The sequence below is a fragment of the Bifidobacterium sp. genome (genome assembly GCF_022647885.1).
In the GTDB taxonomy this organism is placed as follows: Bacteria; Actinomycetota; Actinomycetes; order Actinomycetales; family Bifidobacteriaceae; genus Bombiscardovia.
In genome coordinates this window covers 1,038,087-1,095,757 of sequence record NZ_JALCLM010000001.1, presented here as the reverse complement: position 1 = coordinate 1,095,757, position 57,671 = coordinate 1,038,087, and the positions used below count along the sequence as shown (strand labels likewise).

The window sequence follows — 57,671 nt, the reverse complement described above, 5'->3', positions numbered from 1 at the left end:
ATACATCTTCGATAATGAGCACAGCTCGACAGCGACATCTACTGCGCCAGGCGTACTGAGCAAGCTAATAGGTGGATTCTCGTCAAAGCCTATACCTGCATAAGCAAAGTCATGCATAATCACAAAACCGTAGCGTTTAGCCAACTCAACAGCTTGCGCGAAAAACTCCGGAGTAGCAGCAGCACCAGTCGGATTGTTTGGGTAGTTAAGAATCAGCAGTTTGGCTTCCTGCCATACAGACTCAGGAACAGCAGATAAATCCGGCAAAAATCCGTGCTCAGCATCGGTAGGTAGTGCTTGAAGTCGACCTTGAGCAACTGCAGTTGAACCTTCATATTGCGGATAATAGGGCCCTGGTACTACCACCAGCTCCCCAGGATTTATCAGCGTTTGTATAGTTAGTCCAATTCCAACTGATGCACCACTCACCGCAAGAATCTGCGTCACAGGATCAAGAGTCACACCATGTTCCTGCATATACCAATGAGCAGCTGCTCGTAAATACGCAGGTTTACCGTCAAAGGGTGCGTAACGAAAATCGGTGGGATCGTGAGAGGCTTTAACAACGGCATCAATCATGAACTCTGGTGGCTCACCATCAGGATTGCCTTTGCTAAGATCAATGACATCAGCCCCTTGTGCCACTGCCCGAGCAACGCGGCTATCTGCTGCTGCAAAGGGATTGTCCGGAATCGAAGTTGCACGATCCGCAAGCATCTGGGTTATGTCCATCGCTGCTTCGTTGACTTGTTGCACTCTCATCATCCCCTGAACGGCATGTACATTAACTCACATCATCTTACAATCGCATTGCTCCATATCTGTATTGCTGCATCACGGGATATTTCTATCAGGGCATATCAGTATCGCTACGGGACGAGCAATATCCATACCTGAGTGGCACAATGGAGCCCATGAGCGATGCAACCTCACATCAAATCGATCCTTCAATTTCCAAACAACGAGAATATGGCAATCCTCTTGTTCCAGACAACACCAGAGTGCTGCTGTTAGGTTCAGGTGAATTAGGCCGTGAAGTTGCGATAGAGCTTATGCGCTTAGGCGTCTGGGTTTGTGCTGCTGATAGCTATGCAGGAGCTCCAGCTGCACAATTCGCCCACGAAAACAGGGTTCTCGACATGACAAACCCTGTTGCTTTACAAGCGTTGATTGACGAAGTCAAACCGAACATCATTGTCCCTGAAGTAGAGGCAATAGCCACTTCTCAACTAGCCGCAGCTGCACGCTCAGGCATACAAGTCACACCCAGCTCTGACATAGCAGCGATTTGTATGGATCGCGAGCGCTTACGAGTGTTGGCACATGAAGTTTTGGGTCTGCCAACCACGCCATATCGTTTCGCTCAATCTTTGGAAGAATTACAGTCGGGCGCTGAACAGGTCGGTTATCCGTGCGTAGTTAAACCTATTATGAGTTCTTCCGGACATGGTCAATCAGTGGTGCGAGATTCCGAGTCGATTGTAGATGCGTGGAATGAGGCACAGACCGGCCGCCGTGCCGCAGAAAATGGCGAAATCTCAAAGGTTATCGTTGAGGCTTTAGTTCCCCTTGACTATGAGTTAACTGTTCTCACCATAAGTTCTAGTGCTGGTATAGTCACGTGTGCTCCGATTGGGCAACGTCAAGAAAGCGGTGATTACCGTGAATCTTGGCAACCTGCAGCGATGCCTTCTGAGATTTTGAAAGATGCCTGCTCTCTCGCCAAACAAGCTGTTCAAGGTTTGGTAGACGAAGCCAACACCAAGGGAGAATTTGGTTGGGGCGTTTTCGGTGTTGAACTCTTTGTGCTCACCGACGGCACCTTACTTTTCAACGAAGTTTCACCTCGCCCCCATGACACAGGTATGGTCACTCTCGTTTCGCAACGTCTCAGCGAATTCGCCCTCCACGCGCGGGCAATATTAGGCATCCCTGTCACCGATAGCGATGTCTCCATAAACCTTGCAAAAGGTCAAGTTGCTTGCAGCAGGGCCATTGTTGTCACAGGCGAAGGCCAGGCTGTGTTCTCAAATCTTCCGGCGGCACTGGCAGTTGAAGATAGCGAATTGCGCATTTTCAATAAACCAGAGATCCATGGGCACCGCCGTATGGCAGTGGCATTGTCCATCGGAAGCAGCGAGTCCGATGCCCGTGCAAAAAGCGCCGAGATCCTTGACACTCTAACCATAAGCACCACAGATAAATAACAACTGAGATGATATACAAGCATGTTTCATGCTTGTATTAGGCGCTTGGTACTCTTTTCACTGTCCGTTGACGATATATCCCCCTTTGCGCATATGCTGCACAAGAAAGGCGAGCCATGGAGAAGTTGGATCTGCTCTACCAAGGCAAGGCAAAAAAACTCTACGCGACCGATGACCCCGATATTCTTTGGGTCGAATACATGAACCAGGCAACTGCTGGTAACGGCGCTAAAAAAGAGCAGATTGAAGGCAAGGGACATCTCAATAATGAGATCACCTCATTGATGTTCCGTCTACTTGCTAAACGCGGCATCGCCAGTCATTTTGTTAAACAGCTGTCTGAAACTGAGCAGCTGGTACGCAAGATGACCATGTTCCCACTGGAAATCGTTATGCGTAATGTCGCCGCTGGTTCATTTGCCAAGCGCTATGGCATCGAGGAAGGCACTGAGCTGAGTAGGCCAGTGCTTGAATTCTTTTATAAGAGCGATGCACTTAATGATCCTTTCATTAACAATGACGATATTCTCGCTCTAAATTTGGCAACATCACAACAACTGGAAATCATTGCTGCTAAAGCACGCGAAATTAATCAGGTGTTGCATGCCTTGTTCTCTTCAATCGATGTCAAGCTTGTGGACTTCAAGATTGAGATGGGTATTACCAGCGATGGGATGATTCTTTTAGCTGACGAAATCACACCAGACACCTGCCGTTTGTGGGATGTTAAGGATCAAGCTGAAGATAATGCAGCAATTGAGCATCTCGACAAAGATTTGTTCCGTCGTGATCTCGGCAGCATTATTCCTGCTTATGAAGAGATCTTTGCTCGTCTGCGCACTCTGGAAAGCACTACAACATGTTGCAAAGGCAAAGGCAATTGCAACTGTAAGCATTAAACATTCAATAGTCCACGAGAATAATGCCCCATACAGAGAGGACACGCACTGTGGTTTTCCGCGTCTACGTTGAGAAGCAATCCGGATTCGATGTTCAGGCGCAGCAGCTGAGCCATGAGCTGCGCACAGTGCTAGGCCTCAAGGGGCTGAAATCGCTGCGTCTGATTAATCGTTACGATGTGGAGGGCATTAGCTCTTCGCTATTTGAACAGAGTGTTCCCACAGTATTTAGTGAACCTCAAACCGATATGGTCAGCGATAAGCTTCCCAAATCAGAGTCTGCACACATATTTGCTGTGGAATACCTGCCTGGGCAATTCGACCAGCGAGCAGAATCTGCTAGCGAATGCATTCAGCTGATGAGCCAGGGCGAGCGTCCAACAGTCGGTACAGCAACTGTTTACTTGATTGATGGTCAGCTTTCTGACGATGACCTTGAGGCAATTAAACGTTATGTTATCAACCCTGTTGAGGCGCGCGAAGCTTCGCTGGATGTTAAACAAACGTTAAACATGCAAATGGCCACACCGACTGCGGTCGAAGTTGTCAAAGGATTTGTTTCCCTCGATGAAAGTAGCCTCGCTCAATTCATTGAAGAACGCGGTCTAGCAATGGATTTGGCAGATATTATCTTCTGTCAGAAATATTTTCAGGAAGAACAGCGCGACCCCACTATTACTGAAATCAAAGTTATTGATACATACTGGTCAGATCACTGCCGTCACACCACATTTGGAACGCAATTGCAGAATATCCAAATTGATGATGCCGTAGTTCAAAAGGCTTTTGATCGCTATCTTTCTCTTCGTCACGAACTCGGACGTGACGAAAAAACCCTGTGCATGATGGATATGGCAACCATCGGCGCTAAGTATCTGAAGTCCACAGGGGTGTTACGTAACCTCGATGAATCCGAGGAAATTAATGCATGCACCGTCAAAACCACTGTTGACGTAGATGGTGAAGACCAAGACTGGCTGTTCCTATTTAAGAATGAAACTCACAATCACCCTACTGAAATCGAACCCTTCGGTGGAGCAGCAACGTGTATTGGCGGAGCAATCCGTGATCCCCTTTCGGGTCGAAGCTACGTATACCAAGCTATGCGTGTCACTGGTGCAGCGGACCCTACTACCCCACTTGATCAGACACTTCCAGGCAAACTACCCCAGCGCAAAATTGTGACGACCGCTGCTGCAGGATATTCTTCATATGGCAACCAGATTGGCTTAGCTACAGGGCAAGTACACGAAATCTACCATCCAGGCTATGTGGCCAAACGTATGGAAGTCGGCGCTGTTGTTGGTGCGACACCTGCAGATCATGTGCGTCGTGAGGAGCCAGAAGCAGGTGATCAAATCATTCTGCTCGGAGGGCGTACAGGCCGTGATGGTATCGGTGGCGCCACAGGGGCTTCGAAATCACAGAATGCTGAAAGTCTGGAAGATTGCGGAGCTGAAGTGCAAAAGGGCAATGCTCCAGTAGAGCGAAAACTGCAACGGCTCTTTCGTCGAGGTGATGCTTGCCGCTTGATTAAACGCTGCAATGATTTCGGCGCTGGCGGAGTCTCAGTGGCTACTGGAGAACTTGCCGATGGGCTTAATATCAACCTTGATGCTGTTCCAAAAAAGTACGAGGGTTTAGACGGTACGGAACTCGCAATCTCTGAGAGCCAAGAACGTATGGCAGTTGCGCTTGCACCTGACGATCTAGAAGAATTCCTAGAATATGCCCGACAAGAAAACCTTGAGGCTTCTGTGGTGGCGAGCGTAACCGAAGAGAAGCGTCTGCGCATGACGTGGAAGGGCGACACCATCGTTGATGTGAGTCGCGCATTTCTGTCGTCTAATGGTGCACCAAAATTTACAGATGTACATGTGCCCAACCCAGAAACTTACCAACGCACTTGGGCAGGTAACAGTCTTGAAGAACGTTTACATTCGCTCGTTAGTGATCAGAATGTCTGCTCAAATAAAGGATTATCTGAGCGTTTTGATAGCACCATCGGCGCAGCAACTGTGTTGATGCCTTTCGGAGGCAACCGCCAATTGACACCAAGTTTGGCGATGGTAGCCAAATTCCCTGTTGACGGCGAAACCACCACTGCAAGCGCGATGGCATGGGGATTCAACCCTTATATCACTGAACGTAATCAATTCACTGGTGCCTATTTGGCCGTGGTTGAGAGTATCAGCAAGTTGGTTGCTGCTGGCTTCCGCCGTGAAGATGCCTATTTATCTTTGCAGGAGTACTTCGAAAAGTTAGGCGAAGACCCTGCTCGTTGGGGTAAACCGGTTGGAGCAGTACTCGGCGCATTAATGGCACAACTTGACTTAGAAGTTGGAGCTATTGGTGGCAAAGACTCCATGAGCGGCAGCTTCGAAGAGCTTGACGTACCACCTACCCTCATCAGCTTTGCAGTAGCTGTCGGGTCGGCGAATAAGGCGACCTCTCCAGAATTCAAGTTCGCGGGAAGCCGTGTGTTGCTTATTGAACCGCAATATCAGTCAGATGGGCTAACCCCCGAAAAGCACAGCCTTATTGCAGCAATTACTGCAGTTGAGTCTCTGGTTGCTGAAGGTTCTGCCTTGGCTATCTCTACACCTGGTTATGGATGCTTGGCTGAATCTTTGTTCACTATGACGCTGGGCAACCACCTCGGTTTAACCTTGGACAAGGATGTTAACACCAGCGTACTTTTCGCGCCTCGTTACGGCAGCTTTGTAGTGGAATTATCTGATGACGCTGACATTTCAACACTCCCATCCAATCTCTCACTTCGACAGATTGGTGTGACTAGTGAAGCATATACATTGCAAACTCAGGATGAGAACATTGATCTGAGTACATTGCAAGAGACCTGGGAATCTGGCATCGAAGAAATATTCCCATATCGTGGCGATGGCAAAGTTGTGGAAACTATTAGTTCGCACGTGCCAAGTATTGAACATCATCCACAAACCGTTGCTAAACCTCGCGTGGTTATTCCTGTATTCCCTGGAACAAACTGTGAATATGATTCTGCCCGCGCATTCAAACGAGCCGGTGCTGAAGTTGACACTGTAGTTATTAACAATCTCACTCCAGACGCTGTGGCACTGAGTACCAAAGCACTCGCACAGGCTATTCGTAGTAGTCAGATGGTGATGTTGCCTGGAGGATTCTCAGGTGGAGATGAACCTGATGGTTCAGCAAAATTCATCACTGCTTTCTTCCGCTCCCCTGAGGTGAGCGATGCCGTTGGTGATTTGCTCAATAACCGCGACGGTCTGATGCTTGGCATCTGTAATGGCTTCCAAGCTTTGATTAAACTCGGTTTGGTTCCTTTTGGTCATATTGTGCCGATGTCTGCCAATTACCCGACGTTAACGTTCAACACTATTGGGCGCCACCAAAGTCGTTTAGTACGCACCAGAGTGGCTTCTACCCTCTCCCCTTGGATGAGCAAAAGCACTGTGGGCGATATTCACACGATTGCTATCAGCCACGGCGAGGGTCGTTTTGTTGCTGATGAAGCCACGGTACGCAGCTTAATTGAAGGTGGCCAGGTTGCCACGCAGTACGTCGATCAGCAGGGTGTGCCTTCAATGAATCTTGATGTTAATCCCAACGGATCAGTGCTATCCATCGAAGCTATAACCAGCCCGGATGGACGCGTACTGGGCAAGATGGGACACAGCGAACGTCGTGGACCAGGACTGTATCGTAATGTTCCCGACGCACAAACATTCCAACCAATCATCGAGGGTGGGGTTGAGTACTTCACCCGTTAACCTTCCCGTCAGATGTAGTACACACTTGGTAACGTATGTAGAGAAACGCGGAGTTCCCTACATCACCAAAAACTATGGAAGGAGCCGCCAGCATGCCTGCTGAGCTAGAAGGCCTGCATGAGGAATGTGGCGTCTTTGGCGTCTGGGGTCACCCTGATGCCGCCCGTCTGACATACTTCGGTTTACACGCCCTACAACATCGCGGCCAAGAAGGTGCAGGCATCGTTTCCAACAACGATGGTCACCTTATTGGGCACCGTGGTCTTGGACTACTAACACAGGTGTTTTCCGAAGAAGCCAATATCACTAGGCTTAAAGGCAACACCACCATCGGGCACGTGCGCTATGCCACTTCAGGTTCGGGTTCGATTGATAACATTCAACCCTTCATCTTCCGTTTCCATGACGGCGACATTGCTTTATGCCACAATGGCAACCTCACGAACTGTGAATCACTCAAATGTGAACTCGAAGAGCAGGGTGCGATTTTCCATTCCAATTCGGATACTGAAGTGTTGATGCATCTTATCCGTCGTGCTCCTGGTAGTAACTTCATTGAGCAATTGAAATACGCGCTTAATCAGGTTCATGGCGGATTCGCTTATTTGCTCATGACTGAGCATGAAATCATCGGTGCATTGGATCCTAATGGTTTCAGACCACTATCGTTAGGACGTATGACAAACGGGGCGTATATTCTCGCCTCAGAAACTTGTGCTCTCGATATTGTCGGCGCACAATTCGTTCGAAATATTCGCCCTGGTGAAATCGTGATTATTGATGACTCAGGCTATCGCATCGAACGATATACCGATGATACTCAGCTAGCTATTTGCTCGATGGAATTCATCTACTTCGCACGGCCTGATTCCAATATTTATGGGATTAATGTCCATTCGGCACGCAAGCGTATGGGTGCACGTTTGGCGAAAGAGTGCCCAGTAGATGCCGATATGGTTATTGGCGTTCCAAACTCTTCACTTTCTGCAGCCTCAGGCTATGCGGAAGCTTCGGGTCTGCCCAATGAAATGGGTCTTATCAAAAATCAATATGTGGCACGAACCTTCATCCAGCCAACTCAGGAACTCCGCGAGCAGGGTGTGCGTATGAAGCTTGCAGCCGTACGTGGTGTGGTTTCCGGAAAGCGAGTTATCGTTATAGATGATTCAATTGTTCGCGGAACTACATCGAAGCGTATTGTGCGTTTGCTCCGTGAGGCAGGCGCCACAGAAGTACATATGCGTATCGCCTCACCTCCCCTGAAATATCCCTGCTACTACGGTATCGATATTCAAAAAAGTTCCGAGCTTATTGCTGCAAAGAAGTCCGTCGAAGACATTCGTGACTATATCGGAGCAGATTCCTTATCTTTCCTCACAGTCGACGGTTTGGTCGAATCCATAGGTTTGAATGCTGATGCGCCTTATGGCGGACTGTGCGTTGCTTACTTCAACGGAGACTACCCAACACGACTTGACGATTACGAGGAGGATTTCCTTGCTGCGCTAACTCCCGAAGATCGAGTACGAGTGACACGCTTCGCCGAAGACACCAGCAACTACAAAGACAACGAATTCATTAATCCGCCTGCCCCATTACATACTCAACATATCTAGTGCATTACCCCAACGTCATATTTAAGGAAGGTCATTCATGCCAACAGCTTATGAGAACGCCGGTGTGAGCGTCGAAGCTGGTTACGAAGTTGTCAACCGAATCCAGCGCCATGTTGCACGCACAGCTCGCCAAGGAGCCGGTGGCATCGGAGGTTTTGGTGGACTTTTCGATCTTTCTTCACTGAACTACCAGCAGCCTGTTCTTGTTTCAGGAACTGACGGAGTAGGGACCAAACTTCTGGTGGCAAAAGCTGCGGGAAGACATGACACTATTGGTATGGACTGTGTGGCCATGTGTGTGAATGACATTCTTGCTCAAGGTGCTGAACCAATCTTCTTCTTGGATTACATTGCTTGCGGTAAAAATGATCCTGAACTTCTTGAACAGGTTGTTAAGGGTGTGACAGATGGTTGCGTCGAAGCAGGTGCCGCGCTCGTTGGTGGTGAAACTGCAGAGATGCCCGATATGTATGACGCCGATGAATACGACTTGGCCGGATTCACGGTAGGCGTGGTCGAAAAAAGCAAGATTATTGACGGCAGCGCCATACAAGAGGGCGATGTGATAATCGGTCTCCCCTCCTCCGGAGTGCATTCCAACGGTTTCTCATTAGTGCGCAAAGCATTGTTCAAAGACTCTGATTTCACCGTAGATACTAAACTCCCCGAGCTTGAAGGTTTAACTCTTGCTGATGAGTTGCTCAAACCCACAAGAATTTATGCCAAAGCTCTTAAACCTCTTTTTGCAGCTGATGTTCTCAACGGAGTAGCACATATTACTGGCGGCGGCTTTGTTGAAAAAGTACCTCGCATTATTCCAGAAGGCCTTGCTGCAGCCTTCGATATTGACAGCTGGGATGTTCCACCTATCTTCCGCATTCTGCAGGAGTATGGTCACGTCGAAGCGCTAGAAATGTATAACATTTTCAATATGGGCATCGGCATGGTGCTCATGGTCAGCCCCGCCAAAGCCGCTGAGGTTGGCAGAATTCTCGATGAAGCAAACGAAGCACATTATGTGGTCGGCAGAATCATCAAGGATAATGGCGCGCGCGTGGAATTACGTCACGGCATCTGATTCAACGACGCATTCAAGTTCTGAGAGCTTTGGAGAGGAAAATCACATGGGACAGAAGGTTTTGGTTATCGGCTCAGGTGCTCGTGAGCATGCAGTTGCTTATACCTTGCTCAAGGGCGAGAGTGTCGATGCAGTGTATTGCTCCCCTGGTAACCCTGGTATGGAACGTGACGGTATTCATACCAGCCAACTTGCACAAAGTAACCATGCTGCTCTGATTGATTTCGTTCGCGAGAACGACATCGACTGGGTATTCGTTGGACCCGAAGTCCCCCTGATGGAAGGTATAGTCGACGGTTTCGCGCAGGCAGGCATTAAAGCTTTTGGTCCTAATAAAGCTGCAGCGCAGATTGAAGGATCCAAAGACTTCGCCAAACGACTGATGGAACGCCATAATATCCCGACCGCAGCTTATGAAACTTTTGATGACCTCGATCGAGCAAAACAGTATGTTCATGATCATGGTGCTCCTATTGTGGTGAAAGCTGATGGTTTAGCAGCAGGTAAAGGCGTCACCGTCGCCATGAGTGTTGAGGACGCTTTTGAAGCTCTTGACGAGATTTTTGTTGATCACCGTTTTGGTCTAGCCGGAGCCAAGGTGGTTATCGAGGACTATCTTGAAGGCCAAGAGTTTTCACTGATGAGCTTCGTTCGCGACGATGAATTCTGGCCTATGCCTATTTCGCAGGACCATAAGCGCGCATATGACGGTGATGAAGGTCCCAACACCGGCGGTATGGGAGCATATAGTCCTGTCCCCCAGATCAGTCAGGATGTGATTGACACAGCAATTGAAACCATTATTAAGCCAACTGCTCAAGCAATGGTTGATGAAGGTGTGCCGTTTACGGGCATCTTGTATGCAGGACTTATCGCCACTGCTGATGGTCCGAAGGTAATTGAATACAATGCACGTTTTGGTGATCCCGAGACAGAAGTAGTTCTCCCTCGTTTAGAATCTGATTTTGGCGCTGGCATCAACGCTCTTCTTGAAGGGCAACAACCAGAGTTCACTTGGAAAACAGAAGGTGCGACATTGGGCGTCGTACTTGCTGCCCAAGGGTACCCAAATAATACGGTGACCGGCGCGCCAATTCCGGATATTTCCGTGGATGACAGCTCCCACGTCTACTATGCGGGAGTCGCAAACTCCGAGCAAACTACTACACAGCTGCTCACATCGTCGGGACGTGTGCTGCTGCTTGAGTCCTCAGGCGACACCATCGAAGACGCGCAACGTAAGGTTTACCGTATTCTCGATGAGCTAGACACCACTGGCATGTTCTATCGTAAAGATATTGGTGCTAAAGCGCTGTAAAACAAAGAAATTCAAACACTTACAAACTCTTACAAAATACTCAGGTGAGGGGTGTGAGCAATCCATAACAACGGGTTGCTCACACCCCTCACCTGTTATAACAATATGTTTTCTGCTACTTGCACCCCTAACGCGCATTACGTTGAGATTTCGCACTAATAAGCAACGCGATGACAGCAGCGATTATGGCCATCAGACACCCTGCAAGCAAGCCAGTCCTAAATCCTGTAAGTGTAGGAATACTGCTGCCGCGTACCGTAATACTCGTTCCCGCTAGAATTGCCGCGATAACAGCAGAAGAAACTGAAGTACCGATTGAGCGCATCACCGTATTAAAGCTGTTCGAAGATGCCTTCTCAGTTGGGGGCACTCCATTCATAATAAGAGTCGGCATCGCTCCAAACGCCAGTCCAGTTCCCATACTGCCGATACACGAGGAAATCATCAGTCCGATCAGTGAATGCATCAGCAGGCTTGCACAGCCATAACCTACAGCCATTACCAGCGCTCCACAGATTAAAGTGGTTTTGGCTCCTCGCCTTGCCGTGAGCTTTGCGCCAAGCGAAGAGACTGCCATCATTGCGAAACCGCTTGGTGCCATCCAAAGTCCCATTTGGAGCATAGTTTGTCCAAGTCCATAACCCGTGGATGTTGGCAACTCCATCAGTTGAGGCAGTAGTAACGATTGAGCATACATAGCGAATCCGATGAAAATCGAGGCGATGTTAGTAACCAGAACATTTCTTCTTCTGGTAATACGCAAATCCACTAAAGGATTAGTGTGCCGTAGCTCCCACCAACCCCAGAGCAAAGTCAGCACCACAGCACCGACAAAAAGTCCAATGATTCCGGCACTCGACCAACCCCATGAACTACCCTTGATGATGCCTAGCAAGAGGCACAGCAATGCTCCGCCCAACCCAATCGCACCCAAGAAATCAAAGGGGGCATATATCGGGGTGTGATGAGGCTTTGGAATCAGTACAAAAATAAGTACAAATATTATCCCGGCTATAGCGAAATCAATCCAAAAAAGACCACGCCAACTGACGTATTGGATGACAGCTGCCGACGCTGGCAATCCTAACGCACCACCGATGCCCATCGATGAGCTCATCAATGCAATTGCTGTACCTACCCGCTTAGGTGGCAACACATCATGGAGCAAGCTGATGCCAAGCGGCACCATACCTGTGGCAATGCCTTGCAATCCTCTGCCGAGTATCATCATCGTGATGTTCGGTGCTGTAGCGCAAATCACCGAACCTACAATCAGAGGCAGTAACGCGATAAGTAGCATTCGCCGTTTGCCATAGGTATCTGCCAATTTGCCAAGAATTGGCATCCCTACCGCCCCAGTCAACAAGGTAATCGTTACTGCCCATGCGGTCACCGAGGGGTCGGCAGCAAATAGCTTCGGTAGCTCACCGACAAGTGGTATCACTAAGGTTTGCGTCAATGACGACGTTATTCCAGCGGCAGCTAATACTGCCAAAATCACCCCAGGTTTGCTCGTGTGCTGGGTGATTGCTTGTTGTTTAGAATTCTGCATGCGCAGCTTACATCCTTTGTTGAATTCAAACTTCTTAAGAATAAGGCAGCTGATACCAGCCGAGATCCTCATGATGTGCAATATACACGTATTATGCATAATACATATTTATGTATAATACACAAGTCATGTACAACGCATATGGTGTTGTATACTGAACGGTAACTTTCAAGAACAAAGGAGACTTCGATGAACGATGAGACCTCCAATAAGGACATTGCCATCGACTCCACTGCCAATGACGACAAGGAACGCGACAGCAACAGCGCGAACGATCCTCGCTTGTTGGAAGACATCGTTTCTATAGAATACGAATCTTTGTTGCTCGGCAAAAAACTCACCCGAATTGCCGGATTCCGAGATCCTCAAATTGGTATTCTCGACCGAAGTGCATATATTCTCTTGGTCAGTCTTGAACACCAAGCAATGAGCATCAGCGAGCTCAGTGAGGTAACCGGACTCGACGCATCTACACTCAACCGTCAGACCGCAGCAATGAGACGTGACGGGATTATTGAACGAATAGCAGACCCCGATGGAGGCCTTGCCAGAAAGTTCACTATTTCCGATAAAGGAGCCGAAAGACTTGAAAAACAACGGCACAGAAACCTTGGCGCACTCTCCACAGTGCTTGCTGACTGGTCAACAAGTGAAATATCCAATTTCGCTGCTGCACTGACGAAATTCAACCAATCGGTATTCGACAGAGTCAGTGTCAAAGGCGGAAAACTTCAAGCACGCAAACACACGGAGCAAGAGTGAGGGCACTTGCCTTTTGTTCGTGTGATGTTATATCACCTCAGAGCACTGCATAACGGCGCTCGTAAGTCTTGTCTATATCACACTGCAACGTTCCACTCAGATGAATTATTGAGGCCCGATATACAATACTCGATGTGATGCGCAGCAGATTCCAGTTTAGCTTTCAAACATTCCTTCTAGGTATCTTCCTAGTTGGGGGAATTATCGTTGCCTCACCACTGATTGACACCTCTGGCTTCCCAATGACCATCATTCTTACAGGTGTGGTTGGTTTGTTGTTACAGGCACTGCCATTCCTGTTGATAGGCATACTCATCTCAGCGGCAGTCGAAACTTTTGTCACCCAAGAGTTCATAGAAGCCCACTTCCCGAAATCCACTGTGCTGGGTATGTTAGTAGCGCTGTTTGCAGGATTCTGTATCCCTGTGTGCGACTGTGCCACAGTGCCAGTATTTTCACGTTTGCACAGCAAGGGTGTACCACTGCCTGCTGCGATAGTCTTTCTTTGCGCAGCTCCTGTTATCAATCCGATTGTCATATGGTCAACGTGGTTTGCATTCCCAGACTCCCCCTTGATGACCATCAGCAGAGTCAGTTTTGGCGTCCTTGTTGCTCTCCTCGTGGGCATTAGCTTCGTTATTGTTCCTGCCAATCACCAGTTACTTCGCGACATCGAAAGCGACAGCACCATGAGGATCACTACTCATGCAACTGCTCCGCTCTCAGCAGTTGACAATTGTGGAGTTTGCGTCAACACACCTGATGTTGCCTGCACTCATCATGCCCTGCACTCAGATAACCATGTCAAAGAGTCGACGCACAGCAACTTCAGCAATCATGCCCGCAACTATCTACAGCACATACATGATGATCTCTACACCATCCTCCCCTACATGATGATGGGTATTGTGGTCGCATCCAGCGTACGAGCATTCGCTGGGTCATCAGCACCGTCGTGGTTGCAAGGATATGGAACACCAGTAGCCATTATTGCGATGATGGCCTTGGCGTTTCTTAGTTCGTTATGCTCATCTTCAGATGCAGTAATTGCACGTAGTATCAGTACGCTATTTCCCACTCCTGCAATTCTAGGTTTCTTGGTATTCGGTCCAATAATGGACTTGAAGAATGTGTTGATGCTTCGTTCCATGTTTACACGTCGTTTTGTGTGGAGACTGGGAATCACAGTAAGTATTATCTGTTTTTCTCTGATGCTCATAGTTGCCGCTATCCAAGGAGTGATCGGATGAGCACCACTCTTACACCACTCACAGTCACAGAGCCTAAGACCGCAAAACTACTTAATCGTATTGAAGGCTTCTGCCTGCTATTACTGGCCACATCCATAAGTCTGCTCATCATTACGGGCCGCTATCGATCTTTCGTAACACCGCGAAGCTTGCCATATATGATACTTGCGATCGTAGTAGTTGTTGCTCTTGCAATAGGAGCATTTAATGGCGTGTTCTCTGCGAATGCTAATACCCTGCTGGCAAGCTTCACCCTACTGGTAATTCCCTCACTGCTATTTTTGCTGCCGATATCATCGTCACAGTCATTACAAGCTTTCGCTGGCAGTCGAGCTATCGCAATATCCAATACGAGCAACACCTCGTCACTTCCTGGATTAGATACCAAGCGCAAAATGATCACCATCAGTAATGATGATTATGGTTTTTGGTACAACCAGATTGATAAGCATGCTGATAGTTATCTCGGCTACACCATCATCGTTAATGGACAAGTCAGCACCAGTACCTCACTAGGAAAAGGACAGTACTCTGCTGGACGCATGCTGATGACCTGCTGCGTTCTAGACATGACAGCCTTTGGCTTTACCATTGATGCCAGCCAGACTGCAGTACCCCAAACGGACAGTTGGGTACATATCACAGGAACCCTAGAACGCGGACGAATAGGTAGCGCATCACAACACTACGAAGGATTAGTCCTCAAAGCAACATCAGTGAGCACAACAGACTCAGCAACCGGCTATTTCTACTACGCTTAGGTGCCAAATCAGAGCTTCATGCTTTTGTGTAGGGAATTTTAGCCAGACACCGAGTATCTATTCCTGAAATCGTTGCAACTACGGTAGCCACTATTGTCTGCTCCGATAAAATCCCTACACAAACAGAATCTGGTGCCTTATTTACCGCTTGTGGAGGTCTGTCCGGCACTAGATTCACTACTTGACGAGGTAGTGGATTCACTGGGCTGTGCTTGTTGGCTTGCGCTCTGCTTTTCAGCCGCCTTTTGTGCCTCTTTAGCTGCCTTAGCCGCTGCCGCCTTCGCAGCCTTTTCTTCACTGGCCTTTGACGGTGCTGTCATAAAACCAGTTCCTTGCAAGTAGTGATTACCTGCAGTGATGTCATATTGAATCAACTTATAGTCGTTGACCAATTGTTTAGTCTTGGCATCGAAAGTCGTAGCGTCCATTGGATTCCCAGAATTATCGAGATATATAGTCTGTCCCTCTGGAATTCTGTCCCAACCCTGAATTTGATTAACAACAGGAGGCTCCATCGCAGCAATCTTGCTATGCAGTTGAGTCAGGAAAGCTAAGTATGGCGACACCTTAGCATTCATATGCTCAGCGGTTTGAGCCATAAAGAAGTTCGGCGAAGAAAAGTTACTCCCCTGGAGCTTCGTATCACTCGATGTTGAAGCATCGTTGGACCAGATGAAATAGTCCGTCTCATGTAATGCTAAGGAGTTATTGGCATCTGCTCCAGCAGTGGTGTAGATTCCTGGTAAATGATCGCCATAGAACACCACAGTTATAGGCTTATCAATTGCATTCAATGAATTCAAGAAAGACTTGGTAGCGGTATCAGTAATGCTGACACCTTTAGCATAGGTGTCAATTGACATGGTTTCGTCACTCCCCAGAGCACTCGCACCCGTCGATGCTGTTACCTTAAACTCGTTGTTGTTATACCAGTTGTTGTAAGGCATATGGTTCTGCATAGTAATGATTTGCAGGAACTGACTGGTATTCCCCGACGTGATTTTCCCAAGAGCACTGTTGTAGGCAGATTCATCGCTTACATATGGAGACTGATCAATCTTGTTCTGATATTGGATCTGATTCTCACCGTCGAGCGTATAGAAATTCGAGAAACCGAATTTCTTGTAGTTCACTGCACGCGAATACATCGAGGACTCATAGGGGTGGAAGGCCAAAGAATTTTTTGAGCTGCCCCAAATTTGATTAATAGTTGGAGTCCATGAGAGCGATGGCACTAACTGTTGGTAGGGGCTGGTCAACGAGGCATCGAAATTTGCCATGCTTAAACCGGTAATCTGCTGAAACTCGAGATTCGCGGTGCCACCGCCATAACCTGAGGAGAGCATCAAACCGCTTGTCGTTTGTTGCTTAATTGACCGGATATTCGGCATTGGGTCTTTATTGATGGAGATTCCAGGAACCCTCGTCGGATCGGAGAAGGACTCTGACAACACATAAATCACGGTGCTGTCATTGAGATAACTGCTCCGAGAAGTGTTGATTTGTTCTGCTTCTTGCTGATATCGTTTTGCCACTTTTTTCATGTTGGCTTCGCTGTATCCGCTGGGCTCGTCCATCACCTTTGGATTAAGTTGGCGCATGAAAGCCACAAGCGTCCCATTACGCTGAGCATCGTAAACAGAGTCCCACATTGATGGGATATCGCCCATTGTTTTCGACATTGAATACGACCAAGTGCCTACGGTACTTACAGACTGAGCAAATAACGTCAAGGCCATGGCTGGCACCAAAATAAACATGACTCTGCAAATAGCACCGATACGTTTATCAGATGTGGTAAATACTCTGCCTCTGCGCAGGTCCATGCGGTTAATAAATACGCATAAGGCGATCAGCACTACTATAGACACCACTGCCCAGACTATTGTCCACTGTGCTCCCGCCGGCAAAAAGCTGACAATATTACCGGTATTTGATTGTAGAAAGTTCAAATCAGCGGGCATGATTGCTTCGTACCGTGAAACTGCTTTGAGATGTTCAGCAACGGCTACGCCGGCACAAATAGTCAGAAATATTGGAGAAGCAACCCAAAATCGATTACAAATCATCAGAATGATCAGATAAATCATACTCAGAATGATCAAATTAAGAATGAAGACAAAGCGCCCTTCACTCCACATACTAGAGATGAATCCCCAAAAGCCAATGAGTGGGCTCGATAGAGCGACACGAGAGCTTGAAATAGTAACGCCCCATTGCAACAAGCCAACGCCAATAATATCTAAGATTACGAAAAGCGCCACATACGTCCACGTTGAGAATCGTGTCTTGGCCAACACCAAGGTGGGTTCAGGTCCATTACCTGATGAAGCAACATTCTGCTCGCTATCAGGAACAGTCTTCTGTTGATGAATCACCTCTGATGGTTGCTCCGTTGCATTGTTATCCCCAGTCTTGCGACGCCGTAGAAAGCTAAGCATAGTCTCCGATTGTCCCAACGATGCCCGACAAAGCATCGCTATATTGCTAATTCTTGACAAAAAATACCCCGCAGTCACGAAGCATGGCTTCGAAACAACGAGGTATCTATTACCTTACGGTTGTTGTGAATACCCAATATTACTTAATTAATCACAGTACTTAACTAATGTACTGAGCTGATCACAACCTGCTTAAGGCTACTATTCAATGCTATTTGCGAAGGAAGTAACCAGAGCATTCATCCAATCGAGTAGATCAGTATATTGCTTTGGCATCTGCTCGGTGAGATTCACAATTGGGACATTGTTCTTCTTTGCAGCGGAAGTGATTTGGTCAGTTACTGAATCGGCTTCCTGCGAGTTAAAGACCAACATTTTAATATTTCCTGTTGCCAATGCCTCTTGATATTCCTTGATGTCAGCTGGCGACGGTTCGCTTTCATTTGCTGAAGCTTGCGCATAACCGCTTGGAGTGACGTCATTCATACCCAGATCATCAGCCAAGTACCAAGCAACCGATTCCGTAGCTGCGTAATTGGTGCCTTTGAGCTTGCTGCTGGACTGTTTGATAGTAGCTTCAAGCTTCTGCTCTTTGGCTTTCCACTCAGTGTTAAGTCCGGCGAAGTAACTCTTCTGCTCGGGCATGGCCTTCTCATATGCCTTGGTAATCGCATCGGCTGCAGAGCTACGAACTGCTGCGGAGAACCATACGTGCGGATTGTCACCGGACTTCTTACCGTCCGTTTCTGCCGCATTGACCAAGGTTGCCTTTGTGGATGATGCTGCTTTCGAAGCCCAAGGATCGTAATCGGCACCGTTCACCACAACAACCTTTGCTGACGTGAACTTCGCAATATCCGAGCTGGTTGGTTCATACTCATGTGCTTCAACGTTGGTATTAGTCATAATCGACGTAACATCAACTTTGTTACCACCTAAATCACGAGCTACAGAGCCCCATTGATTGATACTGGCAATAACACTAATCTTCGAATCCGAGGATGTACTCGATGTCGCTGTGTTTGCCGCTGATCCGCAGGCTGCAGTCCCCGATAATGCTGCAATGGCAACACAAGCTGCTAACACACGCTTTGCTGCTGTTCCTCTTGTTGAATTGAAGAATGCCGATAACGACATAGTCCCCTACTTCCCAAATATTCATCTTGCTTGTTCATACAGTGGCGCGCGCTCCTGGTCCAATCCTTCTCGTCTTGAAACCTGCGACATAGATCTATGATCTGAAAGCTAGACTCTCATAAACTTTCATCAACCAAGAAACTATCTGGCCGCAAAGGAGCTGCCCACTGCGTTGACAACAATTATTATACACTTATTGATATTAATTATCATTAGTAGTGTGTCTTTGAGAATACGCTACCTATATTCACTGCTATCAGTCGTTCTCATCCCCAACTGGACCTTCCTCTGCCCACTTGGTGAATTCATCCGTCTGTCCCATCCATGCAATTATCCCCTGACTCATCTCAACTGCGTTGAGCAACAAGTCCTCAATCGAGCGAGCAAGAATTGACCCATCCTGATTAACATCTTCACAAGAAGCCACCATAAATAACTCAGTAACGTTATTTTGGACACCTTGCAGATAGGAATCTGGAATCTGTTCAATTTGAGAACCGTTTGGTTCACATTCCCATACGAAAGTTGAAAAAGGTTTAGTCGGTACCTTAAAGTGCGCTTGAATATGCATTGGCTGATGATCGGCGGCCAAAAAGTCTGACAACCTACCCGGATGTACCAATCTCGAAGTCCTCACACTCAGAGCAAACATATGAGCGCCAAAGGCTTTAAATTCTATAGCTTCATCACTCATAGACTCTCTGCCTACGGTTACAGGCAGAACTTCATCCACATGCATACTCTCGGCATTATCCACCTGACTCACTTCTTGAGCTACTGGTAATGCTTGTGCAGAGTCTTCAGCATGCAGCATAACGTCGTCATCAATTATCAAATCCTCGCAATTGACTGCACTAACGTTGCCATGCACAACACCACCAGCCGGCATCAATATTTGGAGCAAGTCTAGAAAATTTCCTTGATTGCGATCAGCTTCGGCACTCTCCCCCGATTGCTTACTGTCTACCATTAGTAGGTGCTTCGCTTCATGCAGCAGATGCATAACGGCACCCCCCACACTGCGATCGTCACCTACATCCTCAGACTCTCCGTCAATAGTAAACGGTGAATCGTCAAACAAACTCTGTCGCAAGCCCTCTTCACTGGCCACAGTAGCAATAGTGCCAACTGAGACGGCATCCAGGTCACATGAGTCAGATGCCTCAGCAGCAGCACTGGAACCAACACCAGTACCATGTTCTCCTAATCGGTCAGCAGAGTTAACAGCAGATTCATCGGCAGATTCTTGAGCACCCTCGAGCAAAGCATTGAAAGACTGATCCAGTGAACATAATTCTCTGAGATAGACAGCAATCGGAGTAGCTTCCATTCCAGGAGGAAGCACCACCAACACCTGTGAGCAACTTCCAGCACATTCCCTGAGCAGCGAACCAAGGTCATGTTTGACAGTACACGTCAGGCAACAATCATCCATATCTAAGGAAATCCGGCCATCACCAATACAGTCATAATCAGAAGGCAGCTTCGAATGCGCATTGCTGTCTATACCCTCGATAACTTCAGGCAAAATGTTTTCTTGCACCAAGCGCGGAGAACGGCTGACGCGTAATCTGCCGGAATCTTCCGGCTTACCTTCCACCCAATATCTCAGGACCGTGACCCCTGACTTGCCTGCCGCAAGTCCCAGCACTGCGCTATCAAGATCTTGCTCACACACTCCCGTAAGCAGCACTACCGAGCATTTCATCGGTGACACCTTGTCATCACAGAACTGATTAACAAGCGTGACCTGTGAAGCGTGCTGAACAGATTCACTATTGTCAGCACGGTAAACATGTTCAACGTGCTCAGCATCCTGAGCACGTTGAACATCACCGGAACTCGGTACCGCAGACTCACTACATGGGAAATAGTCCATATCAAACTCTCTATTTGCGATAATGGTTATCATTTACTATAATCACATCCATGACCAAATCATGTCAAGTTCTCGGAACTCATGCCAGCTACGGCAACTCCATATCCCATTCCCATCAAGCAACCCGCAGAAAATTCCAGCCGAACCTTCAACAAAAACGCTATTGGGTGCCTTCTCTAGGGCGACATATCACGTTGCAAGTCTCGGCCAAAGGCATCAAAACTATTGACCGCCGTGGAATCGAGTCCATAGTTGCGCAATTACAGTCACGCGGTGAGTTGAAAGTCTGATTGCGTAAATGCCATTTGTGTAAATGTCACCCGCAGTACCATTTACGCAATGCCATTTACACAATGCCACCCGCAGTGCACACCAGGATTTTCCATAGAACGCCCTAACAACGTTGAACATTAAGGAAGTGTCATGGCCTCAAAGTCAAGCGAGATTCGTCCGGTTATCACCCTGAGATCAACCGAAGGAACTGGTTTTACCTACACCACAAGAAAAAATAGAAGAAATACACCCGATAGAGTTGAGCTCTTGAAATACGACCCGATTGTGCGACGTCGGGTTATTTTCCGCGAAACACGTTGACACAGACAGAAGAATATCATGGCAAAAACCAGCAAAATTAATAAGCAACTACGCAGACAAAGCCTTGTAGAACGCTATGCGGAGCGAAGGGCTCAATATAAACGTGATAGCGTTAACCCTCATCTCAGTCAAGAAGAGCGCGAACAAGCAATGGCTAAACTCCACGCACTCCCCCGCGACGCAAGCCCAACACGTTTACGCAACAGGGATGCGATAGATGGCCGTCCACGCGGATATCTAAGAAAATTTGGCCTTTCACGCATCAACCTTAGAGAAATGGCTCATCGCGGCGAATTGCCAGGAGTAACCAAATCCAGCTGGTAATACCACATACTTGCTGAAATCTATTAACTACAGAAATCTGGAATTATGAAACAACATATTCACCCAACTTACGGTTATGTCGTATTCCGCGACCAATCGGCAAACACTATGATGTTGACTCGCTCAACACTGGCCGCAAAAGCGGATTCGCTACCGACCGTGCGATGGAACGACGGCAAAGAATACCCACTAGTTAATGTGGAAGTATCTTCAGCCAGCCACCCCTTCTACACCGGCAAGAATATAGTGCTCGATGCGGCAGGACAAGTGCAGAAATTCAATCAGCGTTACCGCAGAAGCTCACCACAGCGCGATGGGAGCGAATCATGAAAGTGAAATCATCTGTACGATCTTTGGCACGCAAAGATGGCTCGGTAATTGTGCGCAGGCGCGGACATATTTACGTCATCAATAAGAAGCATCCAAATCTGAAAGCGAGACAGGGCTGATGGCATTACCAAAGTATAAGAAGTCACGGGCTAATACTCATGCCAGACGCTCTCAGTGGAAGGCAGAAACAGCACAGCTAATAACCGTGCGCACTCCTGAAGGCGAAAATGTGATTGTTCCACAGCATCTAGCAGCCGCGGCACGAAAAGGAAAGCTCAAGCTCTAGATCTTCGTGACTGCGCACTCTACTGCGCTGGTGTAGCACCACTTTCACAAGTATTACCTTCTTGAAATTCGACTTATTCATATATCGCTTTCACATGAATATCCATAAGCATCTCGAAGCAGTTTTCACACTGAATCGAGGTGCTTTTTGTATGTGTGCCAACTGGTAATTCTTCAAATCTTGCCTTCGATTGTTACAGCTATAACTGCTATAGCGACCTTGCAATCCCTCCGCCATTGCGCTTATAGCCAGTGCGCGAAACTGAACGCGGCTCAGAAAGTCATTCGCAAGGCTGATTGCCCTACACCGACAAACGAGTACCGTTAACAGACGGAATTCGAGAGCGAAGCACAGCAATTTCAGATTGCAACCGCTCCATGCGACTTCGAGGTTGGTCTGCTCCAACATCAAAGCGACGCGGGCCGTTAGAGATTCATTGGGGGGATTAGATGATCGATTGGCTGCTGCATATACACCTGCTCAGAGGCTGGCTACCAACGCTGTGGTTATTCATTACTGCTATCGTCTTACTAGCCACATTCGTCATGCAACTAGGTTCCAAGCATCGTAAAAAAATTCTGTGGCAGATTCTTATCGGCTTATTATCTGGCGCTGCTGGCTATTTTGTAACCTGGCTCATTTCCGATGTATTTGTTGTTTTTGGCGTCAGCCTTGGAATCCGTGTCATCACTGTAATCAGTCTGGGAATTGGCTCCCTTGGATATCTCATCGCAGTATTGGTAATGAATCACGGTATTCGCCGCGTTATTTCCATAATCGCCATACCAATTCTGGTGTTATTTACACTACTCAGGGTAAATATGGTGTATGGAGAATTCATTCTCTTTAGCAGCGTTTTTGGTGTACCAGTGTACAAAACACTAAATCTTGAAACCGTGCATCATGCAAGCATGAGCGTCGCCCAGTGGGATGCCCTCGCTGCAGCGAATAAAGCGCCAGCACACCCTAACAAGGGAGAAGTGCGCTCCATAACTATTGCAGGCACCAAATCAGGTTTCAATCCCAGACCAGCAGACATCTACTTGCCACCTGCTGCTTTGAGCGCGCACCCACCAAAACTTCCGGTGCTTGTGATGCTCGGCGGTCAACCAGGAAGTCCCGACCGATTCTTTACTGCCAGCGATATCTCAAAGGTATTAGATGCATATGCCAGTGCGCACCACGGGCTAGCCCCCATTGTGGTTTCACCAGATCAAAATGGTTCAACCAGAAACAACAGCTTGTGCATCAATTCGCCGGTTGTTGGCAATGTTGAAACCTATCTCACAGTGGATGTGACCAACTGGATCACCAAAGAACTCCCTGTCTCGACTGCCACGGACCAATGGGGTATTGGAGGCTTTTCACAAGGCGGCACTTGTGCAACTCAACTAGGGCCACGCCATCCTAAACTCTATGGACATATGCTCCCCATTGACGGCGAAATTGCACCTACTCAGGGTTCTCGTGAAGAGATGATAAACCGCTACTTTAACGGCGATGAAAAGGCTTATAAAGAACAAATTCCTATTGTGGCAATTCAACAGCATGCACCTTCTACACAAACCATGTTCAGCGTCGCAGGCGACCAAGATTCACGATCGACCGGCAATATTCATGCCATAGGCCGAGCAGGGGTTGAGGCTGGAATGACAGTAAAAACGGTGGTGACCGCACATTCAGGGCATGATTGGAACACCGTAAAAACTGCTCTTCCCCCAGCTATTGATTGGCTCAGCGCACAGATGGGGCTTGGAACCATGACAAAGGACCTCAACGATTATCCGAATATCACCGTAGTCACCCCATGACAGCACCAGGTATCCAACAAATCCTATGCGGATTGCACCTATAGACGTATCTGAAATTCAAGGAATGTAATGAACGAGAAGAATAATGAGGCCAGCACGGCTAAGCATTTAGGCAACGGACATTGGAAGTCAGTCGGCAAGGATGTGCACGATTGGCTCCGTCATCACCGCCTTGCCGTAATATTCGTGGCAGCTATCGTAATTATTAATATCGGGTATTTCATATACAGAATGATTGAGCTTCCAGGCACTCCAGATACGATGCCTTCTCTGAGCTTGGGGCAAATACTAGGGCCACCAATACATAAGCATGGGGCAGCTGAACCAGAGCTCAGCGTGCAACTGCTTCGTCTGACCGCCAGCTTGATTTTGGTGTATAGCCCAGTCAAGTTATTGTTGCATGCCGTTCTCTCATTCGTAATCTTGGCCATAGCAGAAAGCCGTCTAGGCACTCGACGCACCATTATTGCCTGCTTGCTTCCAGCTTTTGTCGGTACCGCCGGCGGATTGCTCACCTGCACAATACTCAACACACTCGCCGGTCAGTGGCACACTATTTCGAGTATCCGTATGTCACTAACCCCTGTGCTCCTTGTTATAGGTTCTCTTATGGCGGCTAGCGAATATAGCGATTATCTGTGGCGTAGACGCATCCAGATCTTCGGTTACAGTGCTATCTGCATTGCTGTGCTCTACAGCGGCAATCCTGGCGATTACTGCATTCTTGTTGCCGCAATTATTGGTCATATTGCTGGCCGACTTTGGCATGGCCCATCCACAAAAATTCACTGGTGGCATTCAACCTCATTCGAGAGCAGACGCATCATTGCTTCCATTTGTGTGATTCTCGCTTTAGGCCCCGTCGTGGCCCTAACCTCAAGTCACCGTGCAGGAGCTTTGAGCACATTAGCGATGTTTATAACCGGTGGAACTGTGCATACGCCTCAAGTTCTCGAATGCTTGCACACAGTTGGGCATCAAACATGTTTCAACCCATATGGATTGGCTCATGTTGCTCTCCCTGGGGCAATTCTTCGGTCATTACTGCCAATGGCTGCGCTTTTGATAATCGCTTGGGGTTTATACAAAGGACGCCGAATTGCAGCGTGGGCTTGCATTGTAATGAATTGTGCAATCGCTCTATTTGCATTCCTCTACTGCTTCGTCTCACCCCTCGCTTCGGGAGAAACGCTGAGTTCAATTGTGCGACATGGCGTAATGCTGACATTCCTGACAACTTCCGTGCCACCCCTAATCTTCGCAACCGCTGTTTTTTCATATCGCCGATTCTTTACCATTAAAACTAAGACGTCACGAATTCGTGCAGGCGTGGTGACTATTGCAACAACCTTCATCACCGCAAGTGTCGCTTATGTACTTCTTGCATTATTCAACGCAGATTCATTCAAGCCACAGCCTGATGTATTGATGCTCATACGTGATTTGCCACAACGATTCCTGCCGATTGCTTTTACAGACGGGACCAAAGTTTCATTCATCCCAACAACGGTGCCTGCAATGTTATTACGTCAAGGCATCGGTCCAATTTTTTGGGCATTCGTGATTATCGTTATGGCTGGATGGATGAAGGAATCTTCCGTACTCGATGTTGAATCACGTCACAACGCTGGCCGTCTGGTGGAGCTTGGTGGCGAATCTATGTCCTTCATGTGCACATGGGAGGGCAATAATTACTGGTTTTCTCACAGCGGCAACTCAGCCATTGCATACCGAGTGCTTCACGGTATAGCACTGACAACAACTGGACCATTTGGGGACCCTGAAGAATATCAATCAGACCTCGGGAATTTTGCCCGTTTCTGCGTGGAACACTCCTGGTCACCAGTATTCTATGGACTGCACCGTCCAGCACGGGAAATACTCGCTTCCCAAGGTTACTCAAGTATCCAAGTTGGCACTGAGATGGTAGTAGATCCCAGACAGTGGCAGACCAAAGGCAAAAAATGGCAAGACATCAGAACGGCCATCAATAAGGCCAAGCGCTCTGGTATCAGTGATGTACAAAGCACCTTTGAACACACTCCCCGGCCTATTCAATCTCAGATAGTCAGTATTTCTGAGCAGTGGGCAGACACCAAGGCACTACCCGAAATGAAATTCACCCTAGGTGGTTTACAAGAGTTGCGCGATCCTCGCGTTCGTCTGTTGTACGCAGTTGACGCTGATGAACACGTCCTCGGAGTAACGAGCTGGCTGCCAACTTGGCAATCTGGTCGCATCGTTGGCTGGACTTTGGACTTCATGCGTCATAGTACCGACAGTCCCAATGGCATTATGGAGTTTCTGATTGCTCGCATGGCAGAACGCTTGCGCGATGAAGGAGAGGCTGTATTCATGAGTCTTTCCGCTGCTCCTCTCGCTGGTCTAGATCCCAGCGACGAAGAATCCTCAAATATTATCACCCATGCTCTGCAGATGGTCGCAGATATTGTCGAACCAGCTTATGGATTCCGCTCACTATTCTTCTTCAAACAGAAGTTCCAGCCACAAGAGGAACCTATATATATCTGTTACAGTGACTCGTCTAAGCTACTGCCGATTGGATTGGCTGTATTGCAAGCATATCTTCCTGATATGAAAGCATCTCAGACTCTTGACATGTTGAAGTCACTTAGGCCTGAATAAGAGCATAACGAGGACGAATCTGGCGTAACACAGGGATTATTGCTCACTGTACAAAGCACATGTGCATTTGTGTAGGGATTATTCTCGTTTCCTCAACTATTGAAGAAACGAGAACGGCGGAATTGCAGTGTTTTCAAATGTTTTATACTGCGCGTCTATTGATAAATCCCTACACAAACGGCAGTGCATGAGGATTTTATGCTTTTTGACACTCTGGGCACAAGCCAAAAAGCTCAACCGTATGAGAATGTAGGCTAAATCCATGGTCAGCAGCGGTTTTTCGCAGCCAAAGCTCATCCGGCGGTTCAATCTCGATAGTGCGCCCGCAGCCTTCACATACCAGATGATGGTGGTGGTGATTATCTTGACATATTCTGAATAGCTGAGAACCGTTGAGTCGGATAGTATCCGACTGACCAGCGTCTGCAAGCGCATTAAGCTGTCGGTACACAGTTGCTAACCCTATTGAAAGACCCGAATCAATGAGTTGTCTATGCAAATCCTGAGCAGAGATGAAGTCATCACACTGGTGGAGAGCTTTAAGCACCGCATCCTTCTGTTTAGTCTGCCTGAGTGCATGGTCTACCATAATCTCCCTTTCCAAAACCTGAACGCTCCACAGGTACCGTCAGCGTAGCTGGTGTTGATATCAAAGTCATCGGCGTTACCTGATGAACTCAAGATAAATCACTCCAACATCCGGTCGCTTCTATATCGTTTACCGTGGTTGCCAGGTCAGAAGTCAACACAGTAATATGTCCCATTTTACGGTTGTGTTTAATTTCTGCTTTGCCATAATCGTGGAGGCACCATTCTGGATGATCTGCAATCAATGCCCTAGTTGGCAATACATGCTGCCCCAGCACATTCACCATCACTGCAGGGCTCAGGAGTTTAGGCTGTGGCAACGGCCACCCTGCGATACCACGAATATGCGCATCAAATTGGTCTATCGAACAAGCCTCGATGGTGTAATGCCCTGAATTATGCGGTCTGGGGGCTAACTCGTTAACGATTACCTGATCATCCTTGGTGATGAACAGCTCAATTGCTAAAGTTCCCGAAAGCTCGAAGCCTTGAGCGAGACGTAGAGCAAGAGCTTTAGCATCGCGTTCAACCTCATGGCTGAGCGTCGCAGGAGCAAGCGTCAGGTGAAGAATGTTATTCCGGTGCTCATTACGGACGATAGGGAAAGTCACAAAATCATGACCATTACCGGAAATCAGGATTGAAGCTTCAAAGGCAAAATCGACGAAGCCCTCAAGAATTGAGGGGGGCATAAATCCTTCAGTGTTAACTTGCTCGCGAATCTCCGCAAGGTCATCGGCATTATGTAACACCCGCTGCCCGTGCCCGTCATATCCACCGGATCTTGTTTTCAGCACCGCTGGATATCCTATGTCGTCAATAGCGGCCACTAGATCTTCGACGCCATTAATCTCTTTCCATGGTGCCGTCGCAGTGCCATGTTGATTGATGAAACGTTTTTCATTAACGCGATCTTGAGTAACTCTCAACAGATCAGTACCCTGAGGCACCGCTACAATGTCACGAACCTCATCAAGAGCGTCAGCATCAACATTCTCAAATTCGTAGGTAATTACATTGCTGCGTTCGGCAAGCTCTCTGATAGCTTCCTTGCTGTCGTATTCGGCAGTTATTTGAAAATCAGCCACCTGAGCCGTTGGACAGTTGGGTGTTGGATCCAGCACTCCCACCTTGAAGCCATGATATCTCGCAGACAGCGCCATCATGCGACCTAGCTGTCCTCCACCAACAATGCCTATGGTTGAGCCAGGTTCAAGCATGGTCACCGCACCATCAGTTTCTTCAGACAAGCTGGGCATTGGATTCTTCCACCTTTTTCTTGAGTTCTTCACGATAATCAGACAAAGCCTTGGCAAGTTGCTCATTTGTAGTAGACAAAATGCTCACTGCGAGCAACCCTGCATTCGTGGCGCCTGAATTGCCAACAGCTGTAGTCGCCACGGGAATGCCACCTGGCATCTGCACAATAGAGAGCAAGGAGTCCCAGCCACTCAAAGCATGCGAGCGCACTGGTACGCCTATCACTGGCAGTGTGGTTTGTGCCGCTACCATACCTGGTAAGTGTGCAGCTCCCCCTGCTCCTGCGATGATAACTTTAATCCCCTTGGCTCGAGCACCATGAGCAAAATCAGCCATTAACTCGGGTGTACGGTGTGCTGAAATAACGCGCTTTTCGTAAGGTACACCGAAGCGGTCAAGGATTTCGCATGCATGCTGCATGGTCTCCCAGTCACTTGATGACCCCATAATTACTGCAACCTCTACTACAAGCTGTGCGGACTCTCGCTCAACGCTCACACGCCACCTCCAAAGTTGGGAACAGCACCCACTGTACCCAGTTGGCACGAAATTTCAGAAGCTCTACACTTCACAGCGTATAAGCCTTATCCCACAAGGCGTCTGACACTTTCGATCAACTCGGATTACGCAGGGTGTGAATACTTTCAGAGATGACCGATATAGGCTTTTTTATAACGCTGCAGGGCACACTACTTATGAGCTTCGCAGAACTCGTAAAAGATTCAAGCTACTGCTTGACTCGTACTTAATCAGACTGTCTAAAATGTGCGTGACAAGCATATCTTGTTAGGCAGAGTACGGTTCACTACCAATGGAGGCATATGTCCACGTTGCTCGAAGAAATTAACAGTCCGGAAGATCTCAAACGTTGTGACCCACATCAGTTGCCCCAGTTAGCTGATGAAATCAGAAAGACTATCATTGACTTCTGCACATCATACGGCGGACATCTAGGGTCGAATCTTGGTGCAATTGAGCTAAGTATCGCCTTACATTATGTCTTCGCATCACCCGAGGACCGCATAATCTTTGACGTTTCTCATCAGTGTTATACACATAAAATATTGACTGGTCGCAAGTCAGCTTTTTGCAATCCTGAGGAATTTGGCAGCATAAGCGGATTCACCTGCCGCAATGAAAGTCCACACGATCATTTTGATCTTGGTCACACCGGCACCTCTATATCATTAGCCAACGGTCTTGCATTAGCGCGAAATTGTATGAATCAGCAACATCGCGTAGTGGCCATTATTGGCGACGGCTCACTAAGCAGCGGGACTGCCTTTGAAGGCTTGAACTGCGCAGCACAAGTGAAAGGACAACTCCTCATAGTCTGCAATGACAATGAGATGGCTATTGATGAAAACGTCGGAGGACTATATACCAATCTTGCTGAACTCAGAGCAACGCAAGGCACATCAGCTCACAATATTTTCAGGGACTTGGGTTTTGATTATCGTTACGTAGAACACGGCAATACCATATCCGCGTTGCTGGCTACATTTAACTTAGTTAAGGAACTCAATCACCCTGTTGTGGTTCATATTCACACCAAAAAAGGTTTAGGCATCCAAGATGCGGGTATAGCTGGGGTGAGCGAAGGCCACGATCCCAACAATCATTGGTGCAATCCAAGCTACCAACGCAACTCTGTGCCTGGTGCTCACCCAACGCAACGAAATGCTCGGTGGGTATACGGTTCAATGCTGATGAAATCATTGTTAGATCGATTTGAGCAGGAACCTGCTCTTGTGGTTATTTCCCCAGCTACAGCTTCTTCAAACGGTATATCGCACGAATTCCGACAGCAAGCCGGCAAACATTTCATCGATGTTGGTATAGCAGAGGAGCATGCTATCAGTCTCGCATGTGGTATTGCTCGTGGTGGTGGCTCACCAATCGTTGCTACATCATCAACATTTTTCCAACGCGCTTATGATCAAATTCAACAAGAAATGAGTTTGAACGGAAGCGCCGTGACCTTGTTGGAATTTGCTTCAGGCATCTCTGGCACCGATGTTACACATTCCGGCACCTTCGATATTCCTCTGTTGGGAAATATCCCCGAATTGACGTGTTTGGCACCCACGAGTGGAAAACAGTTGTTGGATATGTTCGCGTGGGCCAGTGGACCAGCCCGCAAGCCAGTGCTCATTCGCATGCCTGGTGAGGATGTGCTGGCTTATGAGCGTGCTGCTGGTGTTGTGCTCTCCACTGATAAGGCAGTAACGCAGCGCACGGCAGAACCATCAGCACCGTCCGATCTACCGTCTCAATCAGCACAATCAGCACAATCGGCACGCACGTTGCATCCTTGGTCACGGTATAGGACAGTTCACGAAGGTTCAGGTGTTGCGCTACTCGGTCTCGGTAATGCCTATCCTCTCGCATGTGACGTAGCGCATATATTGCGTAAGCTCAGCGCATCCAAACTCAGCGCCAATCAGTCCTTAGTGCTTGATGTATCGGACCCCACCATCATTGACCCACAACAATATTCAACACTCGACACTGCAACACTGAATCGTCTCCACCAGAACCATCACATTGTGGTAACCCTTGAGGATTCGCAACGTAATGGGGGTTGGGGACAGCGCATTAGCACATATTATGCCAGCACCGCTATGCGAGTGATGTCTGTCGGAGCCGATATGGCATTCACAGACCGTGTGGCTCTGTCTGAACTTAAGCGCCGATATGGCATGAATGCTGATAGTATCGCCGCTCAGTTGTGCCTCCTGGCGACACAAGAGTGCAATTCTCGTGGCATATGACTAGAATAGTTCAAGTTTGGCCCCGTAGCTCAGCTGGATAGAGCATGTGACTTCTAATCTCAAGGTCGACGGTTCGAGCCCGTCCGGGGTCACCACAGGCTGTTTTCGTGATTGAACATCACGAAAACAGCCCTCTTTGTCGTTTGTGTAGGGATTTATCATTCACTGCACAGTATCGAAAAATCCGATGGGCAGTATTCCAACGATTTGAAATGCTGACCAGCTCCGATGTAGTCACCAATCACTACACAAACAACAATCAGCGTGTAAAAACACCCTTTAGAATTCCCAATCGTCATCATCAGTGGATTCTGAATGTCCCATAACATATGAGGAACCGGAACCTGAGAAGAAATCATGATTCTCATCTGCTGCAGGAGACAGCGCTGCCAATATCTCTGCGCTTACTGCTGTCTCAGAAGCGCTATACCGTGCTGGATAGCCGAGATTCATCAAGGCTTTGTTAGCGTTGTAGCGAACAAAGGCATGCACATCATCGATAAAATCGAAACCTTGATACACCTGATCCGAATACTGCAATTCCAAATCATATAACGTATCTAGTAGTTGATTAGTGAAACTATCTATCGCTGCACGGTCTGAATCCGAACGTAGCTCAAGTCCTCGTTGATATTTATATCCAGAGTAATATCCATGAATAGCCTTGTCCCGCAGTATCAAACGAATCATATCTGCCGTATTCATTAATTTCGCCCGAGATGCAAAATGCAACGGCAAATAGAAACCCGCATAGAGCAGCAAAGAGGATAGTAGCGTTGCAGCTACTTTACGTTTGAGAGGATCATCACTTTCGTACTCCACAAGAACTGTGCGCACACGTTCTTGGAGTAAATCATTGCGAACCGCCCACCGATAAGCATCATCTATCTGTTCACTTGAACACAGGGTTGAAAAAATGGATGAATAGGACCGTGCATGCACAGCCTGCATAAACGCAATATTGGTGTACACAGCCTGCTCATGCTCGGTGCGGGCATGCTCGATTTGGCAAATCTCCCCCACCGAAGATTGTGTGGTGTCGAGTAGCGTCAAGCCTGTAAACACGCGAACAGTGGTATCCCTCTCAATCTCGCTGAGTGAATTCCATGAGGGAATGTCGTTTGATAGCGGCACTTTCTCTGGAAGCCAGAAATTTGAGACTAAACGATTCCAGACTTCCAAATCTTTGTCATCTCTGATGGCGTTCCAGTTGACAGGACGGATTCTCGACGAGTGGTCCAGCCTGAATTGTGGCGGCGTTACAGATGCTTTCATCATGGCATCATCTGCTAATTCGATGGGTCGAACTCTATCTTGCACTGATATCACTGCTCCTCGCTCACTGCCTATAACCACTATATGCAGTGCTTTATTCTTTCTATTGCACCACATATAGTATTGATGCATCAGAAGAATTCTGTCAGCGACACGCAAAAGTTCTACCCCTAGAACTCTTATGTGATATATCCCACACCTCATAGCTTCATCATTGTTTTCGAGTCACTCATCCATGATTGCTATGGCTTTCATGGCGAGCGCTTTACACGTGCCGCTGTGAATATACTTGGCACTATGCAATCAAGCTCTCGTAGTGGCCTTAGCAGTAAACGAGTACGAGCTATTCTTCTGGTTACTGTGCCATTGGTGCTGATTGGCCTCGTTGCAGCATGCGCCGTTGTGCTATATCATCCTGTGACTCAGTCGCCAACGACCTCCATCATTCCATACACAGCGGTGCGTGACGCTGATGGTAACTTTGTTGCTGCTACTCGCTCTAACAATGCAAAGGCATGCAACAATACTGATTTATCTGCAGTTGTTGAATTTGGTACCAGTGCAATGGGAACATCGAGTGCCTGGATTCGTGTTCAAAACATCAGTCGACTCGGCTGTTCAGTCACATCAGAAGCGCCGGTGATTACTATGAAACGAGGAGGCAAGAACCTCCAACTCAATAATGTTCAGATACCAGGGCACACGGGCACATACATGAGCTATGACACCACCGCAACCATTATGCCTTGGCGAGTCAATCAGCAGCAATTTCTCATGGGAAGAAAGCCAACAGGTCGACAGAAGTGCGAGCAGTCTATTGTCCGTAAGCTTTTCGGGCATCAACTCTCTGCCCGTTCAAGCTGGAAGTAACGGTAATATATCAAATATTCTTACCACTGACGCACACACATCAGTACTCGTCACACCTTGGACTACACCGCATTACGGTCCAGCACTTGCCGATGATGGTAGCGTAGAAAGCCCCCAGCAATATTCTGCGTGCGAATTATTGGTGGCAGACCCACTCAAGCAGAACAACATTATTTCCAGCAGTAGCGGAAATAAAGGGCGTCAAACAACCATTTCTTTCACACTAATCAACGTAGCTCTCAAAGCTTGCAAACTCACCAAAACTATTGCATTAACGGATATCGAAAAAGCTCATACGCCCCTCAGCGCGTTCAACCTTCAGGATCAGTTGATGATTCCAGGGAAGTCAACATTCATTGTGGCAACCTGTCCGATTAATACCAATGCCATCATCAAAGCTGCATCCACAGAAGACTCAGAAGCACCAGACTGGTTCAGCCAGCACTACGGCAATTGGAAACCTACAACTCCCCAGATCACTTATCTCCCTATGAAACAAGCTCTGAGCTGTGATTAGGGAAGTCACGCTATTTATGTTCTTGAGCATACTCACCCGCAAACACACAGCACAAAAATCGATCAATGAGGACTGCCAAAGCCAGTATTGTCAAAAGGTAATTTTGTGGTCAATAATGGCAGTCAATGCCCACAAGATACATGCCACATCAATAAGCTCTTGAATTAGCGCACCAAGAACCGCAGGTATCACACCAAAGGCAGCAACAATCATGCAGATAATTGCTGCAATAATGCCACCAAACACTGCCTGCAACATGATGCGCCTGGTTTGACGAGAAATCATCATGCCAGTTGGCACCATGGCAATATCATCATTCATAATGACTACCTGAGCTGACTCAGATGCAGCAGTGGATGAACCATCCGTCATAGCCACACCAATATCAGAAGCTGCAAGCACAGGCGCATCATTCACACCATCGCCGACCATCATGCTGATATTGCTATCAGTATTTATACCTATGAGACCTTTCAACCACAGCACTAATCGTTGGGCACGCCCTTGAGCAATGCTCGGCTCTTCTCGCGCGCTTTCAACTGCATACACTTTCTCCTCAGGCAACAGCTCGGCGCGAACATCTCGAATACCAACAGCGTGCGCCACGATATTTGCTGAGTCCAGCTTGTCTCCTGTTAGCATCGTCACACGGGAAACACCCAAATCATTCAACTGTTGTATTGTCGCTTTCGCGTTTTGACGCGGGAAATCCTTGAGAATGATACGGCCGGCCATGTTGCCATTGACAGCAAGGTATGTGACCATCTCATTCGAGGCCAAAACAGGAAATGCCGACTGAATCTCTTCTTCGGTGATATCAGGAGCCACAAATTTCAACCTGCCCACAGCGATAAGGTTTTCAGCCACCTTTGCTTGCACACCATTTCCGGTGGTTTCACGTGCTTCAGTCACCACTGGACGCTGCAAATGCTTCTCGTGTATCAAATCCAAAGCAGCCTTTTCTACACCACGCGCAAGAATATGTGAGGAATAACCTTCGAGCATCCCTGCAGAAATAAGCAGTTGATCAGGATTCAACCCCTGCTGCTGAGACCAATCACTCAACTCAATACGATCGACACGGGGCTTCTTTTGCGTTAAGGTTCCAGTTTTGTCAAAGAACACATGATTCACTTCGCCCAGACGTTCAAGAATATCTTGAGCTTTGATAACAATTCCTGCTTTGGCCAAACGCCCAGTCCCGCCCATAAATGCCACAGGCGCAGCAATCAGAAGAGGACAGGGAGTGGCAATAACCAAAACCTCAGCAAAACGCATAGGATCACGAGAAATACCCCATGCCATGAATGCAATTGCCAGCGAAATCACAGTAAAGGGCACAGCCAACAGATCAGCGGTTTTTACCGATGCAGGACGAGATTCCTGAGCGGACTTCACTAATTCAATGATCTTCTGGTACTGGGAATCTGCGGATTTCGCCGTCGCTATCATCTCAATAGCAGATGCGCCATTAATTGCTCCTGATGACAGTTTTGAACCTTCATACACATCTACAGGAAGCGGTTCACCGTTAATCATCGACATATCCAGCGTGGCTTGCGCGCTATGCAGCACACCATTAACAGGTATTGTTTCACCTGGTTTCACTAAGAGTTTGTCAGAGATATTCACCTCTGAAACAGAAACTGTATTCCATACAGTTTCGCCAGCATCTGATAACTGAGCTATATGAGCAACAGAAGGAGCAGCCTCCACCAACGCCTCAAGATTGCGTTGCGCCTTAGACTCGGCAAAATCCTCAATAGCCTCACCAGAAAAGACCATAAGAACAACGACCCAAGCAGCCCAATATTCATGGACTGCGAGCGTTGACATCAATGCCACAATTGCAAGAATGTCAACGCCTACGTGCCCTTTACGTATATTAGCGATCATGCCCCACAGCGAGTGGAGGACGCTAACCACTGCAGTGATAATCAGCAACCAGGAAGCCACTGGATACTGAATGCGCCATAATGTGGCCGCTACGACACCAATGAGCACAGTTAACAGCAGTAGTATGCGGCTCGCGCTTAAACGCAGCAGTATGCCGTGATTTTGTATTTGCTGAGTAACAGCCATGACAGCACATCTCCAAAAGTCGATTTCTCAAGATCAAATTCTCGAAACCAAGCCACCATACCACCTCCAAAATCATTGAAATATCAAGGTTTTGGGTTGCTTATGTCGTATAAGAAAGTTCGAGGGGTAGAGCTCGGGCTGCAGATGAGATAAGTGCGATAAAAGTGGAGATTTGCTACGAATTTTTTAGCAAAAATCTCTACTTTTATCGCACTTATCTCATATTGGCGTCTTTGAACGATCAGGAAACAGTGTTTCCGTAAACCTGCGCTTGCAAATCTTTGCGTGCTGTTTCGAGCTTGGTGATATCACCTAAGAGAGAAAACTTCTCAGTCCCGTCAGTCATCTGATTCATTCTGCGCTTGGCCACTGCTATGCGTCTCATATATCCCATGTCCAAGAGACGAACTAGCAGCTCGGAAGCATATTGTGTCTCCGAAACTGTAGGAGGACGAAGCTGTACAGCAGCAGCATTACTCTCAGGAGCTGCTGATTGACGGCCACCGCTCGCATTGTCATCCTGAGGCAACGGCAAGGGCATTACAGCAAGCTCATTAATGACTTGCTGAAGCCAAGGTCCCGTGGCTTTGGTGACATTATGCATCCATAATCCTTGTGGAGTGTCATCACTTGGCAATCCCCCTGCAGCATCTACCGCTTGGAATAGTGATCGGAATACCGGAGTGGTGAAGCTACCTTCGTCGAGCTGTGCGAACATCTCACGGTTCACTGCACGAGGCACCTGAATCAGAATTCCCATAAATTGCTGCTCACAGATAAACACCGCATCATCGATACGGAAATAGCCTTGCATCTGAGCATCCTGATGCTCTAATTTTTTGCGGTCAACCATGCTCGCAGAAGGATTCTCGCCACGTTCATGAATCTGATTAAGAGTCTGACGATGGTTTCTTGAGACATATGCATCTTCGTCATGCACATGAAGATTCCGTCGTGCAGCAGAAACCTCACGGTTCATGATTTCCATCTCTACGCCGACTCTACGTGCCGCCTTACGAGCATATAAATCCAGTAATGACCGGTCTCGAATCTGCGCAATAACCGGTGCAACAGCCTTGACTGCACCCATTTGTCCGGTGGTGAATTGTGTATCAAAGGCATTGATCGCTGCGTCTATAACGAAGTCATACAAGGGTTTCGCATGCTGCACCAAACTGCGTACAGCTTCATCTCCACGTTCAATGCGAAGATCACACGGATCCATATTGTCGGCTGCTACAGCAACAAAGGTTTGCGTTAAGAAAGACCCATCAAGACCGAAAGCATGTAACGCTGCTTTCTGACCAGCTGCGTCACCATCAAAAGTGAATACCACGCGTGAGCCCTTTACCGGTCCAACTAGTTGGACAGCTCCCAAAGAATCATCAGAAATAAGACGGCGAACAATTTTTGCATGTTCCAAGCCAAATGCTGTTCCACAAGTGGCCACTGCAGTATCAACACCAGCAAGATGGCATGCCATCACATCCGTATAACCTTCAACAATCACTACCTGTCGTTTCTTAACAATCTGTGATTTAGCCAAATCTATGCCATACAGCACCTGATTCTTACGGTACAACTGAGTGTCAGGTGTATTGATGTATTTGGCTTGTATGGTGTCATCGTCATAAAGCTTTCGAGCGCCAAAACCCAACGTTCTACCAGTAGAGTCACGTATAGGCCACGTCACCCTGCCACGAAAGTAGTCATACACTCCACGCTGACCTTGTCTGGCGAGTCCAGCATCAGTCATTTCCTGTTGAGTGAATCCTTTGGAAGAAAGGTGACGAACCAAATTATCCCAACCTTGCGGCGCATAGCCGCAACCAAAACGCTCGCTATCGGCTTGCGTAAAATTGCGTCCGCCAAGCAACTTACGTGCAGGAAGTGCTTCTTTACTCATAATCTGAGATTTAAAAAAACTTTGAGCTTCCTCATTAGCCTCAATCAAACGAGATCGCTTAGAACCCCGCTGCTCAGGGACGGGATTATTGGAATCATAATGCAATTCAATATGATATTTATCTGCGAGGATACTTACGGCGTCGCCAAAACCTACATTCTCGGATTGCTCAACATATCCGAATACATCGCCTCCAAGACCACAGCCAAAGCAATGCCAGACACCAAGCGAAGGACGAACCGAAAAACTGGGAGTCTTCTCATCATGAAAAGGGCACAGGCCAACGAATGTGCCCGATCCTGACGATTTGAGAGTGACATCGGCAGAAACAATATCGTATAAATCCGCTGCTGCTCGAACCTTCTCGATATCCTCTTTAACAATCATTCCTGCCATAAAACCCAGAATACCTGCTGCTTAGGATGACTGATTCAGCTGCATAAGATGGCATGCATAGTGAGTGCAGAACCATCAGTGAGACTGGCCACTTGATCGATAGCAACTCGCAGACGCTCATCCTCGTTAGTCGCCGCATACCAATCATCAAGGAATACTGTCTCAAGAGCGTCCGAGGGTCGAGGTGAATCCTTCATCATGACTTCAACCAGATCAGAGACTATTTCGAGTTGGCGATCGTGGAAAGGTTCATGCTCTCGAGGTGCCATGACGAAGAAGACCGAGATGCCTTTTAAAGCCACAATTTCATAGGCTGTCTCATCTGGAATAACCAGCGAAGCAGTATAACGTACCAGTCTTCCACTGCCATACCGTTCACGGGTTGCCCGCTCCACCGACCCAGCGAAACGTCCTATCAACGCACTCGTGATATTTTTCAATTGTGCTAAGGCATTTCTTGACCCGTTGAAATGTTGGGGGAACATATGCAAGGCGCGTAAGCGCTGCAATGCTGCTATAAGCTCTTCAGCATCCCATTGCTCTCCATACCACGAACGAGTCATGCCAACAATAGAATCGACAACCTTATGATCTGCAAGCGAGAGAGGGTTGAATGAGCCGGCAACGATAGCATCCTCCATATCGTGCACGCTATACGCGATATCATCCGACAAATCCATCACTTGGCATTCCATCGGACGATCAGTGTGATGTCCTGGCAGTTTTAACCAACGGAACACATCCACATCGTCAGGATATACGCAGAATTTAGCACTCCGCTCCCCTTTAGGATGTTGCGCCGCCTCAGCAAAAGTCCAAGGGTATTTGACCGTAGCATCCAAGGCAGCTCTAGTCAGATTCACTCCTGCACTACGTCCATCCGCATGAAATATTTTCGGTTCCAAACGCGTCAGCAATCTCAGTGTCTGCGCATTGCCTTCAAAGCCACCAATTCCCTGAGCAATATCCGACAATGCTCGCTCGCCATTATGCCCGAATGGCGGATGACCTAAGTCGTGAGCTAGACATGCACAGTCAACTACATCAGGGTCACAACCCAACATGGCAGCAATTTGACGGCCTATTTGAGCAACTTCAAGGGTGTGCGTCAAACGCGTGCGCGCAAAATCATCTGTTCCCGCAACGAGTATCTGTGTTTTAGCACCAAGCCTGCGAAGAGCTGAGGAGTGTACTAGACGAGCCCTGTCACGTTCGAAAGCGGTGCGAACGCTAGATTTTGGAGGTTCAGGTGCCCAGCGTTCCTCGTCAATTGGCTGGTAGCCTTCATGTGTAAGGACAGATTCACCATGTTCATCGAATTGTTCACTGTTCACTGTTGCACCCCCAGTCACATATACCACGGCCACCGTTGCACCATCAGGCTACCGCACACGTATACCTTTACAACCCCAGTTAACACTCTCAATGACCTATTTCACATCTCCAATAAAAAAACTGCCTCACTAGAACAGTGTTCGCGACAATAAAGCGAACAATAACTGTCCTGGTGAAGCAGTTAACTTCTGCCAGTCTTAGTGACGTTTGCGCAGCACCATAAACACTGTTCCTGTGGCAACCGCCATCAGTGCGACTAGTACTACGCCTCCTACTGCAGCACCGGTTGTGGAGAGATGACCAGAATTCCCTCTACTCCCCGCAGCAGCACCAGAAACCCCATCAGAGCGATCTTTCGACTTATCAACCGCAGGATTAGTCGAAGCTTGCACCAACATCTGGTGTGCCCTAAGCAAAGAGGCAAAGGCAGTGTTGACTTGGTCCTGAGTGGCATTGGTGTCAGCAAGTGCCTGTTGCGCTTGGGTCAAGGCCGCAGAGAAGGCCTTCCAAGAATCAGCAGTGTAGTTCTTGCTATTAAGAGTCTTCAAGGCATTGTACAAACTTTGCAACTTCACCTTATCAACCTTTGCGGATACCTTCACCAGGCCGTTAATCGCAGTATTCAGCGAGTTATATGCCGCATTGATCTGCTGATTAGTGGAGCTGGCATCGGCAAGCACATCCTTAGCATTGGTAAGCGCTTGAGCTAGCAGCTTCCACGATTCCGGCGTATACGTGCTCTCCTTCAAAGCATCTGCTGTGTCCACGAGCTTCTGCAATTCGCTGGTATCTCGATCAGCGATGCTCTGGACATCAATCACAGGGCTGGCATCTTTAGCAACCGGAACCGAGCCATTAAGGTGCAATAGCAAGGCTTGTGGCTGTGCTGTTGCAGCAGGTGTTTCTTCAGTTGATGATGAACGAGCACTCTTGCTCGCCGACGAACTGACGGCAGTCTTGAGATGTGCCTGAATCGTCCCTGTCTTATCTGCTTCCACCGCAGAACCTGATCCTGTTTGCCCACTAGTGCCGAACCAGAGGTCAGGATTTAGCGGGTCAAATGTTGCCCAGTCAGTCTTATCAACTACATATGACTGCTCAGCTTCTTGTGCAAGTGGCGATTGTGTTTCTGCATTGAATGTCATAGGAGCAGATGACGAATCCTTAGCAATCCCCAAGGCACTGAGTTTTACCGACAGCAGCGCAACATTTGAATCTGACACAGTCGAATCGACCACAGGTTCCTGATCGACAAGCGTATAAGCATTACCCTCTAATTTGTAGGTTTCCGCCCAAACCGCGTCTGTTATGGCGCCATTCTTCACCGTGTTGACCTGAACAACATAATCAGGGTTTCCATCAGCATTCTCACCAATATTAATGATTGGATACACACTGGTTCCTAAACGTGACCAGGTTTTATCGGTTTCGATGCCGAAGGTGAGATAACCCTGCGATTTATCGCTGATTTGAGGAGCCGTTGACGAGACACCAACTGCGCGAATATCCGCAGAAGCAAGGCTTCGTGCAGAATCCTGCGACGTGTAACCGTCAACTGGATCTTCCACCGCAAGCTGCATCGGTGCTATCTGGGAGCTATACCCAGTTACACCTGAACCATTGGCGAAGCCCTTGCCACTAATCACCAACTGACCATCAGCAGAACCCTTGGAGAATTCAAGGCTCGTGCTCGTTTCGGAAATCGGCTTAGGCGCGCTAACCATCGACACACGCAAGGCGGAGAAAGCACCATTGGCAGTGTCAGTAGGCACCAAACGCACAATACCGCTGGCGTCGGTGACGTAATTGCTGTCATAGTCAGATGAAACTGGATTCTTCACCGGCTGTGTGGTGTCACGGGTGTGACGCAGCAAGGATTGGTCTGGAATGCTCAATGTGACCGTGAAATTGGCGCTACCGTTTGCAGGGACAGTAAGGGTCTTCTTGTCTAATGTGTAGTCAACACCAGGCGTGCTCACTCTTGCCTGATAAGACAATGAATATGTCACTGGCTTATCAGCCTTATTACTCACCGTGAAGGATTTGCTCTTGCTATAACCAGCTCTTGGTACCTGCACGATACCGAATTCACCGGTCACAGCAGTCGGGTCATCAGTGGCAGCGACTGTTGCCTGATTATTCACGGCTTCGTAGGCATCCACACGACCGGTTCCAACGCGTAGCGGACCCATCTTAGTGCTGCGATCTTCGCTCAAGACATCATGATCCGCCGTGTTCATCAGCTGTGCCTTAATGGTCTTCGCGCTCCACCCCGGGTGCGCTTGATAGGTCAGCGCTGCGATACCTGAAGTCATGGGTGTTGCCATAGACGTGCCACTCATTACCTCAGCTTTTGAGCCAGTACCAGCAGAAGCGGAGATAATACCAACACCAGGAGCAGAGACATCTGGCTTTGCAGTGCCGTCTGCTGAACCGTGAATGCCTCGCGAAGTGAAGGAAGCCATGGTGTCTTCATATTTGGCGGAATAATCCACCTTGGTGCTCAAGCGTTGATCTGATGAAAGTTTGACGGTCAACGTGCCCGCATCAAGAGCCGATTGCACTTTGGCAAGCCCAGCTGGCGTGACTTGGAAACCTGGCAGAGTAGCGTTTCCTGCGATACCAGCATCAGGTATATCTTTATCGGACTGGAACAGAATGGCTTTGGCCCCAGCAGCCTCAGCATTGTCAAAACGTTTCATGGAACCACAGACCAGATTGTTGTCGTCCCATTGAACCCATGCAATGTTGCCTTTTACTGCCGCAGCATCCTCGTCCGAGTAAGTGTTGCAACCAGCAAGATTGGTTCCGTCTTTGAGCTTGACTACTTTGCCTTCGACGTTGATATTACTGAGATCAGCATAATTTGCGGAATACTGCCCAGCAAGTTTGGTTCCGGCCACAGTGCTTGGAGCAGTAGCGGTTATGCCGTCCTGCAAGGTACGACCAGAGCTGCTGGCCGCAACAGTGAGTGCGCTTTTGGCACTTCCAGGAGAACCGAGAACATCAGTGAAATCGCCGTCATTCCCAGCGGCTATGACTGACAGCACGCCTTTATTGCTGAGTGCATCGACTTTAGCTGTATCAGGATCATCATCAGAACCGTAAGAGCCACCTACTGACATCGAAACAATATTGATTGCTGTACCGTTGGCAATTTGCTCACCAACCCAGTCAAGAGCCTCACCAACAAGTCCTGTGGTTCCACCATTGTCACCAAAGACTTTCAGAGAATACACACCCGCTTCTGGTGCCGAACCTGGTCCAACTTCCATGGACTGTAACGCAGTTTCGGACAGCTTATTGTACTCACCCTTGAAAGTTTTGCCATCAGCAGTTACTCCATAACCAAGAGCTGTGCCAGCGACATGTGTGCCGTGATGCCCGCCCTTGCCATCAATAGGATTACTGTCAGGAGTTGGCGTTTGGGTACTTGCATCGTCTGGATCATAATCAGTACCAGCGAAATCGTAACCTCCCTTGAACTTCTGTGAGTCAAGCAATTTACTCAGAGTTGGGTCTGTTAACGGTGCACTCTTAGACGCTAAAGCTGTGTCGTATGCAACTGTAGTCCCTGCGCCACCAAAATCGGCGTGAGTGTAGTCAAGGCCAGTATCCACAATGGCGATATTGGTACCTTTACCGGTTTTACCGGTTTGTGTCCAAGTCTTGAGGGCTTGTACCAGCGCATCACTGTTGGCATTCTTTGGTTCAGCATTGGCGATTGCCGCGTTATCAGTTACAGCAGTGCTAGCACTGGAATCCTTTGACGTAGTGCTTTGAGCCTGACTATCTGATGAATCCTGTGCATCTTTCGCAGAGGAGTTCTTATCGGATTGGATACTTGACGAATCAGTGTACTTCGAATCAGATGAATTTGCGTCAGAAGAATTCGAATCAGAACTGTCTGCTTTGGTATCACTTTTGGACGTGGAATCACCATCAGAGGCGGATGTGTCACTTGCTGAGCTACTAGACGTTGGGGAGTCTTCGCCGTTTGCAGCTGCCGTGCTTTCCGTATTTTCAGAGCTGTCCGCAGTCTTTTTGAAACTAATCGGATTAATTTTGCTTACTGAGTCAGATTGCTCAGCCAGCTTTCTTAACGCTGCTGCATCTGCATATACGGCGATACCTGGAACGGTATAAGCCGTTGTATATAAGGATGTTGCCTTGGGATCGAGCTTTTTCAACTCGCCCAGTACATCTTGTGAAGTATCGTCTGCCTTCTCAGCAGTATCTTTCGCAGTTTCTTGCAGAGTTTTCTTGCCTTTGAAAGCGGAAGGACTTTTACTGCCACTTACCGACAACGCGCTCTTACTGGTTGTCTGGATAAACACCGGCATGGTGCCCGAACCTTGTGCTATTTGGGAGGCAATCTGTACTTTCCCAGTAGTTGGAGTGTCTGCGTGAGCTACAGCAGTCCCCACAGTTGGTAGCAGCATCGCAAGTGCTATAACAAGCGCGCTCCACCGTCCCCTATTTCGTTTTTGCATAGAGTAATCCTGTTCCCTTCTAGTATGGATATCCAATCCACACTTCTTTTCCCCGAGAACAAGTTACCTTTGTTAACGAACGGCTATGTTTCGATGAACAGTTATGCCTGATGTTTCAACGGCAATACGGCATGTCGCCAATACGAGTGATATGAACACTATTAGGGAAGAAAAACAAAAAATGCTCCCACCGCAAATACCAGCGGTAGGAGCATCATGAAGGTTACATTTGGGTATTACTCGAAGGGATCAGCATCCACTACAACAACCTCGGTAGGAACATTCCCTGCAGTTGCCTTGGAATATGGGCACAGCTCCTGAGTACGTTCAACGAGTTTTGTCACAGTCTCTTCGTCAACATCGGGGATGTACACCTCAATCTTGGCTGTAATACCGAAAGACTCGCCCTCTGGTCCAATAGAAACGTGTGAACGCACTTTGCTCTTTGCTAACTTGCTGCCAGCAACACGCAGTTCTTTGCCGGCCAAGCCGAGTGCACCTTGGAAGCACGCGCCCCAACCAATTGCGAAGAGCTGCTCAGGATTGGTACCGTTACCTTTACCACCCATGGCGACTGGTGTATCTAAATCAAGTTCAAGGTCAGGCTCATGACTTACAGCATGGCCATTTCGTCCGCCAGTGACATTAGCCACAGCGGTGTAGGCAATCTCTGATGGTTCTTTTCCTTTATATGCAGTCATACTGTAATGACACCACCATCTGAAAAACCCTGCAAGTTATTACGCCTACAGAGACTATGACACATCTGACATTTCACAACTTGTAGGTCATGATTCACAGCTCAAGATATGTCGAATAACCTGAGGTAATACTCCTTAATTACAACAAAGATTCTGGGTTCAACTTTTCTATATCTTGCTTTGGTAATGACGTATCCGCATGCAGATATAGCCTAGGAATTCTGCTGCGCAAGCATGTAAATATCTCATAACAAATCGTCCCTGCAGCCCTCGCCCAGTCGTCAGCTGTGGGTTCACACTGCTCTTCGCCACTACCGCGACCAAAGAGCAACACGGTATCTCCCTCGTGTACCCCGAGCTGCTCGGCATCACCGTGCAAATCAAGCACACACTGATCCATGCACACCCTGCCCGAAACCCGCAGCAATCGTGGACCATTATTGGTCATCACACGAATTGGGCCGCCTAAGTGCACTTGTCCCAAAGAGCCCTCAGCATCTGAACCAGATGCTGAACGATGAATGCCGTCAGCATATCCCAGAGGCATCACTGCTGTACTGGTCTCTTCTTCGGTGAGATAGGTGCGTCCATAGGAAATACCATGCCCTGCTGTCAGATGTTTAACTGTGGCCAATTGAGCTTGTAACGTCATAGCTGGAGTAAGAGCGTATTTTGATGGTGCTCCCATGGATGGGTCAGGTTCATAACCATAAAGCCCAATACCTGGTCTAGTGAGGTCATAGTGAATAGCCGGCCGAGTGAGAGTAGCTGCTGTATTAGCCAAATGTCTGATTTGCGGAGAAAGACCAGCCTTCTGCATACGCAGTGAAAACTCCTCAAAATTGGCAATCTGTTGATCTGTTGACGCTACAAAAGCCGGATTACTGGGCATATCAGCAACCGCAAGATGACTCCACTGACCGATGATTTCAATCGACCCCTCGGCATGACAACGGCCAAGCGCACTCAGAGCATCATCAAAAGCTTCGGGGGTAAAACCATTACGTCCGAAGCCGGTATCAACCTTGACATGAACTCGTGCTGCTTTCCCGAGCTTACGGGCAGCGGCGGCGACTGCCTCGATACCCGAGAGCGATCCCACGGAAATATCGATATCCTCAGTAATTAAATCCTCAAAGAGTGCTGCTTTACCGTTGTATAACCATGTCAGAATATGACAGCGTTCAACACCGATACCAGCTTTCCTAAGCAACAGAGCTTCACGAGGTTGTGCAGTTCCTAGCCAAGTTGCGCCTCCCGCAAGTGCAGCGAGGGCTGCTGGAATAAGGCCGTGACCATATGCATCAGCTTTAACCACACCCATCACTGCAGTACTGGAATTAACTCCCCCACATATGTCAACAAGTTGTTCCATATTGCTTTTCATTGCAGCCAAATCCACAATCGCCTGTCCCGGATACTCTCGACAGGCTTTACGATAATTTGACTTACCAAGTTCAGAGGAAAATTCCAACTCAGGCGCAGCATTGAATGTCATAACTCTATTGTGAACCCCTGAAGTCACCTTTGTGTAAGTTAGACAGCGTTTCTTCAAGTAATACTCACCCAAGGTTGATGTTGTATAGCCCGAGAGTTCAATAATCTTTGTAATCTGCCCTTGCCATAGCAACTTCTGACCTCATACGCGCACTAATTTTCACAAATTCTCGCCACAGACGTTCACAACCACACAATACGTAACTTATTGAGCTGCCCAGTAGGTGACGTTCCCCGTATTCATTCGTTTGTGTAGGGATTTTTGCGATAAGCGTCACTATACAACTTTGCAAAATGGCGGAATTCCAACATTTCTAACTTTTCATCAACGCGAGATACACGGTAATCCCTACACAAACGGATTCATATGGAAAAACTACTGGAATCGCGTTGTGAAAGAGTGATTAGCGCACAAAATGGTAGGCAATCCGTTCAGCTTCGCCAACTCGATGGTTGCTCAGATGAATAATGCCGCAACGTTTAAACCCTGCAGATTCAAAAACATGTTGCATTGCCTTGTTGCGATGATGAGTGTCACCACGCACGTTGCTATATCTCTCAGTAACCCATGCCATACAGTCATGAGATACCCCACTCGCAACACCTGCAGATGCTACTCGATGGAGTGCCACATACTGCTCATCATTCAACCAACTACCATCGGTAATGGTGCCGTAAGTCGGATCTTCTCCTGTACACACAGAAAATACTGCAAGAATCCGTTCTTCTTGCTGCGGCCCTTGGTTATCAACCAACAACATGGTTCGGTTTTGACGCAAATCCTCACGAACAGTTTCAGTAAGAGGATATATCGAGCCCCATTGACTGGGGTTTCCATTTTGAGCCATCAAGCGTCTTGCTCTGGAGAAAATATGTTGAATTGCATCGAAATCACCGCTGTCTGCATGGCGGACACGTCGCACTCCTCCAACTGAGTCGCCAAGTGAACCATCCTGACTTGAATGCTGTATAAGAGACGGAGTTCGCAGCTCAGGAACTGTTAATGTGTTTGGCACATCAGACTCTGATACTTTTCCTGTTTCATCCGTGCTCACCGATGACGATTCAATCACGTATTCACCTTTCTCACAGCCTGCGGTAATCTCGCACCCACCAATGTGCAGACTATGTACAGTACCCAATAATCTGATACTCAATCTGCCACCCTGTGCTGACCGTGTAACCATAAACATGCCTATGAACAATATCGCTCACAGCTCTTCAACCAAACTGATCAGTAGCTTGGCGAGCGCTGTACGCGATGTCTTGATAAGAGGCGTATATCGCGCAGTTTGCAGCGCTCAAAACACTGGATACACAGTCAAAAGCCACAGGCTATAAGCACTCATTCAATTGCTGCAATTATTTGGGTGTTCTTAGATGACTTTGCGTTCAAAAGGATCTGAGCTGATCCCTTCGGCGAGAATATCCTTGCTCCATTGCTTAGCAGAAAACAGGCTGTGATCACGATAGTTGCCACAGCTGGTGATTTCAGTTCCTGGAACATCATCCCATGTGGATTCATCAGCAATAAACTCTAATGACTCTTTCAGAGCTTTAGCAATGTCTGCAGTATCGTGCTCTCCCCAAGCTAAGAGATGAAACCCCGTGCGGCATCCGAACGGGGAGCAGTCAATATACCCAGGAATGCGCTCTCTGAGCAAGACAGCCACCATATGTTCAATGGTATGCAAACCTGCTGTAGGGATAGCGTTCTCATTTGGTTGCACCAAACGAAGGTCAAAATTAGAAATACGATCTCCGCTTGGACCCTGCTCAACATCAATCAGCCGCACATAGGGTGCTTTGACCTTAGTATGATCCAGTTCAAAACTCTCAACTATTGGTTTCGCCATAATAATCCTTACCTTCCTACAGTGTTTCATGTCACTCGTTATCGTCTTTTATGCTAAGCCCCCGTATGAATATCCGTTCACTCTGCGCGCGCTGCTAAATGGTATGACTGCGCAGAGCATGTTGAAACTGTGCATGATGGCACGCGAAGCTTGGTAATTCCTTTGCTTCGCGTGCTTTCGTGCACAGTTTCGCGTGTGACACATTCCCGCGCATGAGCAGTAAATACCTAACTGTGTAATATGGCATGTGCAGCACGCCGATTTGCTGGCTTAACGTGCTGATACGTACAGTTTCAAGCGAATGTATTCCTTTGAGACGGGAATGGACTGGCTATCGTTCTTGATTTCCCCTCTCAGTGCTGTGGCACATAGAGTTGGTCACCAGTCTGATGAAATTCGCGGCTCATCTCCTCCATACCGCTGCGAATGAATTCCTCTTGTTGCTCAGCGTCGCCGTATTCACTACGAATATTCTGCGAAATGGCCATTGAGCAGAATTTTGGGCCACACATTGAACAGAAATGTGCCATTTTCGCTGGTTCAGCTGGCAAGGTCTCATCATGGAAAGCGATTGCAGTGTCTGGGTCATAAGAAAGGTTAAACTGATCCATCCAACGAAATTCGAAACGAGCCTTTGATATCGCCAGGTCACGATCTTGTGCGCCTGCGTGATGCTTGGCAATATCTGCCGCATGCGCTGCAATTTTATAAGTGATGACTCCGGTTTTAACATCGTCCTTATTGGGTAGACCGAGATGTTCCTTAGGCGTGACATAGCAGAGCATCGCTGTACCATATCGCGCAATCTCGGTTGCACCAATTGCCGAAGTGATGTGATCATAACCCGGCGCACAATCCGTGGTCAAGGGTCCGAGAGTATAGAAAGGCGCTCCCTTACACAGAGCTTTCTCGATTTCTATATTCATCCGAACCGTATCGAAGGGGATGTGCCCAGGACCTTCAATCATCACCTGTACATCATGGTTCCAAGCCTTTTGAGTGAGTTCCGCTAAGGTCATCAATTCCGCGAATTGCGCCTGATCATTTGCATCAGCCAAGCTACCTGGACGAAGGCCGTCCCCCAAAGAGAAGCACACATCATATTGTTTGAAAATGTCGCATAATTCTTCAAAATGCGTGTAGATGAAACTTTCTTGATGATGAGCTAAGCACCATTGCGCCATAATCGAACCACCGCGAGACACTATACCGGTCACTCTGTTGGCAGTTAGTGGCACATAGCGCAGCAACACCCCTGCATGAATGGTCATATAATCCACGCCTTGCTCACACTGCTCGATAACGGTATCCCTGAACAGCTCCCAAGTAAGCTTTGTCGCGTCTTCATCCACCTTCTCTAAGGCCTGATAAATCGGCACAGTACCAATCGGAGCAGGTGAGTTGCGCAAAATCCATTCACGAGTGGTGTGAATATCGTTACCAGTTGATAGGTCCATCACTGTGTCTGCACCCCATTTGCAGGCCCAGTTGAGTTTCTCCACCTCTTCGTCAATGGACGATGTCACCGCGGAGTTGCCCATATTGGCGTTGATTTTCACCAAGAATTTTTCGCCGATAATCATCGGTTCTGCTTCTGGATGGTTGATATTCAAAGGCATCACCGCTCGTCCAGCTGCCAACTCTGAACGTACTAGTTCAACATCGCAGTGCTCTCTTTCGGCAACAAACTTCATTTCAGGTGTGGTGATACCTTGACGCGCGTACCACATCTGAGTGATCGGATGCCCGCTAGCTTTTAAAGGATTGCGACGTTCTCCTTGCCATTCCTTAGATGCCTCGCCACGTCGCACTGCGGCTTTCCCGTCATCCTCGAGATCCCTGCGACGACCCTCATACGAAATGGTGTCCTTACGGTCCGCGATCCACTCAGCTCGCAACGCAGGCAATCCTTTTAACACATCATGCGACGGGCCTTCAGTGTTGTAATCCTCAAATGGTGCATTTGGTGTGGTGGTTGACGCTCCACCAGGCAAAAATGCTGGTGTCACAGTGTCACTCAATGCAATCTTGGTGCTGGGGATATTGAGTTGATAACTACCCGAATCATTCGAGAATGACACGGTACGCGTTGTTCTCACATGGGATTGATCCCGTTGTTTACTAGATCGCGCTGCATCATCGACTCGATGTTGCATAACACTGCTTTTCGTGGCTGCCGTCGGGACATTGGACGGTTCTGCTGACGATGCAGCCGATGGTGTTGTTGCTGAAGCTGTAGCTAAGCTTGTAGCTATCGATGAATCTTCTGACATGATTCTCCTTCCCTTACCGGAATTACCCGGGCAGGTTCTAACGGTGCTCGAGTTTCCTCGATCTCAGCCCTTACGGGCGCCCGCGGTGATTACTTATTGATCTTGATGCAGATTGAGACACAGTGATTACTAGAAGTGAAGAAGGTATCGAAATTTCTGGCGATTGTTTCAAAAACTGGAATAGGACGATTGCCGCCCCACGCTTACCGCAGTCGTAAGCAAGGCTGTATATATGCAAGCACGCTGAAATATCGCCAATACGCTACACGGCTTCTACTGCAATGATGTTGTCATAGAATCAGTCCTTACGACGGCATTACCCGCATCAAGTTCACGGTCGAAGTCTGTTGACTTCCTCTCAGCCTGCACACAAGCTCCCGTATTTGCTTACATATCCATCGTGGCCCCAGGGGCAGACGGGTCATTGCAAGAGGGAAAATTATTAAGCATTCCTTGGACTATTAGTCCTCTGAGATGAGCAGCTCTTGATTGCCCTTATCCATAAGCATTTTCCTTATGCCAAGGAAGTTATGACCTTGATGAAGCGCTGGCCATAGAGCTCCAGCTTATGTTCGCCAACGCCATTGACTTCGATCATGCTCTGCTCATCTGTGGGACGACGATGGGCCATATCATGCAATGTTTTGTCCGAGAAAACGATGTATGGAGGTTTACCTATCTCACGGGCAATCTGGGTACGCAGCTCCCTGAGCGCTTGAAACATTGCTTCATCGGCCGGATTCAGCGAGGAATTCGCTCTCCCATCCCCTTGAGAAGCGACACGGCTGGTATGAGAGTGATGGGAACGACTATCGCCACTATATGACGTACTCAAGTCGGAAACAGCACCTCCACGGAGCACGCTAGTAATGGCATAACTAAAGTCGGGGCTCACAGTTTTTGCAGCCAGAGCTCCGAATTTGACCAATGGTAAACGTCCCTCAGTGATCAGCAGGTAATCGTCTGCGCTCATTTGATTAATCACATCACGAATCACTGCTTCGTTGATGTCGCGCAATTTCCCATAACTTGGACAGCGATCAAGACCACGTTTAAGCACGTCCTGCGCTTGCGAGCCACGTAATACTCTGACTAACATCCCCGTGCCGAAGTTCTGTCCAAGATCATGCACGCAACGACTGATCATCTGCGCAATGTCTGTTACGTCGACGGATGTCACAGTTCCTAAACAATTTGAGCAATTTCCGCAGCCTTGACAGCGGCTCGCCTCAGTATTCGACTTTCCTAGACTCTTAGTGCGTGATGTGCTGCCAGCATCGATATCAACTGCAGCTCCATCAGTAATACCGCCACTTTCCTGCCCAAAATATCGCAGTATGTAAGCGTGCAGGCAGTCCACCGTCCGGCAATAGCCAATCATGGCACCCAACAACTTGCGTCGATGCGAGCGCACGAATTCACCTTCTTCGGCACTGAGCCGATCGTTTGCATTCCCCATATCCAGCAAACGTCTGCGTGTAACGATATCTGACTCATTCCACAGCAATGTGCATCGAGCTGCCTCACCGTCACGCCCAGCTCTGCCGGCCTCTTGGTAATAGGCTTCAATGCTCTCTGGCATGTTGTGATGGATAACGAAACGGACATTTGATTTATCAATGCCCATACCGAAAGCGTTGGTGGCAACAACCACTTGAATATCATCATTCACAAAGGCTCGCTGTGCTTGAGCACGATCCTCTGGAAGTAAACCAGCATGGTACGCAGCAGCTGTCACGCCCACCTGACGCAGTTCTTGAGCCACCGCGTCGGTTTCTTTGCGCGTAGCACAGTAAATAATTCCTGAGTCATTGGCATGCTCCTGCACATACCGAGTAATCCACTCAGATTTTTCTTTGCTACTTAAACGTATGACGTCAAGGAACAAATTAGGCCGGTCAAAACCAGTTACGGTCATCACCGGATCATGTAAATTCAGCATTCTCACAATATCGGCGCGCACCTGCTCAGTTGCAGTGGCTGTAAACGCTGCGACAATCGGGCGTTTAACAAATCCTTCAATGAATCCACCGATATCCAGATAAGACGGTCTAAAATCCTGACCCCACTGCGAGACACAGTGTGCTTCATCCACTGCGATCATCGCGATATTCAAGTGTTCGCAAAGTTCTCGGAAAGATGGAGCCGCTAGACGCTCTGGTGCCACATACAACAAGCGCAGCTTTCCTTGTGCTGCTTGTGATATGACTGCGCGCTGCTCATCAGTACTCTGCGTTGAGTTGACAAAAGCGGCGGCAATTCCGGCATCATCCAAAGCATCAACTTGGTCACGCATCAGCGAAACGAGTGGTGATATGACTATGGTTACGCCATTCATCACGGTTGCGGGCACCTGATAACAAATCGATTTCCCCGCACCCGTAGGCATCACAGCTAACGAGTCATGACCAGTTAAAATCGCATCAACCACACGGTCCTGACCCAAACGAAAAGAATCGTAACCAAAATACGTATGTAGAGCATCAAGCGCTTGTTCGTTTGGGGTCATATGCTCAGTTTATGGGTTTATATTCCACTTAGCGTGTCGAATTTGAGCGCTACGAGATGAGCATTCACGTTTGTGTAGGGTCTTCAAAAAAGATATGTCTTGAACGAATATGTAAACATTGAAATTCCGCCATTTTCATTGTTACGATACTGGCGTAGACACTGAAAATCCCTACACAATCGACTTTCGGGAGGAATATGTTCAAGGATGCATATACGCAAAGCGTGTACGAGCAAGTAACGCAACGAGACAGTGAGCAGAAAGAATTTCTGCAAGCAGTACGTGAGGTGCTTGAATCAATAGAACCCGTTCTGTTGCAACATCCTGAATTTGCATCACAGGGTGTGCTTGAACGTCTAGTCGAACCTGAGCGTTGCATACAATTTCGTATCGCGTGGACAGACGATCAAGGCAACACGCAGGTAAATCGCGGATACCGCGTCCAATTCAATTCAGCACTAGGCCCATATAAAGGTGGGCTCCGCTTTCATCCTTCGGTTAATCAGTCCATCGTGAAGTTCTTAGGCTTTGAGCAAATTATGAAGAATGCGTTGACTGGACTGCCAATGGGTGGAGGCAAGGGTGGCGCCGATTTCAATCCAAAAGGGCGAAGCGACGCGGAAGTGATGCGTTTTTGCCAAGCCTTCATGACCGAATTGCAACGTCATATCGGACAGTTCACCGATGTGCCTGCTGGAGATATCGGTGTCGGAGGACGCGAGATTGGATATCTGTTCGGTCAGTACAAACGGATCCGAGATGAATTCACCGGCACTTTGACGGGGAAAGCGCTAGAATTCGGAGGGTCTTTGGCACGTAACGAAGCCACAGGATACGGCCTATGCTACTTCACTGACGAGGCCATGAGTTCCATTCGTGGAGACTCACTAGCTGGTAAAACTGTTTCCATCTCAGGCTCAGGTAATGTAGCCATCTTCGCTGCTGAGAAAGCTCAGCAACTCGGCGCAACAGTGGTGACGCTTTCAGATTCGAGCGGCTATATTCATGATTCAGAGGGCATCCAAGTCGATATAGTTAAAGACATTAAATTTAATCGTCGAGGACGCATCAAGGAATATGCGCAACTCGTTCCTTCAGCAGAATATCGCGATGGCTACGAAGGTGTGTGGTCGATACCATGCGATGTTGCACTCCCCTGTGCCACACAAAACGAACTTGATATTGACAGTGCAAAAACGCTAATCGCCAATGGCTGCACTGTAGTATGCGAGGGTGCCAATATGCCCACCACTCCAGAAGCCATCGAGGCACTGCAGCAGGCAGGTGTGATCTATGGGCCAGGGAAGGCAGCAAACGCTGGTGGTGTTGCTGTCTCTGGCCTAGAAATGAGCCAAAATTCACAGCGTTTACCGTGGAGTTTCGACGATGTTGATCAGCGTTTGCACACTATTATGGTTGATATTTTCCATACATGCGCTGCGGCAGCCGACTCATATGGATCAAAGAATGACTTGATGCGCGGAGCAAATATCGCAGGCTTCTTGAAAGTGGGCAATGCAATGATTGCTCAGGGAGTGTTGTAGAGCGCAAGCATGCCGGCACCATCACTCCAATAATTTCAGCACACGAGAGATGATCGTCCCGTCACCCTTAACACATCTCAGCCAGATTATAAGCGAGCTTAGGATGACGGGCGGTACTACTTGAGTGTGGCCGCGGCAATCAGTTGTTTCGTGTATTCCTGCTGGGGATTATTCAACATTGCATCGGCTTTTCCATATTCAATCACTGCACCATCACGCAATACCACAATTGAATCGGCTATATGCTGCACCATCCCCAAGTCATGAGAGACCAGCAGCATAGTCATAGGATGCACTGATTTGGCACTACGTATGGCTTCTAGAGTATGCAGTATCTGTATACGAGCGCTCATATCTATGGCACTCATAGCTTCATCAGCTAACAACACACGAGGCGAAGAAACTAGAGCACGAGCAATCGCGACACGTTGAGCTTGTCCTCCTGATAAATCCATAGGATAACGGTCGAATAGCAGGCTATCGTCTAGGCTCACACGTCTCATTGCTTCTCGTGAGCGGCGCTCAATCTCCGCTCGTGATGGAGCGTTGGTCTGCAACTCAAGAGTCTCACCAATCGAACGTCCAACAGTCCACCTGGGATCAAGGGAAGAGAAGGGATCTTGAAAAACAATCGAAGACTCTTGGCGTATGCGTTTAAGCGCCGGGGATGCTTTGGAAAGCTCTTCACCTCTGTATCGCACAATTCCTGAATCAGCACTTCTCAGTCCCAACAGTATGCGAGTTAGTGTCGTTTTCCCAGATCCAGAAGCACCGATAATTGCCAGACATTCCCCTTCGCGTACACGCAGTGAAACGTCATTGAGAGCGATTATCCCATGAGACTTACTACTATTTGAGAGCGTATTCAGCATGCTTGCTGGTGAAGATTCTCGTTGCGCGTGCCTTGCCAAATGTGCACGCCAGTTGGAGGTATAACACTTCATCAGGTGTTCGGCTTCAAGAATGACTGCACCCTCTGGTGAGGCTGCCAGCGAATCAGGATTAGGATTCATCATCACGTATCTCCCTCAGCTGCTCCGATTGAAAGGTGAGCTCAGTCGCAGCATTTACCAGAATCTTAGTGGCAGAATTCTGAGGTGCATTGAGGAGGTCGCGTGTGAGACCTTCCTCCACCAACACTCCTTCATCCAACACCGCACATCGAGTTGTGGCACGCGACAGTACCGAGAAATCATGAGTGATGAACAGCATCGAAGCCCCTGAGTCATCAACAAGCGACACCAGAACATCAACAATCTGTTGTTGAGTAATTGAATCCAAGGAAGTGGTCGGCTCGTCAGCGATGATGAACTTTGGCGAGGTCACTAGTGCCGTGGCTATAGCCACGCGCTGCTGCTGACCGCCAGAAAGCTGATGAGGATACTTATCGGCAACTGCCTCGGACAAATCAACTCGACGCAACATATCAATCACTCGTTTTCTGATGTGCTCTCGATCTAGCTGGTAGTGCAATTTCAAAGGCAGCGCCACTTGCTCAAAAACACGCTGGACTGGATTCAACGCAGCAGATGGATTTTGCATCACCAGACCTGTTGCACTCCCCCTGATTGCAGCAAGACTGCGTTCGTCAGTATTAACGATTTGCTGTTGCCCAATACGGATGGAACCTTGGACATGTGCAATGGGTGGAAGCAGACCAAGACATGCTTTGGCAATCATGGATTTTCCTGAGCCTGAAATCCCAATCAGACCTACGCGTTCACCATCGCCGATATGCAAGGAGACACCTTTGACAATATTTTGACCTGCGATAGCAATCCTCAAGTCATCAAGATTCACGGACATGAACTTCCTCCTGCATCTCTGTATTCATTGAAGCAATGGGATTACGCAGACGAGGATTCGACAGTGGATCGACTGCATCGCGTACAGCATCACCCAAGAGATTCAGCGCAACCACAACTACGGTGACCACCAGTCCTGGCCAGATCACTGCAAAAGGATACACGTTGATGAATTTCACCGAGGTGGCAAGGGAATGGCCCCACGAAGCGACCGAGCTGGGTACTCCTATACCAAGGTAGGTCAATCCCGATTCAGCTAAAATGACCGTCCCCGCACACATAGAGAGTTGCACCAGTAGAATCGGCAAAATATTGGGGACGATATGTCTTACAAACACTCTGCTTGCACTGGCACCGTTTGAAATCGCTGATTCAACATAAGCAGATCGTGCCACCAGCAGAGCTTGTGGTCGCACGATACGTGCCAGATTCAGTGAATAACCAAAAGAACAGGCCACTACAATCACCATAATGCTAGGGCCGAAAGGTACTGCGAGAATCAGCGCCACCAACACCGTCGGTAGCGAGATTAGGGCATCAATGATAACAACAGCAAGTTGCGAAAGTCCTAGATGAGATGACAACATGGCGGCAACCAACAGCAGGCCACATATAGCAGTGAGTATCACGGCGAGCACCACAATGAGAAGATTGGTGGCTGATCCAGCCATCAGCCAGCTCAATACATCAGCTCCACTACCATCAGTGCCAAGAAGGTGCTGACGTGAAGGTGACTGCCACACATGAAAGCCGTCAGTGGCCCATAAGGAATACGGCGTCCAAAGCAGTGACAGCATGGCCACCAATAGCCAACAAGACATCACTATCAACGAAAAACGTCCGGTCGCCGTACTCCATAGTGAAGTCAGCACAATGATGCTTCGACGTCTTTTCACTGTCACACTCTCCCTTTTACTGTTCTCAAGCGTGGATCAATGAGCTGATGCACCACATCTACTAGCAGACCTATGGTCAGGAAGAATGCCGATAACAGGAACAGTTCACTCTGCACTGTGAGCAAGTCTCGATTACCAACGTCAGTAATCAGCATCGAACCTAGACCTTGTAGTGCAAAAAGGTTCTCGACAACCACAACACCGGTGATCATTTCCGCAAGAGTCAGACCGATTACTGACACCAGCTGAGGAGCAATAATCCGCAGACCAATGCGTAAAGTCGCTTGGCGTCGAGTCATACCGCAGGCTCTGCCCATATCAATGAAAGAGGAATCCATCACCTCATTAAGCGCCGATCGGGTATATCGCATGATGCTAGCGGCAACAATAATGCCGACAGTCATAGCTGGCAAAAACAAGGACATCGTAG

The 57,671-nt window shown here is 48.1% G+C and carries 43 protein-coding genes, 1 tRNA gene and 1 pseudogene (2 of these 45 cut by a window edge); 22 read left to right on the top strand and 23 right to left on the bottom strand.

The features are described 5' to 3' along the window. Window positions 1–732: the 5' portion of a pyridoxal phosphate-dependent aminotransferase gene (locus LKI20_RS04720; protein ID WP_291770532.1), read on the bottom strand. 441 nt of this gene lie to the left of the window's left edge; 732 of the gene's 1,173 nt are visible here — the first part of the coding sequence; the start codon lies at window positions 730–732; its stop codon lies beyond the left edge, outside the window. A gap of 182 nt (window positions 733–914) precedes the next feature. On the opposite strand from LKI20_RS04720, the gene purT reads away from it, so the two are divergent. From purT to purD, 6 genes are all read left to right on the top strand, one after another. Then, a complete protein-coding gene (gene purT / locus LKI20_RS04715; RefSeq protein ID WP_291770530.1) occupies window positions 915–2,207 on the top strand; it encodes a formate-dependent phosphoribosylglycinamide formyltransferase in 1,293 nt (430 codons plus the stop codon). A gap of 116 nt (window positions 2,208–2,323) precedes the next feature. Further along, window positions 2,324–3,106, top strand: a complete 783-nt coding sequence (gene purC / locus LKI20_RS04710; protein WP_291770528.1) for a phosphoribosylaminoimidazolesuccinocarboxamide synthase — start codon at window positions 2,324–2,326, stop codon at window positions 3,104–3,106. Window positions 3,107–3,156: 50 nt separating this feature from the next. Further along, entirely contained in the window at window positions 3,157–6,879 is a 3,723-nt protein-coding gene (locus LKI20_RS04705) for a phosphoribosylformylglycinamidine synthase (RefSeq protein ID WP_291770526.1), read from the top strand. Window positions 6,880–6,971: 92 nt separating this feature from the next. Further along, entirely contained in the window at window positions 6,972–8,495 is a 1,524-nt protein-coding gene (gene purF, locus LKI20_RS04700; protein WP_291770524.1) for an amidophosphoribosyltransferase, read from the top strand. Between the two features lie 37 nt (window positions 8,496–8,532). Beyond that, window positions 8,533–9,573 (top strand): phosphoribosylformylglycinamidine cyclo-ligase, encoded by a 1,041-nt coding sequence (gene purM, locus LKI20_RS04695; RefSeq protein ID WP_291770522.1) that lies wholly within the window; start codon window positions 8,533–8,535, stop codon window positions 9,571–9,573. A 46-nt stretch (window positions 9,574–9,619) separates the two neighbouring features. After that, on the top strand, window positions 9,620–10,891 hold the full coding sequence (gene purD, locus LKI20_RS04690; RefSeq protein ID WP_291770520.1) for a phosphoribosylamine--glycine ligase: 1,272 nt from the start codon (window positions 9,620–9,622) through the stop codon (window positions 10,889–10,891). A 127-nt stretch (window positions 10,892–11,018) separates the two neighbouring features. Here the strand turns inward: purD and LKI20_RS04685 are convergent, their stop codons facing one another. Continuing rightward, on the bottom strand, window positions 11,019–12,443 hold the full coding sequence (locus LKI20_RS04685; RefSeq protein WP_291770518.1) for an MFS transporter: 1,425 nt from the start codon (window positions 12,441–12,443) through the stop codon (window positions 11,019–11,021). Window positions 12,444–12,632: 189 nt separating this feature from the next. Here LKI20_RS04685 and LKI20_RS04680 point away from each other — a divergent pair, with 189 nt between their 5' ends. From LKI20_RS04680 to LKI20_RS04670, 3 genes are all read left to right on the top strand, one after another. Next, window positions 12,633–13,205, top strand: a complete 573-nt coding sequence (locus LKI20_RS04680) for a MarR family winged helix-turn-helix transcriptional regulator (RefSeq protein ID WP_291770516.1) — start codon at window positions 12,633–12,635, stop codon at window positions 13,203–13,205. 137 nt (window positions 13,206–13,342) lie between these two features. Beyond that, complete coding sequence (locus LKI20_RS04675) at window positions 13,343–14,455, top strand: permease (RefSeq protein ID WP_291770514.1); 1,113 nt, start codon at window positions 13,343–13,345, stop codon at window positions 14,453–14,455. Beyond that, window positions 14,452–15,216: a TIGR03943 family putative permease subunit gene (locus tag LKI20_RS04670; protein ID WP_291770512.1), complete on the top strand. Its 765-nt coding sequence runs from the start codon at window positions 14,452–14,454 to the stop codon at window positions 15,214–15,216. Before LKI20_RS04675 ends, LKI20_RS04670 begins: the two co-directional genes overlap by 4 nt. 137 nt (window positions 15,217–15,353) lie before the next feature. Here the strand turns inward: LKI20_RS04670 and LKI20_RS04665 are convergent, their stop codons facing one another. The 3 genes from LKI20_RS04665 to LKI20_RS04655 form a co-directional block, all read right to left on the bottom strand. Further along, entirely contained in the window at window positions 15,354–17,657 is a 2,304-nt protein-coding gene (locus tag LKI20_RS04665; protein WP_291770510.1) for an LTA synthase family protein, read from the bottom strand. Window positions 17,658–17,858: 201 nt separating this feature from the next. Then, entirely contained in the window at window positions 17,859–18,794 is a 936-nt protein-coding gene (locus LKI20_RS04660; RefSeq protein ID WP_291770508.1) for a metal ABC transporter solute-binding protein, Zn/Mn family, read from the bottom strand. Between the two features lie 256 nt (window positions 18,795–19,050). Then, entirely contained in the window at window positions 19,051–20,706 is a 1,656-nt protein-coding gene (locus tag LKI20_RS04655) for a hypothetical protein (RefSeq protein ID WP_291770506.1), read from the bottom strand. A 17-nt stretch (window positions 20,707–20,723) separates the two neighbouring features. On the opposite strand from LKI20_RS04655, the gene rpmB reads away from it, so the two are divergent. The 8 genes from rpmB to LKI20_RS04615 all read left to right on the top strand — a co-directional run bounded on the left by rpmB (window position 20,724) and on the right by LKI20_RS04615 (window position 26,664). Beyond that, window positions 20,724–20,963, top strand: a complete 240-nt coding sequence (gene rpmB / locus LKI20_RS04650) for a 50S ribosomal protein L28 (protein WP_291770504.1) — start codon at window positions 20,724–20,726, stop codon at window positions 20,961–20,963. Between the two features lie 133 nt (window positions 20,964–21,096). Continuing rightward, on the top strand, window positions 21,097–21,267 hold the full coding sequence (gene rpmG / locus LKI20_RS04645; protein ID WP_291770502.1) for a 50S ribosomal protein L33: 171 nt from the start codon (window positions 21,097–21,099) through the stop codon (window positions 21,265–21,267). A gap of 18 nt (window positions 21,268–21,285) precedes the next feature. Beyond that, window positions 21,286–21,591, top strand: a complete 306-nt coding sequence (gene rpsN / locus LKI20_RS04640) for a 30S ribosomal protein S14 (protein ID WP_291770500.1) — start codon at window positions 21,286–21,288, stop codon at window positions 21,589–21,591. A 45-nt stretch (window positions 21,592–21,636) separates the two neighbouring features. Continuing rightward, window positions 21,637–21,921, top strand: a complete 285-nt coding sequence (locus LKI20_RS04635) for a type B 50S ribosomal protein L31 (protein WP_291770498.1) — start codon at window positions 21,637–21,639, stop codon at window positions 21,919–21,921. Beyond that, window positions 21,918–22,040 (top strand): ribosomal protein bL36, encoded by a 123-nt coding sequence (locus tag LKI20_RS04630; RefSeq protein ID WP_034251913.1) that lies wholly within the window; start codon window positions 21,918–21,920, stop codon window positions 22,038–22,040. The genes LKI20_RS04635 and LKI20_RS04630 overlap by 4 nt, the downstream gene beginning before the upstream one ends. After that, window positions 22,040–22,207 carry a 50S ribosomal protein L32 gene (rpmF, locus tag LKI20_RS04625; RefSeq protein WP_291770497.1) on the top strand — a complete coding sequence of 56 codons (168 nt, stop codon included), beginning with the start codon at window positions 22,040–22,042 and terminating at the stop codon, window positions 22,205–22,207. Before LKI20_RS04630 ends, rpmF begins: the two co-directional genes overlap by 1 nt. A gap of 449 nt (window positions 22,208–22,656) precedes the next feature. Then, window positions 22,657–24,018 (top strand): alpha/beta hydrolase-fold protein, encoded by a 1,362-nt coding sequence (locus LKI20_RS04620; protein ID WP_291770496.1) that lies wholly within the window; start codon window positions 22,657–22,659, stop codon window positions 24,016–24,018. A 69-nt stretch (window positions 24,019–24,087) separates the two neighbouring features. After that, complete coding sequence (locus LKI20_RS04615; RefSeq protein WP_291770495.1) at window positions 24,088–26,664, top strand: bifunctional lysylphosphatidylglycerol flippase/synthetase MprF; 2,577 nt, start codon at window positions 24,088–24,090, stop codon at window positions 26,662–26,664. Window positions 26,665–26,860: 196 nt separating this feature from the next. Here LKI20_RS04615 and LKI20_RS04610 read toward each other — a convergent pair whose 3' ends face one another. From LKI20_RS04610 to purE, 3 genes are all read right to left on the bottom strand, one after another. Beyond that, complete coding sequence (locus tag LKI20_RS04610) at window positions 26,861–27,253, bottom strand: Fur family transcriptional regulator (RefSeq protein ID WP_291770494.1); 393 nt, start codon at window positions 27,251–27,253, stop codon at window positions 26,861–26,863. 88 nt (window positions 27,254–27,341) lie between these two features. Next, the gene (purK, locus tag LKI20_RS04605) at window positions 27,342–28,511 is read right to left on the bottom strand and encodes a 5-(carboxyamino)imidazole ribonucleotide synthase (RefSeq protein ID WP_291770493.1); all 1,170 of its coding nucleotides are present in this window, start codon (window positions 28,509–28,511) and stop codon (window positions 27,342–27,344) included. Beyond that, window positions 28,495–29,010, bottom strand: coding sequence for a 5-(carboxyamino)imidazole ribonucleotide mutase (purE, locus tag LKI20_RS04600; RefSeq protein ID WP_291770492.1), 516 nt, complete (start codon window positions 29,008–29,010; stop codon window positions 28,495–28,497). Before purE ends, purK begins: the two co-directional genes overlap by 17 nt. A 323-nt stretch (window positions 29,011–29,333) precedes the next feature. Here purE and LKI20_RS04595 point away from each other — a divergent pair, with 323 nt between their 5' ends. Next, window positions 29,334–31,286 carry a 1-deoxy-D-xylulose-5-phosphate synthase gene (locus LKI20_RS04595; RefSeq protein WP_291770491.1) on the top strand — a complete coding sequence of 651 codons (1,953 nt, stop codon included), beginning with the start codon at window positions 29,334–29,336 and terminating at the stop codon, window positions 31,284–31,286. A gap of 18 nt (window positions 31,287–31,304) precedes the next feature. Beyond that, window positions 31,305–31,381 (top strand) — tRNA-Arg (locus LKI20_RS04590). A gap of 184 nt (window positions 31,382–31,565) precedes the next feature. On the opposite strand, the gene nrdF is transcribed toward LKI20_RS04590, so the two are convergent. Beyond that, entirely contained in the window at window positions 31,566–32,561 is a 996-nt protein-coding gene (gene nrdF, locus LKI20_RS04585) for a class 1b ribonucleoside-diphosphate reductase subunit beta (protein ID WP_434734937.1), read from the bottom strand. 297 nt (window positions 32,562–32,858) lie between these two features. Here nrdF and LKI20_RS04580 point away from each other — a divergent pair, with 297 nt between their 5' ends. Together LKI20_RS04580 and LKI20_RS04575 are read left to right on the top strand one after the other, a co-directional pair. Then, the gene (locus LKI20_RS04580; RefSeq protein ID WP_291770489.1) at window positions 32,859–33,431 is read left to right on the top strand and encodes a hypothetical protein; all 573 of its coding nucleotides are present in this window, start codon (window positions 32,859–32,861) and stop codon (window positions 33,429–33,431) included. Beyond that, window positions 33,379–33,948, top strand: coding sequence for a hypothetical protein (locus LKI20_RS04575; RefSeq protein WP_291770488.1), 570 nt, complete (start codon window positions 33,379–33,381; stop codon window positions 33,946–33,948). Before LKI20_RS04580 ends, LKI20_RS04575 begins: the two co-directional genes overlap by 53 nt. A 90-nt stretch (window positions 33,949–34,038) precedes the next feature. Here the strand turns inward: LKI20_RS04575 and LKI20_RS04570 are convergent, their stop codons facing one another. The 10 genes and pseudogenes from LKI20_RS04570 to LKI20_RS04525 all read right to left on the bottom strand — a co-directional run bounded on the left by LKI20_RS04570 (window position 34,039) and on the right by LKI20_RS04525 (window position 52,996). Continuing rightward, on the bottom strand, window positions 34,039–36,030 hold the full coding sequence (locus tag LKI20_RS04570; RefSeq protein ID WP_291770487.1) for a heavy metal translocating P-type ATPase: 1,992 nt from the start codon (window positions 36,028–36,030) through the stop codon (window positions 34,039–34,041). A 241-nt stretch (window positions 36,031–36,271) separates the two neighbouring features. After that, complete coding sequence (gene dnaG / locus LKI20_RS04565; protein WP_291770486.1) at window positions 36,272–38,332, bottom strand: DNA primase; 2,061 nt, start codon at window positions 38,330–38,332, stop codon at window positions 36,272–36,274. A 35-nt stretch (window positions 38,333–38,367) separates the two neighbouring features. Further along, window positions 38,368–39,666: a deoxyguanosinetriphosphate triphosphohydrolase gene (locus tag LKI20_RS04560; RefSeq protein ID WP_434734936.1), complete on the bottom strand. Its 1,299-nt coding sequence runs from the start codon at window positions 39,664–39,666 to the stop codon at window positions 38,368–38,370. 198 nt (window positions 39,667–39,864) lie between these two features. Further along, entirely contained in the window at window positions 39,865–44,160 is a 4,296-nt protein-coding gene (locus LKI20_RS04555; RefSeq protein WP_291770484.1) for a S8 family serine peptidase, read from the bottom strand. 236 nt (window positions 44,161–44,396) lie between these two features. Continuing rightward, window positions 44,397–44,861, bottom strand: coding sequence for an Ohr family peroxiredoxin (locus LKI20_RS04550; protein ID WP_291770483.1), 465 nt, complete (start codon window positions 44,859–44,861; stop codon window positions 44,397–44,399). A gap of 139 nt (window positions 44,862–45,000) precedes the next feature. Further along, complete coding sequence (gene alr / locus LKI20_RS04545; RefSeq protein WP_291770482.1) at window positions 45,001–46,359, bottom strand: alanine racemase; 1,359 nt, start codon at window positions 46,357–46,359, stop codon at window positions 45,001–45,003. 403 nt (window positions 46,360–46,762) lie between these two features. Then, the gene (locus tag LKI20_RS04540; protein ID WP_291770481.1) at window positions 46,763–47,431 is read right to left on the bottom strand and encodes an N-acetyltransferase; all 669 of its coding nucleotides are present in this window, start codon (window positions 47,429–47,431) and stop codon (window positions 46,763–46,765) included. A gap of 303 nt (window positions 47,432–47,734) precedes the next feature. Then, the gene (locus LKI20_RS04535; protein WP_291770480.1) at window positions 47,735–48,214 is read right to left on the bottom strand and encodes an S-ribosylhomocysteine lyase; all 480 of its coding nucleotides are present in this window, start codon (window positions 48,212–48,214) and stop codon (window positions 47,735–47,737) included. A 353-nt stretch (window positions 48,215–48,567) separates the two neighbouring features. After that, a pseudogene (thiC, locus tag LKI20_RS04530) lies at window positions 48,568–50,367 on the bottom strand (phosphomethylpyrimidine synthase ThiC); the annotation flags it as partial. A 634-nt stretch (window positions 50,368–51,001) separates the two neighbouring features. Then, entirely contained in the window at window positions 51,002–52,996 is a 1,995-nt protein-coding gene (locus LKI20_RS04525) for a RecQ family ATP-dependent DNA helicase (protein WP_291770479.1), read from the bottom strand. A gap of 197 nt (window positions 52,997–53,193) precedes the next feature. Here LKI20_RS04525 and gdhA point away from each other — a divergent pair, with 197 nt between their 5' ends. Beyond that, on the top strand, window positions 53,194–54,540 hold the full coding sequence (gene gdhA, locus LKI20_RS04520) for an NADP-specific glutamate dehydrogenase (RefSeq protein ID WP_291770478.1): 1,347 nt from the start codon (window positions 53,194–53,196) through the stop codon (window positions 54,538–54,540). A 116-nt stretch (window positions 54,541–54,656) separates the two neighbouring features. On the opposite strand, the gene LKI20_RS04515 is transcribed toward gdhA, so the two are convergent. The 4 genes in view from LKI20_RS04515 to LKI20_RS04500 are tightly spaced (each overlapping or abutting the next) and all read right to left on the bottom strand, a layout consistent with a single transcriptional unit that may run on beyond the window. Next, complete coding sequence (locus LKI20_RS04515; RefSeq protein WP_291770477.1) at window positions 54,657–55,556, bottom strand: ABC transporter ATP-binding protein; 900 nt, start codon at window positions 55,554–55,556, stop codon at window positions 54,657–54,659. Then, window positions 55,543–56,346, bottom strand: coding sequence for an ATP-binding cassette domain-containing protein (locus LKI20_RS04510; protein WP_291770476.1), 804 nt, complete (start codon window positions 56,344–56,346; stop codon window positions 55,543–55,545). The genes LKI20_RS04515 and LKI20_RS04510 overlap by 14 nt, the downstream gene beginning before the upstream one ends. Then, complete coding sequence (locus LKI20_RS04505) at window positions 56,330–57,247, bottom strand: ABC transporter permease (protein WP_291770475.1); 918 nt, start codon at window positions 57,245–57,247, stop codon at window positions 56,330–56,332. The genes LKI20_RS04510 and LKI20_RS04505 overlap by 17 nt, the downstream gene beginning before the upstream one ends. Beyond that, on the bottom strand, window positions 57,244–57,671 hold the end of the coding sequence (locus tag LKI20_RS04500; protein WP_291770474.1) for an ABC transporter permease. It continues 538 nt past the right edge of the window; 428 of the gene's 966 nt are visible here — the last part of the coding sequence; its start codon lies off the right edge, out of view; it ends in the stop codon at window positions 57,244–57,246. The genes LKI20_RS04505 and LKI20_RS04500 overlap by 4 nt, the downstream gene beginning before the upstream one ends.

Coding starts and splice junctions, on each gene's coding strand:
- rpmB (WP_291770504.1), top strand. CDS start 20,724: ATGACCAAATCATGTCAAGTTCTCGGAACTCATGCCAGCTACGGCAAC.
- LKI20_RS04660 (WP_291770508.1), bottom strand. CDS start 18,794: ATGTCGTTATCGGCATTCTTCAATTCAACAAGAGGAACAGCAGCAAAG.
- LKI20_RS04615 (WP_291770495.1), top strand. CDS start 24,088: ATGAACGAGAAGAATAATGAGGCCAGCACGGCTAAGCATTTAGGCAAC.
- LKI20_RS04630 (WP_034251913.1), top strand. CDS start 21,918: ATGAAAGTGAAATCATCTGTACGATCTTTGGCACGCAAAGATGGCTCG.
- LKI20_RS04680 (WP_291770516.1), top strand. CDS start 12,633: ATGAACGATGAGACCTCCAATAAGGACATTGCCATCGACTCCACTGCC.
- dnaG (WP_291770486.1), bottom strand. CDS start 38,332: ATGGCAGGAATGATTGTTAAAGAGGATATCGAGAAGGTTCGAGCAGCA.
- LKI20_RS04635 (WP_291770498.1), top strand. CDS start 21,637: ATGAAACAACATATTCACCCAACTTACGGTTATGTCGTATTCCGCGAC.
- purF (WP_291770524.1), top strand. CDS start 6,972: ATGCCTGCTGAGCTAGAAGGCCTGCATGAGGAATGTGGCGTCTTTGGC.
- LKI20_RS04510 (WP_291770476.1), bottom strand. CDS start 56,346: ATGTCCGTGAATCTTGATGACTTGAGGATTGCTATCGCAGGTCAAAAT.
- LKI20_RS04570 (WP_291770487.1), bottom strand. CDS start 36,030: ATGGCTGTTACTCAGCAAATACAAAATCACGGCATACTGCTGCGTTTA.
- LKI20_RS04655 (WP_291770506.1), bottom strand. CDS start 20,706: ATGATAACCATTATCGCAAATAGAGAGTTTGATATGGACTATTTCCCA.
- rpmG (WP_291770502.1), top strand. CDS start 21,097: ATGGCCTCAAAGTCAAGCGAGATTCGTCCGGTTATCACCCTGAGATCA.
- purC (WP_291770528.1), top strand. CDS start 2,324: ATGGAGAAGTTGGATCTGCTCTACCAAGGCAAGGCAAAAAAACTCTAC.
- rpsN (WP_291770500.1), top strand. CDS start 21,286: ATGGCAAAAACCAGCAAAATTAATAAGCAACTACGCAGACAAAGCCTT.
- LKI20_RS04550 (WP_291770483.1), bottom strand. CDS start 44,861: ATGACTGCATATAAAGGAAAAGAACCATCAGAGATTGCCTACACCGCT.
- purT (WP_291770530.1), top strand. CDS start 915: ATGAGCGATGCAACCTCACATCAAATCGATCCTTCAATTTCCAAACAA.
- nrdF (WP_434734937.1), bottom strand. CDS start 32,561: ATGAAAGCATCTGTAACGCCGCCACAATTCAGGCTGGACCACTCGTCG.
- LKI20_RS04685 (WP_291770518.1), bottom strand. CDS start 12,443: ATGCAGAATTCTAAACAACAAGCAATCACCCAGCACACGAGCAAACCT.
- LKI20_RS04595 (WP_291770491.1), top strand. CDS start 29,334: ATGTCCACGTTGCTCGAAGAAATTAACAGTCCGGAAGATCTCAAACGT.
- gdhA (WP_291770478.1), top strand. CDS start 53,194: ATGTTCAAGGATGCATATACGCAAAGCGTGTACGAGCAAGTAACGCAA.
- LKI20_RS04515 (WP_291770477.1), bottom strand. CDS start 55,556: ATGATGAATCCTAATCCTGATTCGCTGGCAGCCTCACCAGAGGGTGCA.
- LKI20_RS04665 (WP_291770510.1), bottom strand. CDS start 17,657: ATGCTTAGCTTTCTACGGCGTCGCAAGACTGGGGATAACAATGCAACG.
- purK (WP_291770493.1), bottom strand. CDS start 28,511: ATGCCCAGCTTGTCTGAAGAAACTGATGGTGCGGTGACCATGCTTGAA.
- LKI20_RS04670 (WP_291770512.1), top strand. CDS start 14,452: ATGAGCACCACTCTTACACCACTCACAGTCACAGAGCCTAAGACCGCA.
- alr (WP_291770482.1), bottom strand. CDS start 46,359: ATGACATTCAATGCTGCGCCTGAGTTGGAATTTTCCTCTGAACTTGGT.
- rpmF (WP_291770497.1), top strand. CDS start 22,040: ATGGCATTACCAAAGTATAAGAAGTCACGGGCTAATACTCATGCCAGA.
- LKI20_RS04525 (WP_291770479.1), bottom strand. CDS start 52,996: ATGACCCCAAACGAACAAGCGCTTGATGCTCTACATACGTATTTTGGT.
- purM (WP_291770522.1), top strand. CDS start 8,533: ATGCCAACAGCTTATGAGAACGCCGGTGTGAGCGTCGAAGCTGGTTAC.
- LKI20_RS04620 (WP_291770496.1), top strand. CDS start 22,657: ATGATCGATTGGCTGCTGCATATACACCTGCTCAGAGGCTGGCTACCA.
- purD (WP_291770520.1), top strand. CDS start 9,620: ATGGGACAGAAGGTTTTGGTTATCGGCTCAGGTGCTCGTGAGCATGCA.
- LKI20_RS04610 (WP_291770494.1), bottom strand. CDS start 27,253: ATGGTAGACCATGCACTCAGGCAGACTAAACAGAAGGATGCGGTGCTT.
- LKI20_RS04580 (WP_291770489.1), top strand. CDS start 32,859: ATGCAATCAAGCTCTCGTAGTGGCCTTAGCAGTAAACGAGTACGAGCT.
- LKI20_RS04675 (WP_291770514.1), top strand. CDS start 13,343: ATGCGCAGCAGATTCCAGTTTAGCTTTCAAACATTCCTTCTAGGTATC.
- LKI20_RS04555 (WP_291770484.1), bottom strand. CDS start 44,160: ATGCAAAAACGAAATAGGGGACGGTGGAGCGCGCTTGTTATAGCACTT.
- LKI20_RS04535 (WP_291770480.1), bottom strand. CDS start 48,214: ATGGCGAAACCAATAGTTGAGAGTTTTGAACTGGATCATACTAAGGTC.